A 55,714-nucleotide genomic window follows, 5' to 3' on the forward strand; every position below is an offset into this window, starting at 1 on the left:
CATCGGGCACCAGGTCCGGGGTGATCAGGCCGGCGCCGCCGGCTTCTGCGAAGCGCCGGGAGAACTCGTCCACGCCCAGGCGCAAGACCGGGTTCCAGTAGGTCATGACCATCACGGCCGCGTCGGTGCGTTCGGTAATGCCGCGCACGATGTCGAAGATCTGCGGGACCTTGAAGCCGTTGGCCAGTGCCTGCACGGTCGCTTCCTGGATCACCGAACCGTCCATGACCGGGTCGGAGTACGGGATGCCGATCTCGATGACATCCACGCCGTTCTCGGCCAGCGCCACGGCGGCCTCGATGCTGGTGGCGACGTCTGGGAAGCCGGCAGGCAGGTAGCCGATGAGGGCCGGGCGGCCCTCGGCGCGGGCTGCGGCGATCTTCTGGGCGCTGGTCACGCGGGTCATCTACTTCTCCTCGGAATTCTGCGGGCCGGAGTTCTGCGCGTTGGCCGCGTTGATTTCGGCCTCGGCGTCCTTTTCGTCGATCATGTTGAACCAGGCGGCAGCGGTGCCCACGTCCTTGTCCCCGCGGCCCGAGAGGTTCGCGATGATGATGGTCTCTTCCGGGACCGCACCTTCGGCGATCTTGCGCGCGGCCAGGCGGATGGTGCCGGCCAGGGCGTGCGCGGACTCGATCGCCGGCAGGATGCCCTCGGTGCGGCACAGGGCCTTGAACGCGTCCATGGCCTCGGTGTCGGTGACCGGTTCGTAGTGCACGCGGCCGATGTCGGCCAGGTAGGCGTGCTCCGGGCCGACGCCCGGGTAGTCCAGGCCCGCGGAGATGGAGTGCGATTCGACGGTCTGCCCGTCTTCGTCCTGCATCAGGTAGGACTTCGCGCCGTGCAGCACGCCCGGGCGGCCCAGGGTGATGGTCGCGGCGTGGCGGTCGGTATCCACGCCGTCGCCGCCGGCCTCGTAGCCGTAGATCTGAACCGACGGGTCATCGAGGAAGCCGTGGAAGATGCCGATCGCGTTCGATCCGCCGCCGATGCACGCGGTCACCGCGTCGGGAAGGCGGCCGGCCTGGGCCAGGATCTGCTCGCGGGCCTCGTCGCCGATGACCTCGTGGAAGTAGCGGACCATGGCCGGGAACGGTGCGCCGCCGGCGGCGGTGCCCAGCAGGTAGTGGGTGTTATCCACGTTGGCGACCCAGTCGCGCAGGGCTTCGTTGATCGCGTCCTTCAGCGTCTGCGAGCCAACGGTCACCGGGATGACGGTGGCGCCGAGCAGGCGCATCCGGGCAACGTTCAGCGCCTGGCGGCGAGTGTCTTCGGCGCCCATGTAGACCACGCACTCCAGGCCCATCAGGGCCGCGGCGGTAGCCGAGGCGACGCCGTGCTGGCCGGCGCCGGTCTCGGCGATGATGCGGGTCTTGCCCATGCGCTTGGCCAGCAGCGCCTGGCCGAGCACGTTGTTGATCTTGTGGCTGCCGGTGTGGTTCAGGTCCTCGCGCTTGAGGAAGATCCGCACCCCGCCGCAGTACTGCTGCGAGAAGCGCTTGGCTTCGGTGAGCAGCGAGGGGCGCCCGGAGTAGTTCTTGTTCAGGTCCTTGACCTGGGCGATGAACTCGGGGTCGTTCTTGGCCGCTTCGAAGGTCTCGTTCAGCTCGTCCATGGCGGCCATGAGGGACTCGGGCATCCATCGTCCGCCGTACGCACCAAAGTACGGGCCGCTTGCGTGCCTTAACGACTGTGCATCGATCGACTGGCTGTGCTCGGAGTTTTCCGGAGTGCTCATCGATTCCCTCTTTTCTCGTACGAAGCTTGATTCGTGGTAAGTCTCGTGCCCCGCCGGAAACTCCTGCGGGGCACGAATTGCAGTTCTGGGTCCTTCGCCGCCGTGCGCGGCTAGCGCTGCGGCTTGGCGTCGGTACCGGCTTTGATGAACGCGGCGACCGAAGCGCGCGGATCGGCATGCTTCACCAGCGCCTCGCCCACCAGGATCGCGTCGGCGCCGGCCGCGCCATATTGGGCGACCTGCTCGGTGGATTCCACACCGGACTCGGCGACGATCACTGCCTGGGCCGGCAGCAGCGGGGCGAGCTTGCCGAAGGTGGCTGGATCGACGTCCAGCGTCTTCAGGTTGCGCACATTCACACCGATGATCTTCGCTCCGGCCTTGATGGCGCGGGCGATTTCTTCCTCGGTATGGGCCTCCACTAGGGCGTTCATTCCCAGCTGGTGAGTCAATTCTAGGAAAGATGCCAGCAATTCATCATTCAGCGCCGCAACAATGAGCAACACGAGGTCAGCGCCGTGCGCGCGGGCTTCGTAGATCTGGTACTCGTCGACCGTGAAATCCTTGCGCAGCACCGGAATCTGCACGGCGGCACGCACCGCATCCAGATCCTGGAGCGAACCGCCGAAGCGGCGGGCTTCGGTCAGCACGGAAATCACCGAGGCCCCACCGGCCTCGTATTCGGCGGCCAATGCGGCAGGCTCCGGGATATCGGCCAGTGCGCCCTTGGACGGGGACTTGCGCTTTACCTCGGAGATGACACGCAGCGTGGTGTCTCGGGCGGCCTGGTCGGCGTGGCCACCGAGCGCGGCGAAAGCATCGCGCGCAGGAGCAGCTGCTGCCGCGGCCTGCTTGATCGCTTCCAGGCTGGTGATTGCGCGACGGGCGCCCAGGTCTTCCCGGACGCCCGCGATGATGTCATCAAGAACAGTCAATTTAGTGCGATGCCCCGCTGCGAGCGCCGCCCACACCGAAACCGGCCGCCTTCAGGATCCAGCCCAGGAGCAGGCCGACCACCATGATGCCGCAGCCGACCCAGACGATGGACCAGGCGAAGTAGGCGAAAGCGATGCCGGCCACGATTGAACCGACAATCATGGTCAGTACGCAGGCCCACGCTGCGATGGAGTTACCGTGGCCAATCTCTTCGGTGTATACCGGATCGAGCTCGGTGTTCTGCGACATGTTCGATGTCTCCTCATGTTGTGATGCTGCGTCCCGGCAGGGCGTTGCTGCCCGGGACGTTGGTCTTCAGGTTCCATTCTGCCACCTGCGCGCGAGAACCTCCTATTCCGGAAGCCTTCGTTTCGCGCCGGTGGTGCGAATCACGATCCGCTCGGGTTATTTCCCGCCAGCCGTCGGGTCTTCGCCGTCCGAGAGCTGCTCCCAGCTGGCGATGTTGCGCGAGGACTGGTCCTTGGGCTCCGCACTGGCCTTGGCCGCTTGCCGATCGTACTTGCTGGCCTTGGCCGGCCAGCGGCCAGCGAAGACGAGCACCAGCACGGCTTGGAGCGCCATCAGCACGCCGGCGAACACCGCGACCGCTGGCCACGCGCTGAGGGTGTACTCGCCAACGTTCTGGGCCAGGCCGGTAGCTTCGGCCACGGCGGTGGAAGCCACGGCCTGCGGATCGCGCAGCGCCCCGACGCCGGCGGCAACCACGGTGGCACCGGCGAGCAGGCAGATCGCTGCAATGATGTAGCGGGCGATCTTCCCGGCGATCAGCAGCGCCAGCGAACCGGCCAGCACCACCACGGAGACCGCGGTGACCGAGGCGGCTGCGGTTGCGCCGTCGATGACGATCTGCGGGATCTGCACGGAGCTGGAAGCCACATCGACGGTGATCCATGTGCGGGTGGCCGACCAGAGGCCGATCAGTGCCCCGGCCATGCCGAAGAGGGCGAGGGTGCGGGCGCTGGTCAATTTCTTCACTTCGTTTCACCTGATTCGGTGTTGATGTTGTGGGCCGCACGCATCGACTGCGCAGCCCAGACGGCGCGCAGCGGGGCGGCTGCCTTGTTCACGGTTTCCAGTGCCTCATCGGCGAACTTCGAGTCGTTCACGATGCCGCCGCCGGCTTGCACGTAGGCGCGTTCCCCCTTGAGCAGGGCGGAGCGGATCGCGATGGCCATGTCCATGTCGCCGGCGAAGTCCAGGTAGCCGACCACACCGCCGTAGATGCCGCGGCGGTACGGTTCGTACTCGTCCAGCAGCTGCAGGGCGCGGGGCTTCGGGGCTCCGGAAAGCGTGCCGGCCGGGAAGGTCGCGGCGAGCACGTCGTAGGCGTCCACATCGTCGCGGGTCTTGCCGACCACGTTGGAGACCAGGTGCATGATGTGGCTGAAGCGCTCGACCTCCATGAACTGGGTGACTTCCACGGTGCCGGCCTTGCAGACCCGCGAGAGGTCGTTGCGCGAAAGGTCAACCAGCATCAGGTGCTCGGCGCGTTCCTTCTCGTCGTTGAGCAGCGACTTCTCGTGCAGCTGGTCATCCTCGTAGTTCGCCCCCCGCGGGCGGGAACCGGCGATCGGGTGGGTGACCACGTGCGAATCGTTGACGGTGACCAGCGCTTCGGGCGAGGAGCCGACGATCTCGAATGGTTCGCCGTCCTCGTTGACGAAGTTGAACAAGTACATGTACGGGCTCGGATTGGTCGCACGCAGCACGCGGTAGACATCCAGCGCGTCAGCCTGGGTTTCCAGCTCGAAACGGCGCGAGACGACGATCTGGAAGACCTCGCCGTCCACGATCGCGGTCTTGGACTTGGCCAGCGCCTTGAGGTACTCGTTCTCTTCCCAGGAGTGGGTGACAGCTTCCATCAGGGTTTCGCGCGGCACATCGGTACCGGTGAGCACCGCCGCGGCCGAATCCACCGGCACCGAGAGCTGGTCGAGCATCGCCTGCAGGCGGGTGACGGCACCGTCGTAGGCCTCGTCGATGTTCTCGTCGCTGCCATCGAAGTTGATCGCGTTGGCGATCAGCGTGACGGTGCCTTCGGCCGCATCATGGGCGGCCATGTCGGCGACCAGGTTCATGCTCAGCTCGGGCAGGTTCAGATCGTCCGCCGGAGGGTTGGGCAGCTTCTCCCAGTGGCGCACGCATTCCCAGCCGATGAAGCCGACCATGCCGCCGGTCAGTGGCGGCATGCCGGGAACGGGTTCGGTCTTCAGCGCGCGCACGGTGTCGCGCAATACCTCCACGCCCGCGCCGCCGGTGGGCAGGCCAGCTGGCGCATGGCCCTGCCAGTAGGCTTCTGAACCGCGGGTGCTCAGCGTTGCCGGGGAGTTCACCCCGATGAAGGAGTAGCGGCTCCAGACGCCGCCCGGGGCAGCCGATTCCATCAGGAAGGTGCCAGGGCGGCCCTGCGCCAGGGTGCGGTAGAGGCCGATGGGCGTGAGCGAGTCAGCCAGCACGGTGATGGTCACGGGGATGACACGACGGTTCGCGGCCATGGCGCGGAAGGACTCGCGGGACGGGGAAATCTTGCCAAGGGTTTTCATCAGTGTTCTTCTTCTACGTATTCTTCGAGCGCGTGCTGCGACGCGCAGCTGGGCGCGGCATTCGCGGCGCTAGCCAACCGCGTGTGCCGGTGCTTCGGAAGTTCTACTCGGGGCGGTTGCCCACGACGGCCGGCAATTCACGATCGGTGAAGCAGGATTCGGTGCCGGTGTGGCAGGCGGCGCCTACCTGGTCGACCTGCACCAGCAGCGCGTCGCCATCGCAATCAAGGGCAACGGACTTCACGAACTGGTAGTGGCCGGAGGTGTCGCCCTTGCGCCAGTATTCTTGGCGGGAACGGGAATAGAAGGTGACACGGCCAGTGGTCAGCGTGCGGTGCAACGCTTCATCGTCCATCCAGCCGAGCATCAAGACTTTCCCGGAGTCGTGCTGCTGCGCGATGGCAGCGAACAGGCCATTGGCATCTCGCTTGAGGCGCCGGGCGATAGCCGGGTCGAGGCTGTGGGATTCAGGGCTCGAATTCGAGCCGTCGTTAGAAGTAGACATCCCCTTTAGCATACTGGTTTTCCGCGGAATCCAGAGACCTGTGACGTACCGCTCGTCGACGCGCCACGCCGTCTTGGCGACACCTCTTTCACCTTGCACAATTAGTCACTTGGAGCGTGCTAGTTTCAGAGGTGATGCACTTAGTTCAGGCTTCCAGACTTGCGTTGGCCGAGACCCTGCTTGCGGCAGGACCTACCGCCGACACCCTTTGCGACGGTTGGCAGACCCGCCATCTCGCCGCTCACCTTGTGTTGCGCGAAAGCTCGCTGCTTTCTGCCGGCATGTTCTTCAAACCGCTCTCCAGGAAGCTCGAAGCGAAGCTGAACCAAATGGTGATCGCGGCGCAGACCCCCGAAGGCTATGCCGGATTGGTCCGCAGCTTCCGATCGGGTCCGCCAGCCTTCTCGCCGTTCGCCATCGACAAGGTCAACCAGTCGGCAAACCTCTCCGAGTTCTTCATCCACACCGAAGATGTGCGGCGTGCCCGCGGGCAGTGGGCTCCACGCGTGCTGGATACCGAATACACCGAGCTGCTCTGGCAGTCGCTGATTCGCATGACTCGCGTACTGTTCCGGCATGCGCCGATCGGCATCATCTTGACTCGTCCGGATGGTCAACGCCATGTTGCCAAGAAGGCTCCGAACGCGGTGTCGATTACCGGACCAGTTACCGAGCTGATGATGTACTCCTTCGGCCGCATCGACCAAAGCCTCGTCTTGTTTGAAGGCGGAGAAACGGCATTGGAAATCGTCAAGGGCTTCAAACCAGGAATGTAGCGCTCCGGGCGTTATCCACATTTTGGGGTGTACCGTAAATGCTATGGGAACTGATGACGAATTAGGACTGACCATCAACACTCGTGAACGTAAAACAACCGCCTAAATGTCTTTAGTTTTCGACACCGTACCCACGCAAACTACTCAAAATCGATAAAATCTGCCGAGCCCTATCTAGGTCTCCTTGGGAACGTTCATACGAATACATACCAAGGCCTAAGAGCACGAGTTTTACGGGACGACCTGCAAATCCGGTCACCTGTAATGTTCGCACTGAGCACTCTGTCGGATATACGAGGAACGCAATTGGCGAATTCAACGCAGCAGCAGTTGCCAACGCTTGATATACGTGCGCTTCCTTGGGAAGCTTGCCCATTTTCGTATACTTTGCTTCAAACGTAGCGAAGGGCGCACCCCTAAAGAAGATTAATCCATCCGGAATTACGTTCGTAACGACGTTTTGTGAATCAGCTAATAAAGGATGTTTCGCTTTCGAATGCACTTCAAATTCGCCATCTGAGATTTGCGCCAACGCCTCTAAACAACGCGTGAGCAGTGTTTCAAGTAAGGGCCAAGGCTCAACGGCAATATCAAGCCCAAAGTTTCGTCCTGATTCGCTAATCAGCGAGCGATTTTCAAGTACTACTTTTGCTATGTCCCAGGCAGGCTGATAGGCCGACCACTGAGAAGGCAATCTCAAGCTCACGATGGATCGATCTATAGCAAAGGAAGCAGATTGCCCGGGGGCCGCAAGTGTTGCCAATTCCCGAAGTTCGGCGGAGACATGTTTATTTGCAACAGTTCTTGACAGAATTCGAGCAACCATCGACAAGCCATAAGTAAAAGGGTTAACCGCACTTAACTCGTCTTTAACCTGAGGGAACGTGAAGGGATGAGCGAAAGCCTTACGCATCCATTTACCAACTAAAAGCTGTCCACTAATTCGAGTGGACTCAAATTCTTTGCGCCTATATATCTGGATAGGGCCATCTTTTCTCAGCGCAAGACGCAGTCGGCGTGCATACTCATATCCAACCGCTTCAGATAAGTCATTCCTTATTTGGGAATCGCCAGAGCGTCTTGAGCCCGAAACTGAAATGCGAGTTTCATGTTCTAAGAGTTGGATCACTGAATCCGCCCAATTACTGCGACTCTCGACTTTCGGCTCAACGACTAGCCTGTCTCCGTTCGCCAAACCGATCGATCCAACAATATTTTTAAATTCAACTTCTCGCCCTATGATTTTGAATTGATTCAATGTAGGTCGCAAAATTGCTGATACACGGCCTACCGCTTCCAGCACATTCGGAATTATCTCAACAGGAACTAGCTGCGGCTGATGTTCACGAAAATTAAAAACTTTCATTAGACATTGGCAAGTCGTTTTAGTTCGATATGGATCTCGTTCATCTCCATATCGGATAAGTTATTAAATTCCAGCCGTGGCGCCCCAAAAGATCCAAGGGCATCCGGGCTCTTCTTCCACCATGCAGCTTGGGACTCATTGTCGTCAACCGCTTTGTCTGATTGACCTGCCGATAAAATAACACCCAATAATTCGTCGTTCTCTTGAAGGGATAGCTTTAAGGATTGCGTGATCCGTCGGTCCCAAGCATTAGCAATCGATTGAAGCCTCTCTGTTACAGTCTCGCCACTAACATGCCAAAAATTGCTATGCCCAATACAGAAATCTCGACCCAGAACAGCGGTAATCCTGTCATTCAGGTTCCTTAGAATTGCAACCGCTAATGATGAGACCATCGGCACAGTCCAATGTTCAATCGACAAGTCAAAATCCGGTTGTTCGTCGGCTCCCAAATGCTTTGACAACAATTCATAATCTGGTGCCATCTCAATGATAGAAAATCGCCGTCTAAGCGCTGCATCTAACGGTGCTACAGACCTATCGCTACTATTCATAGCGGCAACAAGATAGAAATTCTTGGGTAGGGTAAACCGTTGATTGACCGACCGATTTCCCCGTACAGCGAACTCTGGCAGAGTCTCAATGTTTAGCGACTGATATGGGAGGTCAATATAGCTTTTTTCGCGCTTATCCTTGTCCAATAGCGCCAAGGTATCGCCAAGAATTGCAGAAGCGTTTCCACGGTTGAACTCATCAAGTACAAGTACAGATCGGTGGCCTTGTCCGCTCGCAAAATGCGCCAAATTCAGAAGTGGGCCCGAAACAACTTCCACAGAAACAGATCCCGAAGGATCTGGTACTGGCAGAAGTCCTAGAACTAGATTCTCGTAACTATACGCAGGGTGCAAAACGATTGTTCGTGTTAAACCTGGTTCGACGTCCGTACCTTGGACCGTCCATGCATTGTGATTTTCATCCGGATCGAAGGTCAGTGAAGAACCTGGATTCTCAATATAGTTAGTCAGTTCATCCAAAAGAACTGACTTGCCGGTGCCTGGAGGGCCAACCAGCAGTAGATTTGGATTCTCCTCAAGCTTTTCAAGCAATCCTGCGACTTGCGGTGTTAACTCCGCCCCGGTGTCATTTAGTTGTATAGAGCTACAGGCGCGAGAGGGAGTTGCCGATTCGAGTATCTGCTGAATAACATTTGGCAGTAGCGACGTACTTGCAAACGAGAGTTCGGCCGAAGGATCATTTATATACGCTCTTAGATGCACAACATCCGGTTCATTACGAAGCTTGACTGCTACTAAATACGCATCAATTCCACGCTGTTGATAATCCGCCAGATGCTGATCAGCTTCGTCTGGCGTCGCACCGTCAGGATTGCCTGGAATGGTGCGAGGTTTCGTTTCATCTGGCGTTTCAGTCAGCCTCCAAGCTTCCGGAGGACCGTCTCCTTTGAGCCAAGCCAAATGGAAACGGTCAGATGAGTGTTGAATAAAACCAGGTGCTTCACCACCAAACCACTTGAGAGTAAGGTCGATCCGACTACCTAGCTCGTCAGCGTGAAACACGTTACCCATGAGCTTTCCGCAGTCACCGGAAACTTGAAGATAATCTTTTGAATACGTCTTATCCCCGTCAAATCGTCCATAGGTTGCCTTTTGGACAGATTTTCCGAAATACCAAACCCAAACCGCTTCGACATCTTGTGCAGCCATCTAACGCTACTTTCCAATTATGATTGCTTCTGGTGAACGTTTAGCCTCTACCGCACGCTTGCTTTGCGCACCGATAGAACGATGCGTGGTAAAGCCAATTACTTCAGCATTGGGAAATAGTGACCGCACGGCCTCATTATCCCTATTGGACATAATCCATTTTATATCTCTGCGCGTGAAGTCAGCGCAAATCTCGGCGAGCTCTTGTAACGCAGGAAGCTCGAAGACCTTGGAGGTGTACTTATTAAACTTTGAAGTCGGCTCTTTTTCATCTGCATTAGTCCAGACGGGTAGATAGGGTGGATCGAGGTATACAAAATCGCCCGGCTCCACTTTGGCACATGCTTCGCGAAAATCACCGAAAGTTATCTCCGCCGATTGTAGGCTGGCTTTGACATTTTCAAGGGTTTCCTCTGAAAGGCCCCGGAACGGACGAGCTCCCCACGGCACATTCATGGCGCCTGTCTTTGAGTTTGTCCGCCATAAACCATTCCAAGAAGTCTGATTCAGATAGACAAAACGAGCAGCTCGTTCAACCTGCGTTGTTGGTAACGAAGAGCGCACAGTGTAATAGAACTCTTTCGAGTCATTTTCCGCGTACCAGGCCAACCGATCAGCAAAAGCTGACTCCCCTGACTGCACCATTGTCCAAGCTGCGATCAGGTCCTCGTTCAAGTCGGTTAAAAACGAGCGACCTTGCACTCGATCTTGCAAGGCGAAGAACATGGCCCCACCGCCGAGGAATGGCTCATGATAATTTCGAAATACCTCTGGGACATGTGGCAAGATTTTTGGCAACAATCTTGTCTTGCCGCCCACCCACTTGAGAAAAGGTTTTCTAGCCAGCGCGCGAGAACCCAAGTTCGTCGCTTCTCTCGTGCTATCCACTAGCGTCCCGATGATAAACCTCCACTGCAATTGTCAACGACCACTCACCCTAGTGTGAGATCATTAGAGTAATAAGTCTATCGAACCACCGACGGCAATCGCCGCCGTCGTTACGTTCGCTTTGAAGGTGTGTTTTTGATGAATGATGTACAGATCAGTTGGCCAAACAAGGATCTCACCCTTTATGCGTCCGGTCTAACCGATTATCAATGGGTGGATCCGAAACATCACACGCTCTCAAATGCACCAGAACTCGTAAACCACTCATCTAGCTGCGGTTCTTCCAATTCCAACCTTGTCATCATCGGAGATGGGCTAGATGCAATAGACGCCTTAGTATCTAAAACTGATGCACTCACAGGCGGAATTAGGCTGCTCTACATCGATCCACCGTTTAACACTCAAGGATCGTTTCGCCAATATAGCGATAGCATGAAACGTTCGATGTGGTTGTCAATGTTCCAAGATCGTTTGCTCGCCATCAAGCCGCATTTAACTCAGGATTCAAGCGTATGGGTTCACTTGGATGACTCTGAAGTTCATCGGGCCCGGATGGTCATGGACGAAATTTTCGGAGAAGGCGCATTTGTAGCGTCAGTAACATGGCAGAAGAAAACTACACGTGACTCTCGAGCTGCGTTTTCAACGAATCACGATACAATCCTCGTGTACGCCCCATCTGGTCCGAAGAAATGGAAAACTTCTCGCAATCTCCTTGCCAAGGATGAAGCGAATCTTCAAAACCGTGACAATGATCCGCGTGGACCATGGACGGATGCGCCATTCACTGCACCGGGCTTCCGTAAGGCTCAGCAGTACGATATTCTCAGCCCATCTGGAGAAATCAAGCGTCCCCCACGCGGTAGAAGTTGGTACGCGACAGAGCCTACATTCCAGAGTCTCCTGGAAGACGACCGAATTTGGTTTCCCAAAAATGGAGCTGGTTCGCCTCGATTAAAGCTTTTCCCACATCAGCTTCGAGGGCTAGTACCTTTTACGGTTTGGGGGTCAGCAGACGTCGGAAGTAATGACGATGCTAAGCGACACCTACTCGATCTGTTTCCTGAAAGAGAAGTTTTCGACACTCCAAAGCCTGAAGAATTGTTGGAACGAATTATCCATATTTCCACAAATCCAGGTGACCTCGTGGTAGATTTATTCGCCGGTTCTGGTACCACTGCGGCCGTTTCCCATAAAATGCGTCGGCGTTGGATCACTGTCGAGCGAATTGTTGATACGGCACTAGAGTTCGCCATTCCTCGACTAAATGCAGTCGTGAATGGTAGCGATCATGGGGGCGTCACTAAGCAAGCTTCGTGGAAGGCCGGTGGCTATTTTGAAGTACTACAAGTAATCCCGAGATTTGGATCCTTAGGCCGCGGAAATTCGGCAGCTGCAGTTTCACAAAAAGTGAAAGAACTTACTCATCATGAGGCTTCAGCAACGGGCTAATAGCCTCGAATTGATCGCGTACCTTTTACCCTGAGTTTCTATGGTTGAGTGTCCGGAGCGAAGACATACGTTAGTGCTGTGCCTTTTTCATTTCTTTATCACACTGTGCGCGGAAAGGTATGCGATGTATTCGGCCGGACTGGCTCGTGCTGCAAGAACGCCGACTAATTACGAAAGCAACGTAGTAAGATACCTGGAGCGATTACACTTTCAGATCTACCCATTTTCATTTTCAGGTCTTCTCAACCCTCAATATGAAAATGGCTAGATTTTCGATCTTCGCAATCGTTTTGTCACTCACCGGAAGGATCGAAATCTTTTAGGTTTCTCCTCTGCATATCTGCTTGCTCATTTGTAAAGCCATCCCAGAGAAGGTTCGCAACGACAACAAGCGATAACGCGACGTACGCTAAGGCGGCAGGGCCAATGCTGCTTAGCACGACAACTAGCCAATGTATCCATTCACTTGGTGATTCCTCTTTCTCCAAGAGGGCGACACAGAAAACTGTTATTGATGCTAATACTGACGAGTGTATGCTCATCAATATTAGCGCTCCTGCCTCGTTCAACGACTTCACGCGGACCGCGTCAATTTTTCGACCGCGTTCAAGAATTCGTTCTCTCCAACTTGCGACTTGAGAAAACCCTGCCAAAAGCGCACCAACCAATAACGCCACAGCTGCGAGCATTATTTCTGGCTCGTTTATGACGATTTGTGCCCATATTAGAGCTCCCGCCACTGCAAGTGGCAACCCGAATAGAACGATCCTCGTAAAGATATCAGCCTTTTCCTCATCATCGGCCGATCGTTTTTTGAGACCCGAAAAGACTCCTTTTAGGACACGGCGAGGACTGATTCGGTCAAGCATGCTGCCACCTCAATTGGGTCTGCAAGTTCAATTTCAATGTTTTCTTGGCGAGCGATACTGTGTACTCGATCGAATGCACGACTGCAGTACACTTCTTTGGTTGGTGGCAAATCTGATAAGGGGTAAGTAAAAGCGTCACGCATCGTATCCGCAGCGATAGTAGTCGTCGCATTATCGGTTTTACCTTGCAGACTAATTGCTGCAGATTCATACTGCTGTTCTTCACCGCTTACAATCAGGTCATGTTCCTCCAAAAGGTCGCCGAGTTCTAATACTGCCTCTTTAGGGGTTATCGTTTCACCGGCTCGCCAGCTTTTTACCCATTTTTTACTCGCACGTCCAGCGATCTCTGAAATATTCTCATTTCGAAGCTTTATTTGAAGAACTCGGTCAACGTATGTCGTATTTCCAACTGCGTCCATCTTCTTGCTCTTAAACACAACGCTTGCCTTGTCAGCTTTTGCTAATAGCTCATCCAAATATTCATTATCTGAAGCCTGTCTACATGTAAATACGAGTCTTTTGAAGGTCTTTTTCTTCGGCACAGTTCTACCTTCTTCCTTCGCCTGCTCGCGCACTAACCGGTCGTTCGCAATGCGTTCCTCACGAAGAACCATACTTTCGTTTTTTAGCATGCTTGTGAGGCGGGAACGAGGATCCCGTCGATGGTTGGTCTGAGTCACTAGTAGGAATTCCGACCCCATTTCATTAGGAAAAATAAAGGTTACCTCGTGTGCGGCTTCAGGCGACCAGCCTTCCAGGCTACGGGCTTCCTCGTCTGGTTTAGTAGCAGAGATATGACTACCTTCTTCGCCAATAGCTATCCGTGCATGAATCAGATTAGGCTGAATGATGACCGGGTCATATATCGTAGCTGTCGCAATTGGCTTCGTAGGTCTACCAGTCTCATCAGTGGTGGGCTGGAAGCGATGAGTACCCTTCTCTTCTAATCTGCTCAGCAACTGAGCAATTTCCTCCATTACGGGCGAACCCTGAGATGCATTGTAGGGATCTACATCTTTAATCTTGTTTGGAAATGCTTCTAATACAAAAACTCTAAATCCGTATGCTCTAGCCATAGAATCATTGTATTACGTAATTCCTCCTCACAATGGAAAGATGCAACCGATACGAAATATTTTTCGTATTCGGCTTCTATGCCAGCTTAAAATTCCGATAATTTCAATTCTATAAAAGCGAAAAAACGAAAGGCCCAACACCGTTCGGTGTTGGGCCTTTCGCGATGAATCTAGCGAACTGGGTAGCCAGCTTCTCGGATTGCTTGCTTGACCTTAGCGATCATGTCCTTTGGACCGAAGTGGAAAATAGATGCGGCCAAAACTGCATCAGCTCCTGCTTCGATTGCTGGAGGGAAGTCCTCAGGCTTTCCTGCACCACCCGATGCGATCAGCGGAACCGAAACCTCGGCGCGAACTGCACGGATCATTTCCAGATCGAAACCATCCTTGGTGCCATCAGCATCGATCGAGTTCAGCAAGATCTCCCCCACGCCTCGATCAGCCGCTTCCTTGGCCCAGGCTACGGCGCACATGCCGGTGCCGGTACGACCACCATGGGTCGTGACCTCGTAGCCCGATGCGATCGACGGATCATCGGTGCGGCGTGCGTCGAGGGACAGCACGAGTACCTGGGAGCCGAAGCGCTGGGTAATCTCGTTGATGACCTCGGGACGGTTCACCGCTGCGGTGTTGATCGAGGCCTTGTCGGCGCCGTTGCGCAGCAGGCGATCGACGTCTTCGGCAGCGCGGACGCCGCCGCCTACGGTCAGCGGGATGAACACTTCTTCTGCGGTATGACGGACTACTTCATAGGTAGTTTCACGATCCGCGCTGGATGCGGTGACATCCAGGAAGGTCAGCTCGTCGGCACCTGCGTCGTTGTAACGACGAGCAAGCTCAACTGGATCGCCAGCATCGCGAAGGCCCGCGAAGTTCACGCCCTTGACGACACGTCCGGCATCAACGTCGAGGCAAGGAATAACACGAATTGCTACGCTCATCAGCGAATTTTCCTTGTCTACTTAGATGCGGCAGGCGTGGATCTGGCTGACCAAGATGGCGCGGGCGCCAACTTCATACAGCTCGTCCATGATGTTGTTGGTCTGCGACTTCTTGACCATGGCTCGCACGGCAACCCAATCAGAGTTAGCAAGGTCCGACACGGTTGGCGATTCCAGGCCTGGGGTCAGCTCGCATGCCTTGTCGGCAAGCTCGCGGCGCACGTCGTAGTCGAGCATGACGTACTGGCGGGCAACGAGCACGCCGTTCAGGCGGCGAATCAGCACATCCAGTCCGGATGGCTTGTGGCCGACACGGCCGATCATGACTGCCTCGGACTTCAGCATCGGATCGCCGAAGATCTCCATGCCTGCGGCCTTGATGGTGTTTCCGGTTTCTACAACATCAGCGATGGCATCGGCTACACCCAGCCGGACCGAGGACTCGATGGCGCCGTCAAGGCGAACGATCGAAGCCTGGATTCCGGACTTTTCGAGGTAGTGGCGCAGCAGCACGTCATAGCTGGTGGCAATACGCTTGCCGTTGAGCTGCTGCGCATCGTTGAAGGCGCCAACCGGGGCCGCGAAGCGGAAGGCCGACTTTCCGATGCCCAGCGACAGCTGCTCTTCGACAGCGTCGTCGACATCCGCATCGAGGTACAGATCGCGACCGGTGATGCCTACGTCCAGGATTCCTCGGCCGACATAGACGGCGATGTCACGGGGACGCAGGTAGAAGAATTCAACTTGGTTTTCCTCATCGACCAGGACCAGTTCGCGTGAATCGCGGCGCTGGAGGTAGCCGGCTTCCTTGAACATGGTGGAAGCGATTTCGGACAGGGCACCCTTATTGGGTAGGGCTACGCGGAGCATTATTGACTCATTTCGTCATGAATGGCGCTGCGGCGATTAGCCATAAACAAGCGCCAAGGATTAATTCGTTGGCCGTTGTTTCTGCCGCCGTGCTTTGATTGCGGCCTGATCGGTAGTGGATCAGGCCGCAATCGCGCGACGGCTATAGATGCTTGTAAACATCGGCCAAGGTCATTCCCTTGGCGATCATGAGAACCTGCAGGTGGTACAGCAGCTGGGAGATTTCCTCCGCCGCGGCCTCATCGGTTTCGTACTCCGCGGCCATCCAAACTTCGGCGGCTTCCTCGACGATCTTCTTTCCGATGCCATGGACACCAGAGTCGAGTTCGGTGACGGTACGTGAGCCTTCCGGGCGGGATTGTGCCTTGAGCGATAGTTCGCTGAAGAGCTCGTCAAAAGTTTTCACGGAACTTATCCTAGCTGTTTTCTTTACCGGGGCCGTATTCTGGTGGCCTTTTGTGACAGGGCCACCCGAATGCTAGGGCAGTGCGGCTACAGTCATGACGGCAGCGGAGTAGGCTTCATAGCCTTTGTCCTCGCTGGAGTTTTCCAAGCCAGCGCGGTCCAGGGCCTGCTCTTCGTTATCGCAGGTGAGTACGCCAAAACCGATTGGGGTTTTGGTGTCCACACTCACATTAGTTAAGCCATTGGTCGCGGCCAAGCAGACGTAGTCGAAGTGCGGGGTACCGCCACGGATGACCACGCCCAGCGCGATGACCGCGTCGTAGTCGCCGGCCAGGGTGGAGGCTGCGACCGGCAATTCGAAGGTGCCCGGTACGCGAATCAGGGTGGTGCTGGATTCCAGACCGGCGTCCTTGGCGGCACGCTGGGCGCCGTCAATCAGTCCGTTCATGATCACTTCGTGCCAGCTGGCGGCCACGATGGCCACCTTGAGCTGGGAGAACTTCTCCTGGACGGCCAGGGCCTTCAGCTGTTCGCTGACCTCGGCAGGTGCGCCATGCTTGCTCATCTCGATGCTCCTTCTATTCTTCTGGATTCGTGGGGATCAGGCGCCGTGGTAGGCGTCGGACTGCTGGTCATCTTGGGTATCGGGCAGATCAAGGTGGTGGCCGAAGCGCGTCCGTTTGGTGCGCAGATAGGCGGAGTTCTGCTCACGCGGTGCAATCTGCAGGCCGATCAGCTCTGCCACCTTGATTCCCGCGTCATTCAGCTGTTCCTGCTTATCCGGATTGTTGCTCAGCAAGCGGATTTCCTCCATGCCCATGGCCTTGAGGATGGCAGCGACGGCGAAGTACTCGCGTGCGTCGGCCGGGAATCCTAGATGCAGGTTGGCGTCCAGGGTATCCATGCCGCCTTCCTGCAGGGCGTAAGCGCGCAGCTTGTTGGCCAGCCCGATGCCTCGGCCTTCATGCCCGCGGATGTAGATGATGTGCCCGCCTTCGCGGGCGATGGTTTCCATCGAAGCGTGCAGCTGTTCGCCGCAGTCGCAGCGGTACGAACCGAAGATGTCCCCGGTGAGGCACTCGGAATGGATGCGCACCAGGTTGCCGGGCTCGCCGCCGTTGGGACCCGCGTGGCTGAGCACGATGTGCTCGTGGTTCTCTGCGGTGGCAGCGCGCGCGGTGAAGTCCCCGAAGGCGGTAGGCAGCTTGATCGGGTCGGTCAGCTCGATCTCGTCGTTGACTCGGCGCCAGCGGGCCAGGTCATCGATGGAGATCAGCGGCAGGTTGTGCTCTGCGGCGAAGACGCGCAGGTCATCCAGGCGCATCATTTCGCCGTCGTCCTTGGTGATCTCGCCGATCACCCCGACCGGTTCCAAGCCGGCGGCCTGGCACAGGTCAACTGCCGCTTCGGTGTGCCCGCGACGTTCCAGCACTCCCCCGGCCGCAGCTCGCAGCGGGAAGATGTGGCCCGGGCGCGATAGCTGGGCCGGTTCGGTGGCTGGGTCGGCCAGCAGGCGGCTGGTCAGCGCGCGATCGGCAGCGGAAATGCCGGTGGTGATGCCTTCGGCGGCGTCGCAGGTGACGGTGAAGGCAGTGCCCTTGGCATCCTGGTTGATGCCGACCATCGGGGCCAGGCGCAGCGCGTCCGCGCGCTTGGCGCCCAACGGCACGCAAATCACCCCCGAGGTGTAGCGGATGGTGAACGCCATCAGCTCGGCCGTCGCGTGCTGGGCGGCGAAGATGATGTCGCCTTCATTCTCGCGGTCTTCGTCGTCGACGACCACGACGGCTCGGCCGGCGGCCAGAGCTGCCAGCGCGGTAGGGATGGAATCCAAGGTTGAGGTGCCCATTACTGCTGGCCTCCAAATTCGTTCAGGCGTGCCACGTACTTGGCGAGCACGTCGACCTCGATATTGATCTTCTCGCCCACTTGGCGGGTGCCCATGGTGGTCTCGGCGAGGGTGATCGGGATGATGCCGACCTCGACCCAGTGGCTGCCGGTATTCGTTGCCGGGGAGACCGCGGTGATGGTCAGCGAGATGCCATCCAGCGCTATGGAGCCCTTTTCGGCGGTCAGCGGCGCGTACGCGTCGTCGATTCCAATGCGGAAGGTGGTCCACTGGCCGTGGTCTTCGCGGGCCAGCACCTTGCCGACGGTGTCTACGTGGCCCTGCACGACATGCCCGTCGAGCCGGCCGCCGGCTGGGGTGCAACGTTCCAGGTTGACCTGATCGCCGGTTTTCAAGGCGCCGATGGTGGTGCGGCGCAGGGTTTCACCCATGACGTCGACGCTGAGCGTGTCGCCTTCCAGCTCGGTGGCGGTCAGGCAGACCCCGTTGACAGCAAGGGACCCGCCAAGGCCCAGGTTTTCGGTGTGGCCCGGGGCACGCAGGGTCAGTACTGCCAGGTCCTTGTCGGTGAAGGTCTCGATGCCTTCTATGACTCCCTGGCCGGTAACAATTCCGGTGAACATGATTACTCCTTGAAAAGTTAGGGGTTGCTGGCGATTAAACGCGGGGCAACGGTTCTAGATGCAGGGCAATATCATCGCCGAGCCGGGTCAACGATTCGTTGCTGGCCGAATCCAGCCGGAAACGCTGCGCTTCACTGAGTGTGGTGGTGCTTGGCATGTTGACCGACGAGCTGCCTGCTCCGATCAGCAATGGCGCCTGGTAGCAGTAGATTTCGTCGGCCAGATCTGCTGCGATGAAGGCCGAGGCGACTGTAGCGCCGCCTTCAATCAGCAGGTGGGCGAGGCCCAGCTCATTAGCCCGGGCGATGGCTTCTTGCACGTCGTGGCTGCGGATCTGCGCCCAATCGCTTCCCTGGGCGAGTGCCAGATCTGCTGGCAGATCGCGTTCGCCCATAACCAGGCGGAAGGGCTGGCGCTCATGCAGCTGCCCCTCGGGAGTGCGGGTGGTCAACCGCGGGTTGTCGATGATCGCCGTGCTAGTGCCGACCAAGATGCCATCCACGCGGGAGCGCAGGGTGTGCGCGTGGTTGCGCGAGGCCTCGGAAGTGATCCATTGGCTCGTGCCGTCCGGTGCGTTGATTCGGCCGTCGAGCGACTGGGCTATTTTCACCGTGATGAACGGCCGGCCTTCGGCCTTGGCGATGAACCAGCGGTGGTTCAGCTGCTTTGCGGCGGAGAAATCCTCCAGCTGGGTGGCCTGGGTTCCGTGGCTGCGCAGGTAGTCGGCCCCTCCGCTGGCGGCGGTGTTATCCGAGACCGCGTAGTACACCTGGCCGATGCCGGCTTCCACAATGGCTCGGGCGCAGGGTCCGGTGCGACCGGTGTGGTTGCACGGTTCGAGGGTCACTACCATTGTCAGTTCGCGGGCCTTGGCCGGAGGCATCTTGCCCAGGCGGCGCAGCGCGTCGATCTCGGCGTGCGGATGCCCGGCCCCGATATGAAAACCGGTGGCGATGATATTTCCGTCAGCATCCAGGACGCAGGCGCCGACCAGCGGGTTGGCCCCGCGGTGGCCCCGTCCGGCGGTTTCCAGCGCGGTGCGCAATGCCGCGTCGAGCTGTTGGGTCGTAATCATGGTGTTGTTCCCCTTTCAGCGTTTACGCGAGATGGTTGGATCGAGCATTTCCGTTTCGACCTGGGGTTTCGCGTCGCGCCTGGAATTGGCCCAGACGAAGAAGCCAACCAGGGTGAAAGCGCCGTAGAACAGGTACATGAACGCGCTGGCGTAGTAGCCGGCGGAGAACAGCAGCGGCACGCCTACGGCGTCCACGGCAACCCAGATCAGCCAGAATTCGACCCAGCCCTTGGCCATGCCGTAGGTCGCGAGCAGCGAGCCAACGAAGGTCCACGCATCAGCCCAGACAGGTTCATAGGAGCCGAGCAGGCGGAAGATCGGGGTCACTGCGAGGGTGCCGAGGATCAGCACGGCGATCAGGGCCAGGCGCGCCTTGTTGGAAGCCCATTGAGGGGTCACGGCGCTACCGGTGCCGTTCTTGGCCTGCTTCCAGCGGTACCAGCCGAAGACCGAGACGGCGATGAACATGATTTGGCGGCCTGCTTGGCCCCAGAGGTTGGCAGTGTAGCCGGTATCGAAAATACTGCCCAGGAACACCGTCAGCAGCAAGAGGTTGCCGACAATGCCGATTGGCCAGGCCCAGACTTTGCGGCGCATGCCGCCCACGGCGCTGGCCAGGCCGAAGATATTGCCTACGACTTCGCGCACCAAAAGTGCCGACGAGCCGATCGCAATTTGTGAGTTAAAAGCTTCAATGAGCCACCGCAGGAAATCCATCATTCCACCCTTCTCGAAGCGGCGGCTCCGGGGGTGTGCATTTGATGGGCCTGTGGCTCTGCTTTAGGAGATAGACCCGGTGCGGGCCATCGGCAGTACCAATAGGCATATCAAATTCGTGCTTCTCCCATCCAGACTTTAACTGTCGGTACCGGAATTTCACCAGTTCAACCGTTCCCTCAGCTTGTGGCATTGGTTGCGGGTCGCGGACTATCACCGCCGGTTCGGACTTTCACCGACCCCGGAGCACGTATTCGTGTTTACTGAGTTCATTCTGACACACTTTGTGCGCCGCTAGTGACCGCCCAACGCAAGATTGCGTAATACATCGATTTCCACCGATGGCTCTTGGGCCGAGTACACGGCGGAACCGGCGACGAAGACATCCGCACCGGCTTCGGCGGCACGCAGGATCGTGTCGCGTGAAATGCCGCCGTCGACCTGCAGCGCAATCGGCTTGCCGCTGCCTTCAATGGCGGCGCGGGCACGCTTGATCTTGGGAAGGACCAGATCCAAGAACTTCTGGCCGCCGAAACCTGGTTCCACGGTCATCAGCAGAACCATGTCCAGCTCGCCGAGCATGTCCAGGTAGGGCTCGATCGGCGTTGCCGGGCGCAGGGCCATTGCAGCCTTGGACCCGGCGGAACGCAGTTCCCGAGCCAAGCGGATAGGAGCAGCCGAAGCCTCTGCGTGGAAAGTTACCGAGTCCACCCCGAGCTGCGCGTATTCCGGGGCCCAGCGATCCGCATTCTCAATCATCAGGTGCACATCGATTAGCAGCTTGCTGACCTTGTGCAGCGCATCAACCACGGGCAAGCCCAGGGTCAGATTGGGAACGAAATGGTTGTCCATGACATCCACGTGGACCGCATCGGCGGTATGGATGCGTTCCAGCTCGCTGGCGAGGTTCGCAAAATCGGCGGACAGGATCGACGGGTTGATCCGCGCATGACGCATGGATACTCCTTGGAATACTCGGACTTGGCTAGGCTTTTTTGGTCAGGATTGCCATGAACATGGCGTCGGTGCCGTGCACGTGCGGCCACAGCTGCACGGTGGTGCCATCGCCCAGGGCATGGCCTGCCGATGGCGCGTCCTGATACATCACCGAGGAAACCGCGGCGCTGGTATCCAGCAGTGCCGCATTTTCGTGGTGCTTCAAGAAGTCTTCCACAACCAGGCGGGTTTCGGCCTGATGCGGCGAACAGGTGACAAAGCCGACGACGCCGCCGACGCGGACCGCGTTGAAGGCAGCAGCGAGCAGTTCACCTTGCAACTTGGTCAGTTCCGGAATGTCACCCGGGGCTTTGCGCCAGCGCGATTCCGGGCGGCGGCGCAATGCGCCCAAGCCGGAGCAAGGGGCGTCGACCATGATGCGGTCGTAGTCCCCCGCATAGTCCTCGCCGCCGAAGCTGCGTCCGTCTTCACCGGTGACCATCCAGTAGTCATGCGGCACCGCAGCCAACGAGTTTTCGACCAGCCGCGCGCGGTGCGGGGTTGGCTCGTTGGCAGTCAGTCGAGCGTCGCGCTGCACGGCGACCGCTGCGAGCAACGCTGCCTTTCCGCCTGGACCTGCGCACAGATCCAGCCAGTAGCGGTCTTCGCCGGCTTCGGGCAATTCGATACTCGCCAGGGCGCGGGCCATGACCTGGCTGCCAGCATCCTGGACACGCACGGTGCCTTCCTTGACCCCTGGCACACGCGAGACGTCGCCGTGCTTGTACGTAGCCGAATCCGCCAGCAAGGTGCCCGGTTCCGCCCCTGATTCCAGTGCGCCGGACAGATCGCCCAGCCCAGGCAGGGATACGAGGTTCACCAACGGCGCCAGGTTGTCCGCTTCCAGCAGGGCTTCAAGTTCGCTGGCGTCGCGGCCATGGGAAATCAGTGCGCCACGCAGGGCACGGACAATCCAGTCCGGGTGCGAGTGCTCAATGGCCAGGCGCTCGGACTCCGAAGCGGCAGCATTGCCCAGCAGTTCGGTCCACTCATCGGCTTCCTTGGCAGAAACACGGCGCAGCACCGCGTTAATCAGGCCGGACGGACCGGCACCAATCTGCGCACGAGCCAGCGACACGGTTTCATCCAGGGCGGCGTGCTTGGGCACGCGCATGGCCAGCAGCTGGTGGGCACCCAGGCGCAGCGCATCGAGGATGGCCGGATCCAGCTCGGCCAGCGGGCGGTCCACCAGGGTAGTCAGAATCGCGTCGTAGAACCCCTGGCCGCGCAGTGCCCCGTAAGCCAGTTCGGTGGCGAAGCCCGCGTCACGGCGGTCAAGCTGGTACTCGCGGATCATCTTCGGCAGCACCAGGTTGGCGTAGGCATCCGCACCGGATACCTCACGCAGCGTCTTGAAAGCTACCAGGCGTGCCGGGTCGGCCGCACGCTTTCGCTGACCGGGTGCGGATGCCGAGTACTTGCGCGGGCCGGCCTGGCCGCGGTTGCGGGTACGGCCCTGCTCATTGCGGCGTTCATTGTCGCGGTATCCGCCGCGTGGTTCCTGTCCGCTCATGCGAAGCTCACTTTCGTTCCCTGAGTGAGCACTCCACGTGCCCAGTCGCTGGCGTTCATCATTTTCTTGCCCGGAGGCTGGATTTCGGTGGGCTGCAGGGCCCAGGTGGCGGTGCCGATGTAGACCTTTGGCTGCTTGCCTGATTCGATGCGCACTTCGCCTGGTGCAAGGTCGGTGATCTCGCGGTGCTCACGCAGTGGACCGAATTTGAAGCGCTTGTCTTCCGCCTTGACCCAGGCGCCTGGGGACGGGGTGGTCCCGTGGGCGCGCCGACGGATTTCGGTCGCGGTCCGCGTGAAGTCCAGCTCCGCATCCACGTCGGTAATCTTCGGTGCGTAGGTGTGCGATCCGGACTGCGGAATGGCAATGGCCTGGCCGGAATCCAATGCTTCCAAGGTCTGCACCAGCAGGGTCGAGCCGGAACGACTAAGCCGTTCGAGCATGATGCCTGCGGTGTCCAGCTCACCAATTCTCTCGGTGACCTGTCCGAATACCGGACCTGTGTCCAGTCCCGTTTCCAACTGGAAGGTGACTGCACCGGTGATGTCGTCGCCATTGATAATGGACTGCTGCACCGGGGCGGCACCCCGCCAGTGCGGCAACAACGAGAAGTGCAGGTTGATCCAGCCGTGGGTTGGCACGGCCAATGCCGCTTCTGGGACTAGCCCTCCGTAGGCCACAATGGCCGCGGCTTCAAGATCCAAGGCCGCAAGTTCGGCGGTAGTTTCTTCGGTGATCTTCGCTGCCTTGATGATCGGCAAGCCAAGTTCTTCGGCACGAGCGGCGACCGGCGAGGGGGTCAGTACGCGTTTGCGTCCCAAAGGGGCATCTGGACGGGTGAGCACTGCGGCAATTTCAAAACCGGCCTCGTGCAGGTAATCCAGGGAAGTGACGGCGACCTGTGGTGTGCCGGCGAACAAAATACGCATGAGTTAGAACCCCAATCCTGCGCCAAAGCTGGAGCCCAGGGCTCCGGAACGTTTCTTTACGGTGGCGTTGGCGGTCTGCGAGTAGTCGTTGGCCCGCAAGGTGCGCCACGCCGCTTTCTTTTCTTCTGGTGCCAGTCGATCCAGGAACAGGATGCCGTCCAGGTGGTCGGTTTCGTGCTGGAAGCAGCGGGCGAGCATCTCGGCGCCTTCGAGTTCTACCGGGTTGCCGAACTTATCGAAGCCGGTGGCCTTGACGTAGCGCCTGCGCCGAACTGGTGCTGCAATGCCCGGGATGGACAGGCAGCCCTCAATCTGGTCTTCTTGGTAATCCTCGCTGAGCTCCAGTACCGGATTCACGATATGTCCGCGTTCTTCGCCAATTTGGTAGGTGAAGACGCGCAGGGAAACGCCAACCTGCGGTGCGGCAAGTCCTGCACCTGTGACGTTTTCCATCGTCTGGTCCATGTCTTCGACGAGCTTCTGGAGCTCCGGGCCAAAGTCGGTCACCTCCTGCGCTGGGGTGCGTAGAACGGGGTCTCCGATGATCCGAATTCCCAAAATCGCCATAATCCGCTGGTACCTTCCCTGCCGTGGACATTGGTATTGGCTTTCGCAATGCCGAAAGCTAACCGTTCCAGTCTACGCGGTGGCCGTGCGACTTTATTGAGCTGGCGGCGTGATTTCGGCCAGTGAGGCACGCGACTGCGCAATCCTGAACGAGGCTTCCCAGTTCCGGCGCAAGGCATAGAACTTGGACCAGTAGTCAGGCAATGCTGGCGGCGGGGCCATGAAGGTGCGCGCCCCGGTCTCGCCCAGGGCTACTGCGAGCAGCATCGTATCGGTCCCGTGCTCCCATTCTTTCCACGTGCCCTGTTCGGCATCAACTACTTGCTCTTCCGCTTTGCAAGCGGCCGCCAGCTGCATGATCACCTTGTCGTCGGGACGCTTGACGAAGCCGTCGCGGTCGGTGTTTTTGGTCTTGTAGTCAACGAGGCAGGTTCGACCACCGATCTTGGCGACCAGGTCAATGGTGCCGGCGTAGCCGACGCTTTGATTCCAAACCGTCACCTCTGCGGCAATGGGCTGGACGTTGTAGTCATCCCACCATTGATCGAAGTGGCGTGCGAAGCCCAACTCCTTATTTGCTACGAGCGCGGCTTGGGCTGTGTCCAGGTCATGGTCCAGATCCAGCGCTTGCAGGGCGCGCTGCTCAGCGTAGTTATGCACTCGATCCCCGCGGGAGGCCGCGGAGTCCCGATAGGTCTCGGCCGCGCCGGCGGCATCTCGCACGAGGGAACGCAACTGGCGCGGGTCACCCACCGCTTGCACCAGTCGATGATCATCGGAAAGCGCCTTGGCCGCCATGTACCCGGCCCAGCCGGAGAGGTCGAGCTTGTCCATGCCGATGACTGTGGTGATGGATGGGACAATCGCTTCCCCGCCGACCTTTCGGCTGTACATGCGGCCCAGGTCTGTTTGGATAGCCAGTTTTGGTGACGTCATGCACACGATCATGGCACGTGCTTGGCCTGCTTCGCTCCTAGTCGAGGCGGAAAAATCAATTTTCCGCGTAGTTCCGCGGTTTTTAAGCCATGTGAACCAGATCTCAGCGTTTCGATTTGTGGGGATGCGAAAACTCGTATAGAGTTTTTACTCGTTGGAGCGAACGGAAACGTTCAGTAAACAACACATTTTGCGGACATAGCTCAGCTGGTAGAGCGCAACCTTGCCAAGGTTGAGGTCGCGAGTTCGAACCTCGTTGTCCGCTCGCAAAAAGATTCACCGACTAGGTAAAACTAGTCACTCTGACTTCGGTCAGTATGGTGGGGTGGCCGAGAGGCGAGGCAGCGGCCTGCAAAGCCGTATACGCGGGTTCGAATCCCGTCCCCACCTCGCAATGAAGATTGCTAGATCTTTTTTGCGCGATTGGCGCAGCGGTAGCGCGCTTCCCTGACACGGAAGAGGTCACTGGTTCGATCCCAGTATCGCGCACGGACTCATGGTTCACCAGACCATGGATCTAATAATTAAATATATGCGGTCATAGCTCAGCTGGTAGAGCGCAACCTTGCCAAGGTTGAGGTCGCGAGTTCGAACCTCGTTGACCGCTCTGTGAATTCAAAAGACAAATTGGATTCTGTCGAGATTCCTTGTGAATCTTCGGCGCGATTGGCGCAGCGGTAGCGCGCTTCCCTGACACGGAAGAGGTCACTGGTTCGATCCCAGTATCGCGCACGGACTCATGGTTCACCAGACCATGGATCTAATAATTAATTAAATATATGCGGTCATAGCTCAGCTGGTAGAGCGCAACCTTGCCAAGGTTGAGGTCGCGAGTTCGAACCTCGTTGACCGCTCCAAATAATTGAATATAGTTTTGCGGTCATAGCTCAGCTGGTAGAGCGCAACCTTGCCAAGGTTGAGGTCGCGAGTTCGAACCTCGTTGACCGCTCCAAATAAAGATGGGAATCACTTTTCGTGATTCCCATCTTTGCTTTAACCACTGTTCCAGGCCTGTACCACTTAACTGACTAGTGAGCAGCTAACCTGTGTGCAACCTGACAGCCAGCAACAAAACACCTAGGCAGCTGGCGAAATGTTTCCAATCCACTTCCATGCGCTGGCCTGAGCATTTAGGGTGGGTAGTAGTTGTGGAGCTAAAGGGGTTCCCACAGACGAATGGAGGTGCAGCATGGCAGGATTTGATGATCTGCGTGGCAAGGCAGAGGAATTCGCTAAGGAGAACCCGGAGCAGGTATCCCAGGGGATCGAACAGGCTGGCGATTTTGTCGATGACAAGACCGGCGGCAAGTTCGCAGAGCAGGTAGACGGTGTCCAGCAGGGCGCTGGCGACTTCCTGAATGGCCTTGGCGGAGGCGAAGGCGAAGGCGAAAACAACGAGGCCTAATCTCCTCGCCGCACTCCCCTCGGCTTGCCCGAGCATCCTGAGAAGGTACCGACCGAGGTCGGTGCCTTCTCTGCTTTAACGTCATATCAGGGGAATTAATTCACGCTGATTTTCGGCCAACCGGTGCCACCCTGTAGAAAAAGAGTATGACTCGTCACACGCCCCCAGATGGAGCTGGCCTTTTCCATTCAGTTCTTGCGGGATTGATCACCACCATGGTGGGGTTCGTAGCATCATTCGCTGTCGTACTGGCCGGATTATTCCAGGTCGGAGCTTCGAGAGAACAAGCCGCCTCCGGCTTACTCATCCTGTCCCTCTGCGTAGGCTTGAGCACCATTGCGCTTTCGCTGCGATACCGCCTGCCGATCAGCATCGCGTGGTCCACTCCCGGTGCGGCGATGCTCGCCTCACTGGCTCCAGGAGTGTTCGGGTTCAATCAGGCCGTGGGGGCATTCATCGTCAGCGGCGTGCTGATCATGTTGGCCGGCTTGGTACCGTCCTTGCACCGGCTGCTCACCCGCATTCCGGTGCCGATTGCCCAGGGCATGCTCGCCGGTGTCTTGATCCCGCTGTGCCTGAAGCCCTTTACGGCCGTGGCTAGCATCCCGCTGCCCGCGTTGGGAATTCTCCTGGTGTTCTTCATCGGGCTTCGGATCCTTCCGAAATTTGCCGTAGCACTGAGCATGCTAGCTGCGGTGGGTTTCGGCCTATGGCATATTGGCCGCACCGCGACGTGGGATTCACTCGAAGTGCTTCCGCAGCTGCAGTGGGTCAGCCCCGAATTCTCCTGGCAGGCAATTGCCAGCATCAGCGTCCCGCTGTTCGTGGTGACCATGGCATCGCAGAATATTCCGGGAGTGGCCGTGCTCAGCTCCTTCGGGTACACCGCGCCATGGCGCCCCACCATGCTGGCGACCGGCGTGGGTTCGGCGAGCGGCGCGTTCTTCGGAGGGCACGCCATCAACTTGGCGGCAATCACCGCGGCGCTGCCTGCCGGAGAGCAGGCCGGCCCGGACCCCCGGCTTCGTTGGCGGGCCGCGGCGAGTTCAGGCCTGTTCTACTTGGTCTTCGGCGCTTTGAGCGCGCTGATCGTATCGGTGGCCAGCGCCTCGCCCGAGGGGCTATTCCAGGCGGCGGCCGGCTTGGCCTTGCTGGCAACACTCGCCAATGCGCTGCTCGGGGCGATGGCCGATTCCTCTTGGCGGTTGAGCGCATTGGCCACCGTCCTGGTCGCTGCCGGCAATCTCACGCTCTTCGGGATCGGCGGAGCCTTCTGGGCCTTGGTGGCAGGGCTCTTAACGCACTTCATCGTCGAGCGCAGCGCTCGACGATGAAGTGGCAGGACCGGGGTTTTCGGCTTAGAGCGCTGGTTCTCCAACCTGGCCTTCACGAGCCAAAGCGGTCAGGCGCGAGACCGCACGGAAGTACTTTTTCTGGTAACCGCCGGACATCATTTCCGGGGTGAACAGTTCGCTGAATGGCTTGCCCGAAGCAACGATTGGCACGTCCTTGTCGTACAGGCGATCAGCAAGAACAACGAAACGCAGGGCGATGGCCTGATCGGTGATGGTATCGACGTTGTGCAGAACCAGCACATCAGTCTCGGAAAGCAACTGGCGGTAACGCGACGGGTGAACCTTCGAAAGGTGAGCCACCAGAACTTCGAAGTTGTCATCGGCCAGGGTCTTGTCCGGGTAGCGATCCCGGGCGAAGGCCTCGATGCTCGCATCTTCCAAGGGCTCGGGGGCATCGGGCAGGCCGCGGTGGCGGAAGTCTTCGCCTTCGACGCGGTGCACGTCGAACTGCTCGGATAGGGTCTTGATTTCACGCTGGAAATCCACTGCCGCGAAGCGCCCCTCGCCCAGCGCACCAGGCAGGGTGTTGGAGGTTGCCGCCAGCTTCACGCCGGCATCGGACAGCTCACGCATCAACCGGGACATCAGCACGGTGTCGCCCGGATCATCCAGTTCGAACTCATCGATGCAGACCAGCGAGTATTGGCTGAGCACTTCAACGGTCTGGCGGAAGGACAGCGCGCCAACGAGGTTGGTGTACTCAACGAAGGTGCCGAAAGCCTTGCGGCCGGGGGCTGCATGCCACAGGGAAGCTAGCAGGTGGGTCTTGCCCACGCCGAAGCCACCATCGAGGTAGATACCGTTCTTGGTTTCCTTCTTCTTGCCGAAAAGCTTGGAGAGGAACGAACCGGAGTTGTTCTTGCCCACGGTTTCTGCGAAAGCCTTGAGCTTATTGACCGCTTCGGTCTGCGAAGGCTGATTGGGATCCGGGCGATAGGTATTGAAGGACACTTCACCAAAGCGGTAGGACGGGTGGAAGCCGGCCAGCAGTTCTTCGATTGAAAGATTCGGCTTGGTCTCGCTCAGGTGGGTGATCGTCGCCATTGGCTGTGGGAGTCCTTCAGTTGATTGCTCAGGAAATGGTCGGGAAGCCGTGGCTTTCCCATCGGCCAGTTTACCTTGAACGGGGCGAATAATTGCCGAAAATGTCGTAGCCCACACTGTGTTCGCAATGGATGGGGACTAGGCTAGAAGTAATGCCCGTGCCCGCTGTTTCCAGCGCGGCAAAAACTGACACCCGCAAGGATCGTGATTAGGAATGTCGTTGCCCGTCGAGTCCAACGAGAAATATGCAGCCTACGCTCACCCAGAACGATTGGTTTCCACCCAGTGGGTGGCAGACAACCTCGGAGCCGAGAATCTCGTAGTACTGGAATCGGATGAAGACATCTTGCTGTATTCCACTGGCCACGTGCCAGGTGCACTGAAGATTGACTGGCACACGGAGCTGAACGATGAGGTCACCCGCGACTACGTCGATGGCGAAGGCTTCGCGAAGCTGATGGCCGCCAAGGGCATCAGCCGCGAGTCGACCGTGGTCATCTACGGCGACAAGTCCAACTGGTGGGCTGCCTACGCACTGTGGGTCTTCACCCTTTTCGGCCACGAAGATGTACGCCTGATGGACGGAGGCCGCGACAAGTGGATCGCTGAAGGCCGCGAGCTGAGCACCGATAAGCCTGCCGTGACCGCCACCGAATACCCGGTGATCGAGCGCGTCGACTCCGAGATCCGTGCTTTCCTTCCGGAGGTCTTGAAGCACCTGGGCAACCCGTTGATCGACGTGCGTTCGGCCGAGGAATACACCGGCGAACGAACCCACATGCCAAATTACCCGGAAGAAGGCGCCCTGCGCGGCGGGCACATCCCGACCGCCGCTTCGGTGCCATGGGCCAAGGCGGCGGCCGAGGACGGCACCTTCCGCTCGCGCGAAGAATTGGAAGCCATCTACCTCGACGGCGCCGGCCTGAAGCCGGGCGACGATGTGGTGGCCTACTGCCGCATCGGCGAACGTTCGAGCCACACCTGGTTTGTGCTCAAGCACCTGCTGGGCTTCGAAACCGTGCGCAACTACGACGGTTCGTGGACCGAGTGGGGCAACGCGGTTGGCGTGCCTATCGTTCGCGGCGAAGCCGCCGGTGAGATGCCTGCACAGCGCGGAGCCCGCGCATGAGCCAGCTCCCCAATGCACTGAACGAAATCGTCGAGGAGTTCACCGAGGTTCCCGAGGCCGACCGCTTGGAGCTGCTGCTGGAGTACTCGCGCGAGCTGCCCGAGCTGCCCGCACGCCTGGCTGACCATCCTGAACTTTTTGAGCAGGTTGTCGAATGCCAATCGCCGCTGTTCTTGGCCGTAGAGGTCTCCGCAGAAGCCAATAACCCGGTAGGACTGTTCTTCTCCGCTCCCCCGGAGGCTCCAACCACCCGCGGCTTCGCCTCGGTGCTGGCTGCCGGTCTGGATGGCGCGGATGCCGCAGCGATTCTCGCTGTTCCCGATGACATGCCCCAGCAGCTGGGTCTGACCCGTGCGCTGTCGCCGTTGCGCATGCGCGGCATGACCGCCATGCTCGGCCGCATTAAGCGCCAGATTTCAGAGCAGCTGCCTGCGTAGGTTTTGCCTCAAGCGCAGCTAAACGCCGATAAGTAGTAGTGAAGGATCCCCTAGCACGTGGGCAAGAAGAAGCAGGCCGCTTCCACCCCGGCGACCGCCGCGCTGGATGCAGCAGGTATCAGCTATGTAGCGCACAGCTACACGCATAGCGACTCCGCCGAAAGCTACGGCGCCGAAGCAGCCGAGCAATTAGGTGCCAGCGGCGACCGGGTCTTCAAGACCCTGATGGTCTCCACCGGGGCCAACGCCGCACAAGATCTGGCCGTCGCAGTGGTTCCAGTGGATTCGAAGCTGGACCTGAAGGCGATCGGCACCGCATTGGGCAAGAAGAAAGCGCAGATGGCTGACAAGGCTGCCGCGCAGCGGCGCAGCGGCTATGTGCTGGGCGGGATTTCACCGTTCGGGCAGCGCCAGAAAACCGATACCGTCATTGACTCCAGCGCGCAGCAGTTTGAGACGGTATTCATTTCTGGCGGGCGTCGCGGCTTCAGCCTGGAGATCGCTCCGCAAGATGCTGCGAAGGCGACCGGAGCCATTTGGGCGCCGATCGCCACCGGCTAGATAGCGCTCTGACAAAGGGGCCCTGCCCGCAAGGTTGCGATCTGTTGATCGTTCTCGCGGGCAGGGCCCCTTTCGCCGCATGCAGCTACTTGCCTTGACGCAACGCCATGCGCTTGCTCAAGAAGTCGGTGACCGCATGGGCAAAGCCCTGTGGATCCACATTCGGTTCACGGGTGTGCCCGGCCTTGGCAAAAGTTTTCAGCGTAACCAAATCCGGGCGCAGCGCGGCCAGCTTCAAGCTCGGGCCGTTCGGGACGAACTCGTCATCACGGCTGTGCATGATCAGCGTCGCGAATTTCAATTCGTCCGCGCGGTCCACCCAATTCAACCGGCGCAGATTGACCGGTGCTGCTTGGCCGGTGACCCAGCGCCCTGCCTTATTGGACAGCAGCCACTGGCCAAACAGGCCCACCGATTGCGGGATCTTGTTCGCACGGGCCTGGTGCGAGAGCACATCTACCCAATTGATTACCGGGCCAACCAGAATGAGCGAGTCAATATGGTGGGTCAGCTTGCTTCGATCGGCAGTCTGCAGGCTGATCGCTCCGCCCATGGACCAGCCCAGCAAGATGATCTGCTTGGCTCCGCGATCCAGTGCGAACTGGATACCCGCTTCCACGTCATGCCATTCGGTATCGCCCAGACCGTAGCGGCCATCTGGGGCGCTGGGAGCCAAACCGTCATTGCGGTAGCTCATCAGCAAAGTCGTAACCCCGAGTTCGCTCAAGGCAGGCAACGCACGAATAGTCTCATTGCGCCGGGCGCCTCGGCCATGAACGCCAATCACCCAGACATCTTCGTTGGTGGAGCCACGCACCAGCCAGGCTGGACCGTCGCCGCCATCCAAAGGCACGACGACATCTTCTGCATCAAAGCCCAGATCCGCGGGGTGCTCGTAGATTGCACCGGATAGGTTGCCGCGGCGTACCCCTTGGAGGGTACCGCGATAGATCTTCTCGATTTTGCGCGCCACCATGCGGGACTTGCCCGGAACCGCTTCTGGCGCGGAAAGCCGCAGCGCGCAGGAGTCGAATTCGGTGAGGAAGCTGCAGGGGCCAGGTTCGCTGGTATCTGCGTCCTTGTTGAAATGCAGCCAGAGTTTGCCCTCGGCATCGGTGACGACATCCCGGATGATGCTGTTGCCGGTACGGCGTTCTTCCGGGGTCACTACACGTCGGGCGAAGTAACCGGCGAGCGCTGATACGCTGGCGGCCACCAAGGAACCGGCGCCCAGTCCCAGTCCAACCCCAATCAGGGTTGCAGGCACTGCACTGCGGGGTTGCAAGGTATCTACGATGTTCCGAGCCATGTTTTCATCTTTCCATGACCTGGCCCGGGAATCATCTAGCCTGCTCAAGCGTTTTATATTGCATGAATGATGAATCGGTAAACCAATCAGCACAGCCAGCAGATGACGCGGCCGCGCGCAGCGATGTGCAGTGGCAGCAGATCCTCTCTTCCGAGGAATTCCGTGTATTGCGCCAAGCAGGGACCGAGCGCCCGTTTACCGGCGAGTACTGGGATACCACTACCGAGGGCGTGTACTCCTGCCGAGCCTGTGGTTCGGAACTGTTCGCCAGCACCACGAAGTTCGATGCCGGTTGCGGCTGGCCCTCCTTCTTCGCGCCATTGGCCGAAGACCGGGTGCGCTATATCAGCGACGAGTCCATGGGCATGAAGCGTGTCGAGGTGCGTTGCGGCAATTGCGATTCGCATATGGGACACGTTTTCGAGGGTGAAGGGTTCAAGACCCCCACCGACCTGCGTTACTGCATGAACTCTCTGAGCCTGACCCTGCGTCCGGCTCAGGGCTAATGCCTTTGACGGTGGCAAGGCGTGGATCACATTTAGGGCAAGAGTTACTTATTCACTGACGACTTAGCATCACTTTTTCTGTTGTTTGAGCGTAGCGTTCAAGGTAAGCACTTGAGCGCTGCCCCAAACATGAAAAGAAGGTGTATGAAATGACTCAGATTTCCTCCAAGCCAGTACCGGCCACCGACGCAGAAGTACTGCAGATCGCGAACTCGGAAGCTTGGCTGACGCTGAAGTCTGCCGCCACCGAGTTCCAGGGCCTCCAGGCACAGGACGGTTCCTTGGCCGATAGCGCCTTCGCACCACAGGCTGCCAAGCTCGTTGATTCCATCATTGAGTCGGTGCAGTCCTTGAGCGTGCACTTCGAGCACGATGCAGAGTACCTTGAGCAGCTGGTCACGGACCTGCGCCAGTGGGCAGATGCCGGATTCGGCGTGCCCGACTTCCTCGATTCGCTGATGCAGTTCCAACCGCAGGCCCAGCGCATCGACGGCCTGCTGCATCTGGTGCTCTTCCCGATGTACACCCAGAACGGTTCAACCAACCGCCACCTCGAAGCTGTGCTGGTGCAGGTCATGTGGCCTGAGTTCATTGCCGACCTGGAAAGCAAGGACTACACCAACGCCCTGTTCGTGCCGCTGCGCTTCATCGACTTCACCGAGGGCTACAACACCAATTCCGCCGTGCTCTTCCCGGAGTCTGTCGCCATTCGGCAGACGCCATCATTCACTTGGGGCGCGATCTTCCAGGATCGTGAAGCTGTACGCTTCCGCAAGGTCTTGCAGGAAGCTACGCGCATCACCAACCTCGAATTGCCCGAAGACGCCGCAGTGCTGCTCAAGGACCAGCACCTGACCGAAGAAACCTTCATCATGTGGGACCTGATCCACGACCGCACCCACATGCGTGGCGACCTGCCATTCGATCCGTTCATGATCAAGCAGCGCATGCCGTTCTTCCTGTATTCGCTCGAAGAACTGCGTTGCGATTTGACCGCCTTCCGCGAATGCATGAAGATCGCCGCGAACCCGGCGTCGGATCAGAAGAGCGCCAAGATGGCCAAGCTCGTGCAGTACGCGGTGATCTTCGACCGCATCTTCCGCTTCGCCATCACCGGCTCGCGTGTACGCAACTACGACGGTCTCGGTGGCCAGTTGCTGTTCGCATGGATGCACCAGCACCATGTACTGCACTGGACCGACACCAAGCTGAGCATCGATTGGGATCAGGTACCCGAGGTGGTTGCAGCCTTGGGGGATGCGATCGACGAACTGTACTGGAAGTCCATCGACCGTCCGAAGCTGGCGCACTGGCTTGCGGCCTACGAGCTGGTTTCGGCCACCGTCACCCCGAACCCCGCTTCGGTCTGGGCCAAGGGTCCAGATGCCCTGCCGCTAACTGCACCGCTACGCGAAATTACCGACCAGGTCATGGACGACGAATTCCCGCTGTCGATGTTCTACGAAGCTCTGAATAAGAAGATGACCACCGTCATCGAGTCGACCAAGGGCATGACCGGAGCAACGAAAATCTAGCCTTTCCTCTAGGCTAGAAAATGTGAGCAAAGAAAGAATCTCCGTGAACGAGACATCCAAACTAGTGCTCCTTGCCGGCGCTACTTCCGCCTCCGGCATTGCCAGCGCCACCGCGCTGGTTGATGCCGGAGCGCGTGTGCTTGCAGTGGGAAGCAACCAAGAACGCCTCGACGAGCGCCTGCCGTTCGTTCATGCCCGCTATGAATGCGATCTGGGCGACTTCGCTGCGGTCAAGCAATTGGCGCTGCAGATTCATGAAGAGCACGGCACCATCGATGCGCTGATCCATCTGGTAGGTGGCTGGCGTGGCGGTAAGTCAATCACCGGCCAAAGCGACGAGGACTGGGATTTCTTGCACAGCAGCGTGCTGACCACCCTGCGCAACACCTCCCGCGCCTTCGTCGATGATCTGGTTGCCTCCCCCGCAGGCCGCCTGGCGATAGTCAGCGCCGAGGCAGTGCTGAATCCGACCCCGTCCAACGCCAATTACGGCGCGGTCAAGGCCGCAGCAGAGCATTGGGTCAATGCGATCGCCCGCTTATTCGCCAAGCAAGCCGAAAATGCCGCCGCGGTGAGTTGGGTCGTCAAGGCACTGAGCGACAAATCTCCCGAAGAAGCGCCTCCCGGGCATACCCCGGTGCAATTCCTCGCCGAGGCCGCAGTGGCCTTGCTGGACCAGGATGCCGGCAACCTCAATGGCACCCGCGTAGCATTGCCCAAGGCCTGAATATTGGCAGGTCCACGCCCTTGGCGCTGCCCCGGCATAGCTTTCGACTTCACCCCCTTGAACTACTAAGGACCACCACAGCATGACTTTTACCCACGACGCTTCGGTTCGCGGATTCGCTTCGGATAACTATTCGGGCGTGCACCCGCGCATCATGGATGCGATTGCCCGCGCCAACGGCGGCCACCAGATCTCCTACGGCGAGGACCAGTACACCGAGGAACTGGGCAACGTCGCCCGCAACACCTTCGGACCGGAAGCCCAGATCTTCCCGGTATTCAACGGCACCGGTGCCAATGTCATCGCGCTTCAGTCCTTGCTTCCACGCTGGGGCGCGGTCATCTGCGCATCTTCGGCACATATCAACGTGGATGAGAACGGTGCGCCGGAGCGCATCGGCGGCTTCAAGCTGCTGCAGGTTGACGCCCCCGACGGCAAGCTCACTCCAGAGCTGATCGATCAGGAAGCATGGGGCTGGGGCGACGAGCACCGCGCACAGCCGCTGGCTGTCTCGATCACCCAGGCCACCGAGCTGGGCACCTTGTACACTGCCGGGGAAATCAAGGCCATCACCGACCACGCGCACAAGCTGGGCATGAAGGTGCATCTGGATGGCTCGCGCCTCTCCAACGCCGCGGCATCCCTGGGCGTACCCCTGCGCGCGCTGACCACCGATGTCGGCGTGGATATTGTTTCGCTCGGCGGCACCAAGAACGGCATCCTGCTCGGTGAGGGCATTCTGACCCTGCGCAGCGAACTGGCCCAGGACCTGAAGTACCTGCGCAAGATGAACATGCAGCTGGGTTCCAAAATGCGTTTCATCTCCGCCCAGCTGATCGAGCTATACGGCACCGATCTGTGGCGCGAACTGGCAAGCCACTCCAACGCCATGGCCGCCAAGCTCTCGCAGGCAGTGGAAGAAATTGACGGCGTCGAGCTGGTCTACCCGACTCAGGCCAACGGCGTCTTCGCCCAGCTGCCTACCGAGGTCAGCGACCAGCTGCGCGAGCACTTCCGCTTCTACGACTGGGACCGCGCGGCCGGCCAGGTGCGTTGGATGTGCTCCTTCGACACCACCGAGGAAGATGTTGCAGCGTTCATTGCCAAGCTGCACGAGCTGCTCGGTGCCTACGCCGCCGCTTAGCATGCACCCCCGGTCGGCGCGCCGTACCCATGCTCGGGTACGGCGCGCTTAGACTCAAATTGTGACCAATGATCGCCCTGCTTCCGCCATCCCGAAGGCCTTTGCCAAGGCCCTTGAAGAGTTGTCGCATGCCAAGGTGCGCAAGGAACTGAAATTCACCGAAATTCCGGCCCCTGGCAGGCTGGCGCCGTTCGCGCTGGCACTCAGTGGCGACGTGATGGATGTGGTTGCTCCCGGACACGGTCCCCAGGGCCAGGAAATTGGCCGCACCCCGTTCCTCCAACCAGCTGAGCAGCTGGCCACCGGACGCTTCATTCTCCTCTTCGACCCCGCAGGACAAGAGCTGTGGAATGGCCAGTTCCGCATCGTCACCTACATTCGAGCCCGCCTGGATCACGAAATGGGCCAGGATTCCATGCTGGCTTCCGTCGCGTGGTCATGGCTCGAAGAAGCGCTGCGCGATCGCGACGCCTCGTACCATTCCGCGGGCGGCACCGCGACCCGTGTAATTTCCGAGTCCTTTGGCAATCTTGCCGGGGAACAAGACCACATCGATATCGAGCTGCGTGCTTCATGGTCACCGGACTCGGATCATCTCGGAACGCACCTGAGCGCATGGGCCGATATGGTTTGCACTTTTGCCGGCCTGCCGCCCCTGCCCGAAGGCGTGCAGCAGCTGCCTCATCGCCGCCTGAGCTAGCAATTATCAATGCGGTGGAGCCAAATAGTCCTAGAATGGAAGCACCATGCCGAATTCTGACTCTTCCGCTCCCGCATCATCCACCACTGCCCCCGAGGCCGCCGAACCCGTTCTGACGCCGCTGACCGCGCCGCGCGACGGGATCCCCGAAGTCATCGACACCGCACCGGCCTTGCGCCGTGCGGTGCGTGCATTGGAAGCCGGCACCGGCGATCTGGCCGTGGATACCGAAAGAGCCAGTGGGTTCCGCTACGGCCAGCGCGCCTTCTTGCTGCAGATTCGCCGAGAAGGTTCGGGCACTTGGCTGATCGACCCAGAAACCCTGGATGATCTGGCCCCACTGCGCGCGTTCGTCAACGAACAACCCTGGATCCTGCATGCTGCCACCCAGGATTTGCCGTGCCTGCACGAATTGGGCATGTCCCCGACCTCGCTGTTCGATACCGAGATGGCTGGCCGCCTCGCGGGGTTCCCCCGCGTCTCACTGGGCACCATGGTGGGCGAATTGCTGGAGCTGCAATTGGCCAAGGAACATTCGGCAGTGGACTGGTCCACACGCCCATTGCCTGAATCATGGCTGAACTACGCCGCACTGGATGTGGAAGTTCTTGAAGAGCTGCGCCAGGCCATCACCGCAGTGCTGGAAGAGCAGGGCAAGCTGGAATTCGCCTTCCAGGAATTCGAGTACGAACGCAATTTGCCTGACCCTTCCCCGGCGGAGGTGCCCTGGCGCAAATTGTCCGGCATCCATAAGCTCAAGAGCCGACGCAACCTGGCGGTAGCTCGCGAGCTGTGGCTCTCACGCGAATCCCTGGCACAGAGCCGCGACGTTGCCCCGGGGCGGCTCATTCCCGACCGCGCCATCATGGCGGCCGTGGACCAGCGCGCCACCAGCGTTCCGGCGCTCTTGCAGATCCCCGGGTTCCACACGCGCAACGCCAAACGCGATGCCGCGCGCTGGGTCGACGCGATCCAGCGTGGCAATAGCACCAGGGACCTGCCCGACCTGCGTGCCCCCAAGCCGGGCTTGCCGCACCCCCGCTCATGGGCCGAGAAGAACCCGGCTGCCGCGAACCGCTTGGAAGCTGCCAAGCTGGTAGTCAATGAGGTGAGCGAGCACTGGAATATTCCGGGCGAGAACCTTTTGACCCCGAAGTACCTGCGTGAATTGTGCTGGAATGCTCCGGCGCGCATCAGCGAGGCAAGCGTAGCGGACATGCTGGAAAACCTCGGCGCCCGCCAGTGGCAGCGTGAGCTTCTTTCGGACAAGCTGGCCATTGCATTGAAGCAGGCCTAGGCGGTTTCCAGGAAGAATTCACCGCGGGTTCCCGGATTTGCGAGGTGCCGCACTTGCACTTCAAGTTACTACTGAGTAACGTATGGTTCAGGTCACAGTGATGCTGGCCACTGCCCTATTCTTCACGGGCAGCATGAACCAACCCCAAGGAGCCCGACGGTGAGTGCCAACGCTTCGACCGTGCGCAACAATGCGCGCCCTTCGCTCGACGACCGCGATGTCGTCTTCATCGACGGGGTACGCACCCCATTTGGCAAAGCCGGCGAGAAGGGGATCTACCACGGCACCCGCGCCGACGACCTTGCCGTCAAGGCCGTACGCGGCCTGCTGGAACGAAATCCGGAAGTTCCTGCCGAGAAAATCGACGAGATCTCCATTGCCGCAACTACGCAGTCCGGCGACCAGGGCTTGACCTTGGGCCGCACCGTGGGCCTGCTTTCCGGCATCCCCCAGTCCGTGCCGGGCTTCGCCATCGACCGCATGTGCGCCGGCGCAATGACCGCCGTCACCGCGACCGCCGGTGGCATCGCCTTCGGCGCCTACGACGTGGTTGTCGCCGGCGGCGTGGAGCACATGGGCAACCACCCAATGGGCGCCGGAGCGGACCCGAACCCGCGCTTTCTCTCCGAGCGCATCGTTGACCCGCAAGCATTGAACATGGGCAACACCGCGGAGAATCTGCACGACCGCTTCCCCGCGATCACCAAGGAACGCGCCGACCGCTACGCTGTCGCTTCGCAGACCAAGCTGGCCAAGGCCTACGAGAACCAGCAGATCCAGGCCGATCTGATCCCCGTGGCCGCCAAGCGTCCGGGTGAAGGCTGGGCCGTGAACTCGGCTGACGAGCCGCCGCGGCCAGGTACCACCATGGAATCGCTGGCCGAACTGCGCACCCCCTTCCGTGCCCACGGACGCGTGACCGCGGGCAACGCAGCGGGCTTGAACGACGGCGCCACCGCCGCCCTGCTGGCCAGCGGTGCGGCAGTGCGCGAGCTGGGCCTGGAACCGAAGATGCGCATGGTCTCCTTCGCCTTCGCCGGCGTGGAACCGGATGTGATGGGCTACGGGCCGGTACCGGCCACCGAAAAGGCCCTGGCCAAGGCCGGTCTGGGCATCAACGACATCGGCCTGTTCGAAATCAACGAGGCTTTCGCCGTGCAGGTGCTTTCCTTCCTCGACTACTACGGAATCGACCAGGACGATGCGCGCGTGAACCGCTACGGCGGTGCCATCGCCGTGGGCCACCCGCTGGCATCCTCCGGCGTGCGCCTGATGTCCCAGCTGGCCCGCCAGTTCTCCGAGGACCACTCGGTGCGCTATGGCATCACGACGATGTGCATCGGCCTGGGCATGGGCGGCACAGTGATCTGGGAGAACCCAAACCACGCGGACTTCGGCAGCAAGGCGTAAGGAAGAAACAATGACTGCAATGAGCAAAGATTTCCAAGTTGTCGCGCAGCTGATGCACGATGAGACTGTCACCCACTCCTTCGTGAAGGATGTGGCCTTGCCAAGCGGCAAGACCATGGCGCTGCTGACCCTGGATAACGGCCTGGACCACAAGAAGCCAACCACCCTCGGGCCTAATGGCCTGCTGGAACTGCGCGCCGCATTGGAAGTCCAGGCCGAACGCGCCAAGAACGGCGAGATAGATGCCCTGGCGATCACCGGCAAGCCATACTTCCTGATCGCCGGTGCTGACCTGTCGGCCGTCACCCGCCTGAGCGCACCGAATCAAGCAACCGCCATGGCTTCGCTGGGCCACTACACCTATGAGCTGCTTGCCGATTTAGGTGTTCCGACCTTCGCTTTCATCAACGGCCTGGCGCTCGGCGGCGGCCTGGAAATTGCACTGGCTTGCAACTACCGCACGGTCAGCACCGCCGCTGGCGCACTGGGCCTGCCAGAAGGTTTCCTCGGCCTGATTCCAGGTTGGGCTGGCGTATACCGCCTGCCACGCCTGGTCGGCCCTGAGAACGCCCTGAAGGTCATGATCGAGAACCCGCTGAGCAATAACCGCACCCTCTCCGGTCCGGCAGCCGCCAAGATGGGCGTGGCCGATGCCCTGTTCGAGCCAGCTGACTTCATCGAGCACTCCATTGCCTTCGCTGACGGCGTCATCTCCGGAACCACCGAGGTCAAGCGCCCAAACGCGGTTGACCCAACCGATCCTGAAGTTGCTCGCCGCTGGCTGGATGCGGCCGATGCGGCCGAAAAATTCGTCGATGCGAAGCTTTCCGGCGCGGCCCCCGCACCGTACAAGGTGCTTGAGGTCTTCCGCAAGGGCATGGCCATCTCGCAGCAGGAGTCAGCAGCCCTTGAAGTCGAAGCGCTGACGGGCCTGATGAGCACCCCGCAGTTCCAGAACACCGTGTACGCCTTCCTGGACCTGGTCCAGAAGCGCGGCAAGCGCCCCGCCGGCGCACCGGATCCGAAGCTCGCGCGCCCCGTCACCAAGGTGGGCGTTGTTGGCGCAGGGCTGATGGCTGGCCAACTGGCCCTGCTGTTCGTCCGCCGCCTGAATGTACCGGTGGTCATCACCGATTTGGATCAATCGCGCGTGGACAAGGGCCTTGCCTACATCCACGGCGAGATCGACAAGCTGCACGCCAAGGGCCGCATGAGCCAGGATGCGGTCAATCGCACCAAGGCCCTGGTCACCGGCTCGGTCACCAAGAAGGCATTCGCGGATGCCGACTTTGTCATCGAGGCCGTCTTCGAAGAGCTGAATGTGAAGAAGCAGGTTTTCGCAGAGGTTGAAGCCGTGGTCTCCCCTGAGTGCATCTTGGCCACCAATACCTCCTCGCTCTCGGTCACCGAGATGGGCCGCGACTTGTCGCATCCAGAACGCCTGGTTGGCTTCCATTTCTTCAACCCGGTAGCCGTGATGCCGCTGCTGGAGATCGCTGCTACCGAATGGACCAACGATTCCTCGCTGTCCACCGCATTCGTGCTGGGCAAGAAGCTGAAGAAGACCACGGTGAAAACCAGGGATTCTGCTGCGTTCGTCGTTAACCGCGTACTGCTTCGCCTGATGAGTGAAGTCCAGGCAGCTTTCGATGAGGGCACCGACGCGAAGACAGCCGACTCGGCACTGACTCCAATGGGTTTGCCAATGAGCCCGTTGACCCTGTTGGCAATGGTAGGCCTGCCGGTCGCGCAGCATGTCAACGAGTCCCTGAACGCTGCATTCGGCGAACGATTTGCCATCTCGGAGAATCTGCAGAAATTGATCGATGCAAAGATCACTACCCTCTGGGTCCAGGATGAGGCTGGAAACCAGTCGCTGAATCTTGAGGCTGAAAAGCTGATGGCCTTCGGCGATCAGCCCTCGACCAAGGAGCAGATCCTGGCTCGTGTTCAAGATGCGCTGGCCGAGGAAATCGGCCTGCTGCTGGAAGAAGGCGTCGTAGCCGAAGCCGCCGACGTTGATCTATGCATGATCACCGGTGCTGGCTGGCCCATGCACCTCGGTGGCATCACCCCGTATCTGGACCAGGTTGGTGCCTCCGAACGTGTCAACGGCAAGAAGTTCAACGGCTAGTAACCAACGAGCCGTTCATGGTTCCGACGCTTCTCCCTGAGCGCCGGAACCAAGCAAGAAGCCGGGGCCACTTCCCTCAAAAGGAAAGCTGGTCCCGGCCTCTTGCTGTCTCGGAAGATGCAGGAACCCCGCACAGCAGATAAATGCTGTACGGGGTTCTCGCGTTCCAGGACCTGCGCTTCGCGTGCCCAGTTGCTAGATAATGTCTTCACCATTGCGACGGGCTTCCAGCCATTCTTGGACAAAGCCCTTGCTGATGAAGAACAGCACTCCGGCCACTATGACTGGCCAAACCAGTACGTACAGGCTCAAGAAAAACGTCGTCATTATTTGCCTCCCAGGCTCTTGGCATCGCGTCCGGCTTCTGCAGCGTCAGACTTTGCAGGTACTACGTCGAAGTCGCCGGTGCGTACCGCGATGACATCGAAGTCGAATTCCATCTTGGACCTGAAGGACATGAGGTAGCAGACGATGGTACTTACCGAGTAAGCGACCAGCGAGGCGCTCAAGGTTGTGTAGTCGCGCAGGAAACCGAAGACGAACGGTGCGCTGGCCAGCATTGCGACGGCACCAACTATCTTGGCGACGCGTAGGCCGAAGAACCCGAAGCTCATCAACGCCAAGACAACGCCGATACCAATCACCGACAGCAACTCGATCAGGAAGCCCGTGACACCATTGACTGGGATCAGTTCGAAGCGAACCGGGATGAAGATCGCCAGTGCAACGAGTACCGAAACGGTGAAGGCCTTGTTGGTGACTTTTTTCCAGTAGAAGCTGGCCAAAACCGGGAAGACCAAGGCGCCCCAAAGAGCTCCGACGAAGACCAGCAGGTCCAGGATGTTCAGCTGCATGCTCGCGAAAGCGACTGCCAATGCGGTGGCAACGACCATGGTGGCACGGCCAATGAGCAGCATCTTCTTCGGATCGGCCTTGTCCTTGCCTGCAACGTTCTGGCCGTATACGTCAGCCATCACAATCGAGGACAGGGCTGCCAAGTCCGAGTCAGCAGTTGACGACAGCGCACCAATGATCATGATGAAGAACAGTGCCAGCAGAACACCTGGCAGGTAACTGGCGGCCATCTCAGGGATGAGGTTGTTCATGTCGCCACCCGACGGCTCGAAACCGAGGTACAGGGCGAGCACGCCGAGCATGCCCACGCCAATGACCATTGCGCCGTAGCCGATGGTTGCAGTGATGAAGGTTGGCTTGATCAGATCCTCGCGTACTGCGAAGAGACGCTGGGCAATGGTCTGGTTGCCAATTGCGTAGGCAAGAACTGCGGCAATGTACGGTGCGCCCTGGCCCAGGAATGCTTCAGAGGAGAAGAAATTGGACTGTTGCGGGGTCAGGTTGAGGGCGCCCGTTTCGAACGCGGCCGGGAACCCTGCGGCAAAGAAGATTGCTGGGACAATAATTGCTACAGCACCAAGCATGCCTACGACCTGGACAAAGTCGGTCAGTACCGAAGCGCGGAACCCGGACCACAGGGTGTAGAGCAGAACGCCGCCGGCAACGGCCAGCACGCCTTGGATGAAGTTGAACGGCGAGAGCATCGAGATCAATACGCCGCCGGCGATGAAGTTGGACATCAAGGAGATGACCGAACCGACGATATTCGACCCGGCGAGCATCAGCTGGCTGGAGCGGCCGTGGCGTGCATGCATGACCTCGGCGAGGGTGTGCGCGCGTGGCGCGACTTTACGGATCCGCTTGCCGAATGGGTAGATGAACAGGATCATCAAGGCGCCCCAGAGCCCATAGTGGATCGGACCGGAGATTCCATAGGTGTACCCGGAAGTGGCCGAGGCGTACATCGATGACGCCCAAATCCAGGTAGCGGTCATACTTGCAGCAGAAATGCCGAATCCAATTTTATTTCCCGCCGTCATGTAGTCGTCGGCGTTCTCTTTTTTCTTTCCGATTCGGGTGGAAATATAGAAGGTTCCTCCGTAGAAGAGCACCAATAGCAAGACAACAGTTAGGGCGCTGAACTGTACTATTTCGTTATTCACGCGCCACCTCCCTCTAGTAGACAGTGATGAGATTCGCACCGGGAGCTAAATGCTCAACCGGCGACTTATCCTGCACGTCTTCCTGCGAGAAGTCATCGCAAGGGGTAAATATCAGCTGACGCGCACAAGCCCCCGGGCCCATGAACCACTTCCCTACACTCAAGTTTCGTTCGTTTCTCATTCGTATCGTTCATCCCTAGTAACGGGGAGTGCCAGCTCCTGGATTCGCTCCAGAATCTAGCTTTTTCGGCTTCACAACGTGAATCCGGACCCTTGGTTTGCCTGCATCTGGCTTGCAGCTATCCATGTTTGCGCGCAATAGCGCTGCGGGTCAGTTCAGGCGCAACATTCGCGCTGGCAAATGGCGCCTGTTTCTATCGGAGGACTGCTACCTGGAACTCAACACGCGATGACTGCGGGGAGTAACTCAGTCGGCGACAAAATGCCGGACAGGTGAACAGTTAAAGCTCTCTCCGAAAATGGTAGCTTCAACCAACTACATACAAATATTAGCATGGATGCAAAGATATTCGAATCACTTCCTCCAAGGCAGTGGGCCGCCCGGCCATCAAGCCAAGCAGAAAGCGCACAACATTCAATTAGTCCACCCCTTATATCAGTTACCCGCTATCATTCAGAACCCATGTAACGGCGCGCACATCCAATCGAAAAGCCGAGGCAAAAAATCAATAGAACTAGGCGATCCCTTCCCTATTATCGAGCAGTGCTGTACGACGCGTTAATGCCGCCCATAACGCCCACCCGGATTACTAACCTCGTCCAAGATGGAGATGCAGAGCCGCACTCCAGGAGCGCCAGTCGCGGCCTCCTCTTTAACAGCTAGGGTATTAATGCATAAATATGCACAGTGTTCGATACCGGGGCGGTTAAGGAAAAGCGGGCTGCCTTCCACCCCGGTCGAGCTCCTCAGCTGCCTCAACCTCCTCCCACGTGCACTTTCCTCTTAGCGCCAGCACAGAGATCTCTGCCAGAATGGGGTCATGACTGACATTGCCCGACCAGCCCGTCGCACATTCATGTGCGCCTCTGCAGCACTTGGTTCTGCCGCTCTTCTCACCGCTTGCGGAGATGGGCATTCTGAAGCCGACATCCCCGAGGCATTGCCGATTCCTGAACCAGCTGGCGAAGGACAGGCACTCATGAAAGCCAAGGACCTTACCGTTGGATCACGCGCACTTGCTCCAGCCAAGGATCCAGCTGGGAAAGATGTAGGCGTCTTGCTATTCCGCAAGGATGAGAAGACCGTTTTGGCGTACTCCAACGTCTGCACCCATCAAGGCTGCGCTGTGAGCCCGAAGTCCAGCAAGGAAGATTTCTACTGTGCCTGCCACGGCTCGCGTTTCGCCCCAGCCGATGGAACCGTCAACGCAGGTCCAGCTATCGCGGCTCTGCCTCGATACGCGGCGGCAATTGAAGGTGACGATATCGTCGCTTACGTCACCGCTGCCGAGTAGTTTCCCGGCTCTTTTCAAGCACTGAAGGCTGAACCCGGACGGGGTTCAGCCTTCTGTGTTTGCTAGTTGGTTCGCTTAGAACAGCGCAACCTTCTCTGGGGTCGGGAAGATCTTGTCCATTTGGACCCGTTCCGCATCAGTCGGAACCCAACGCACAGCGGTAGCGTTGGCTCGAATCTGCTCAGGACGGGTGGCGCCCGCAATCACAGAGGCCACCGGCGGTTGCGCTGCCAGCCAAGAGAAGGCCAATTCGATCGGCGTCAGATCTCGTTCGGCAGCAAAGGCATGGAATTGGTCCAACTGCTCAAAATCGCTGGTTTTCACAAGATGTTGACGCGCGTGAGTCAGCCGGCTGCCCGCAGGTGCATGCCCCTTGGAGTACTTGCCGGTTAGCAGCCCGTTTGCCAGCGGGAAGTATGGCAAGACGCCCAGATCGAATTCGCGAGCCGCAGGCAGCACTTCCAATTCTGCACGGCGGTCAATCAGGTTGTAGTGATTCTGTGCGGAGATGAAGCGTTCAGTTCCCAATTCACGGGCCACGTACTCCGCCTGGGCGATCTGCCAGCCGCTGCGGTTGGAATGACCGATGTAGCGGACCTTGCCGCTGGTGACCAGGTCATCCATGGCTTGCAGAGTTTCTTCAATGGGTGTATTCGCATCCGGAGTATGGAACTGATACAGGTCAATGTAATCAGTTCCCAGTCGCTTCAGCGATGCTTCGGCTGCTTTGACGATATAACGGCGTGAACCACGCGCATTGAAGTCCGGGCCATTACCACCCTGCATATCCATGCCGAATTTGGTGGCCAGCACGATGTCTTTGCGAGCTTGCCCCAGCGCCTTGCCAAGACGGATTTCGGAAAGCCCGGGTTCCTTGCCATAGACATCCGCGACGTCGAAGAGCGTAATACCAGCGTCAAGTGCCGCGTGGATAACGGCGTCGGTTCCTTCTTGGGATTCGGTAGCAGTGCCGGCGCGACCAAGATTGTTGCACCCCAGCCCGACGACGGAAACGCTCAGGCCACTGCGGCCTAGCTGACGGAATTCCATGGACACCTCATCTGTTGTTTTATTCATCCGCTTCACTGAGCGACGTTATACCCATAGGCTATCTGGTAGGTAGATGTGCTCAACATTTCACGGCACAATTCACTGCATTGCATATTTATCCATTAGGATGGAAACATGTCTAAAGTTCTTACCAATCTCCCTGTAGGCGAGCGCGTAGGTATCGCGTTCTCCGGTGGCCTCGACACCTCGGTGGCAGTAGCCTGGATGCGCGACAAGGGCGCCATCCCTTACACCTACACTGGCGACCTCGGCCAGTACGATGAGCCAGATATCGACGCGGTACCTGGCCGTGCACTGGAGTACGGTGCAGAGAACTCCCGCCTGGTTGACTGCAAGCCTGCACTGGTTGAAGAAGGCTTTGCGGCTCTTGCTTGCGGCGCTTTCCACATCCGCACCGGTGGCAAGACCTACTTCAACACCACCCCGCTGGGCCGTGCCGTCACCGGCACACTGCTGGTTCGCGCTATGCGCGAAGATGGAGTGGATGTCTGGGGCGACGGTTCGACCTACAAGGGCAACGACATCGAGCGCTTCTACCGCTACGGCTTGATGGCCAACCCTAAGCTGCGCATCTACAAGCCTTGGCTTGACCCCAACTTCGTTGCAGAACTCGGTGGCCGCCAGGAAATGTCCGAGTGGCTGCAGGAGCATGGTTTCCCTTACCGCGACTCGGCTGAAAAGGCCTACTCAACCGATGCCAATATCTGGGGCGCAACCCACGAGGCGAAGACCCTGGAACTGCTCAACAGTTCCATCGAGTCCGTTGAGCCAATCATGGGTGTGAAGTACTGGGACGAGAACGTAGAGATCAAGACCGAAGATGTCTCGGTGTCCTTCGTCGCTGGCCGCCCGGTTGCCATCAACGGCAAGGAGTTCACCGATCCGGTGGCTCTGGTCAATGAAGCTAACATCATTGGCGGACGCCACGGTCTGGGCATGAGCGACCAGATCGAGAACCGCATCATCGAAGCCAAGTCCCGCGGCATCTACGAAGCACCGGCAATGGCGCTGCTGTACATCGCCTACGAACGCCTGGTCAACGCGATCCACAACGAAGACACCGTGGCCAGCTACCATAACGAAGGCCGCCGCCTGGGCCGCCTGATGTACGAAGGCCGCTGGCTGGACCCGCAGGCCTTGATGCTGCGCGAATCGCTGCAGCGCTGGGTTGGCTCGGCCATCACCGGTACCGTCACCATCCGCTTGCGCCGCGGTGACGATTACACGATCCTCAACACCGAGGGCGAGAACCTGAGCTACCACCCAGACAAGCTCTCGATGGAGCGCGTAGGCGATGCGGCCTTCGGCCCAGTGGATCGCATCGGCCAGCTGACCATGCGCAATCTGGACATCGCCGATTCCCGCGGCCGCCTGGAGCAGTACGCCACCATGGGCCTGGTTGGCGGTACCACCGCTGAACTCGTCGGCTCGCTGGAAGCCGGTGGCGCTAATGACATCGTGAACGCAACCCAGGTTGATAGCGATGATCTGGCTACCGACCGTGCTATCGAGTCTGCCGCATTCGACGCAGGCACCGACTAAGCGCTATAGCCTAGCTAGAGGATCGGCCAGGTTCTCCCCTTGCGGGAAGAATCTGGCCGATCCTCTATTTTGCATGGAAACCCTTCAACGCAAAAAGTCCCAGACGTGCGGAACGTCCGGGACTAGCTTGCGCTGGAAGTTATCAGCCCTCGATCAGGGACAGCAGCGGGCTCACCGCGATGGTGAAACCGACCAACGAGATCAGTCGAAGTACCATGCGGACACGTGCGCCCTGCTTGGTATTCGGCTCTGGCAGGCGGAAGCCCTGTTCAACGATCCACACCAGAATGGCGATGACGACACCAGTCAAGGCAACCTGTGCTGGGGCGAGGCCCGAAAGCAGGGAGACCAGCCCAATACCGATGATGACACCGACGCAGGCCTGGAAAACCAAATGCAACGGCGTGCGGGTTGCGCCCATCCGCGGGACTTTACGCTGGACACCAGGGGTTTCGTCCCGGTCTTCTTGTGGAATCATTTCTCCTTGTTTCCTGCTCGTTCAATCCTGTCCCTGCGCCTTGCCGCGCGAGAACACCACTTCCTTGGACAACAGCACGCCACTGCCGCCGCTAAAAACCACTGTGCCTAGCTGTGGAGCCCGGGCTACTTCCTCGAAGCCCAGGGTGCGATGGAGCGCCAATGACGCAGCATTCTGCGCATTGACCACGCACCACGCGGTCGAAGCGCGCTGGGCAATCCATGCCAGCCTCGCCTCGGTCAGGCTTCGTGCCACACCCCGTTGCCGGTGTCTGCGGGCAACTTCAATCCCGGCCAGGTAATAGCCAGCTGGCGCCACCGGATCAGCAGGTTCCCACCAATGGGCTAGGGCCCAGCCAAGCAGTTCTCCGGCCGGGTTCTTGATGACCACTTGGCACTCTTCAGTGCCCCAGAGTTCAGGTTCGGCATGACGCCCCAAGCTCTCCGACAGCCGACGGATGGCCGGATGGTCCGATGCCTTCATCGGTTGCGGCGCAAGCATGGTGCTTCACATCCCTGATTAGTCGATGGACATCGGCTTTGGAGGCATCGGGTGCGCCATCTTCAGCTTGTCCAACTCTGCGTAGGGTGCAACACCGATGCTCATCTTGGTGAAGTCCAACTTGGCTTCGCGGATGCAGGTCTTGATCGCAGCGACGGCCAGCTTTGGCGCTGGCGATAGCACCCGGATGTTCAGCTTTCGGTTACCGAAATCGCTGGACTCCACGGTGCCCAGTCCGCGCCATGCCAAGTGGCCGGTCAGCGCTTCCTTGGCCTTCTTTTCCAGGTACTGGTCGCGCTCGGTGCCGTTTGCGGACTTCAGCGCGTACTGGACGATAACCCACGACTGGTCCTCGGCCTCGATTTCTTCGTAGCCCGCTTCTGCACAGGCTTCCATGAAGCCAGCAAACAACTGGTCAGCACGGTCATTGTCGACGTCCTGCACATCGCTGGTTTCCGACATGTGGCCAACGGCGCCGTGATTGATCACGAACTGGCCCACTTCTTCATCTTCGAACTGCTGGAACCACGCTTCGCGGAACTGCAGTACGTTCTTCTCATCCAAACGGTAAGTGCGAACAATCGCCATAGGTTTTCCCTTTTCAGGTCAGTGAATCAATCAAGTATGAAATTCTTGGACAGCTTCTAGGCTGTCGGAAGGCCCGCGACTTTAGCTAACCATAATTCTCGATGTGCATGGTTGAACGGCGGCAAATTCTGTGCCACCGATTCCAAGAGCTTCTCGCTGGTGCCGCGAACGGAGTCCTGGAGATTCTGCGGATAGCCCATGGACAGCGAGTGTTCCGCGAACTCGTCCTCGTCGTCAAGGAAGGTGCCTTTGCTACGGGAACGAATTACATCCAGGTCCAGGTCAACAGAGTTGACCTCCCACGCATCACGTTTCATCTGCAGCCAACCGACGTTGCTGGACAGATCAATGTAGACGTCGAAATCCTCTGCGGCATCCGAATACATCGTGGCGACCCAGTCGCCACGGTGCGGGATCAGGCACAACGCGCTAGTGGTGGCCAGGTGGGCGGTCCCCGGACGAGCGACCAACGATCCAGCTGGCTGATGCAGCCAGTGGCCGAATTCGTCATGTCCCAGGTAGAAGCCCGGGACAACCCAATGCGGGCTCCCGTCGAACTTCCACGCACGCGCGACAACGAGCGCGCCGAAGCCGATGTTTTCCGGGCTACGGGGCAAACCTGCTGGGCAACCGCTCAAGGGACTCACAGCTTCGGGATCTGTCCGGTGGGAAGGTCCTGGCCGGGCAGTGGGCGGGCGAAAGGCACCTTGGTGCCGAGCACCTGTGCGAGGGTATCGCGGGCCACCTGCTTGGCGGTCAACCCGACGCGTTCGAGAACTTCGCCGCGGGTACCGTGCGCCAAGAATTCTGTTGGCAGGCCAACTTCGTTCAACGCGGTGTCGACTCCTGCAGCGCGCATCTCGGTTCGCAGCCGCGAGCCGACGCCGCCAGCACGCACGCCGTCCTCAATGCACACCACGATACGGTGGCGGGCGGCCAAGGAAATCACTGACTTCGGCATCGGAAGTACCCAGCGCGGATCGACGACGGTCACCGAAACGCCCTGGCTGTTCAGGCGTTCTGCAACATCCAGCGACAGTTCACTCATGGCACCAACCGAAACGATCAATACATCCGGCGCCGAACGATCCCCCAGGCGAGCCAGCACGTCCACCCCGTCAGGCAAGCGATCCACTGCTTCCACCGGTTCGCCGACCGAGCCCTTGGAGAAGCGCACGACACTTGGGGCATCATTGATGTCCAAGGCTTCACGCAGTTCTTCACGCAGACGGCCAGCATCGCGCGGCGCAGCCAGGTGCAGGTTAGGTACGATCTGGGTCAGCGCCATATCCCACATGCCGTGGTGGCTGGCGCCGTCCGGGCCGGTAACTCCGGCGCGGTCCAGCACGATGGTTACGCCCGCTTTATGCAGGGCCACATCCATCAGCAATTGGTCAAAGGCACGGTTAAGGAAGGTCGCGTAGACACAGACCACGGGGTGCAGACCGCCAAAGGCAAGTCCCGCCGCGGTGGTCATCGCGTGCTGTTCGGCAATGCCTACGTCAATGACGCGTTCTGGGTGTTCCTGGGACATTTTCTTCAGGCCCACTGGCTGCAGCATGGCTCCGGTGATCGCCACGATGTCCTCGCGCTCATTGGCCACCGCCGCGATCTCTTCGCCGAATACGCTCGTCCAGCTTTGCGCGCTGGACTTGGAAACTGGCAGACCGGTGACTGGGTCGATAACGCCAACGGCGTGGAATTGGTCAGCCTCATCGGCACGGGCCGGAGCGTAGCCATGGCCCTTCTCGGTCAGGGCGTGCACGAGCACTGGGCCGGCGTACTGCTTGGCCTGTTGCAGCGCTTCTTCTACGGCTCGCTGGTTGTGGCCATCGATTGGGCCGATGTACTTCAGTCCCAGGTCTTCGAACAGGCCTTGCGGCGCCCACCAGTCCTTGATGCCCTTCTTGGTGGCATGCAGGGACTTGTAAGTGAAGTCGCCTACTGGTCCGGAGCCTTTGAGCTTGACCTTGAGCTTGTCCATGGCGTTCTCGTAGGCCGGGTGGGTACGGAACTTGTCCAACTGCTGGCGCAGGCCCGAAAGCTGGTTGGCCAAGCCGCCGATGGTCGGGGCGTATGAGCGGCCGTTGTCATTGACCACAATGACAGCTTTGCGCTCCTTGTCGGCAGCGATGTTGTTGACCGCTTCCCAGGCCATGCCACCGGTCAGGGCACCATCGCCCACCAGTGCCACGGCGTAGCGTTCATTGTTATTCAGCAGCTTGTTGGCGCGGGAAATGCCATCAACCCACGACAGCGAGGAGGAGGCATGGGAGGACTCAACCACGTCGTGTTCTGATTCACCGCGGTCCGGGTAGCCCGACAGGCCCCCTTGCTGGCGCAAGGTCTCGAAATTTTGGCGTCCGGTGACCAGCTTGTGCACGTACGACTGGTGCCCCGTATCGAAGACGATAGAGTCGGTTGGGGAATCGAAGACACGATGGATGCCCAAGGTCAGTTCGATAACGCCGAGGTTAGGGCCCAGATGACCGCCGGTACGTGCGACATTGTCAATGAGGAAGCTGCGGATTTCCTCCGCCAGGTCGTCGAGCTGTTCGAGGGTAAGCGCCCGCAGGTCACTTGGTTTCTTGATGGTCTTGAGTAAAGACACGTTCATCCCCTTCACAAATTCGCCGACAATAGGCTGGAAAGCCCATGCGAAATACCTAGTTTACCGCGTTCAAGGCTTCTTTCATTATCCGTCAACGTCCGTGCTGGTGCTAATTTCCCCGCAATGACGTTCACTACCCTGAACGCATGGCCAGGTTCGCGTGTGAATTTAGATGTGGTCTAGCGTATCCGCGAGCATTTGTAGCCCTTGTGCTTCAAAGGGCTCATCGCCAATTTCATAAGACCATACGGCTGTGCCTAGGCCTTCACGTAATTGCATGATTTTCCATGATAATTCTTCGCGCGGATCATGGCCGTAGCCCTCAAAGAAGGCCTGCTCTAATTCCTGATGCCCAACCCACTGCTGAAGGGAGAGCCGCGCGAAGTCACTGGCAGCTGGACGGAATTCGAAACGTCCAAAATCAATGACTTTCAGTTTTCCTTGGTCTACTAGCCAATTACGCGGTTGCCAGTCTCCATGCGTTGGTACTACAGCCACTGGTTTAGGCTCATAGCTGGTGAACAGGTCTTTGATTTGCCGGCACCGGGTGGCACCGATGCGGTGCTTGCGCTCCAGCAGCTGAAGAAATTTTGCCGTCAACCGAGCCTCATAGTCATTAACTACACGCTGTTCTTGATCGTGCAGTAGCCTGAGCGCGTGTCCCGCCTGTCGATGCAAGTCTGGCGCGTATTCATATTCTGTACCCACGCTCAGTTCCCCGGGCTGGTAGTCCAGAACTGCCAGTCGGTGTGCATCGCTTGAAAAGCGCAGTCGCGCGGCCAACCCGACTCCGGTAAGTACGCGCGTGTACTGGCGATGCGCTTCCAGTTCGCGGACGATGTGATGATTTCTCTCGCCCGCGGTCTTGAGCACATAATGCTTTCCGGCTGCAGCTATGCGAAGGACCTTAATGTCCGTCAGTCCCCAAGACATATCCGAAACGACGGTTACCTCTCCGAGCCAGGAACGCACTTGGTGCACTTGGTCCGCATTCAGCAGATTTTCAACGGCAAGTGACGTCATCGGAAGTTCCTTTCCGCCTACTTTTTTCGGGGAGTAATTCTCGAGTCTAACAATTGATCTTCAGACTCCCTGCGAGCGACGCTAAGCTGGGCCTATGCCAACTTCCGACGATCCGCATTACGTCTCAGCGAGTTATTCAGCCCTCGCCAGTGCCTATGTCGATCTGTTCGGTTCGCCCGAGCAGGCGGAGGTTGAAGACCGGGAGCTGATTGCGGCGTGGGCTTCACAGCTGGATGGCCCGGTCCTGGACGCTGGCTGCGGGCCAGGGCATTGGACGCAGTTCATTGCAGATGCCCATCGGCCTGCTACAGGCGTTGACCTTGTGCAGGAGTTCTTGGACTTCGCGCGGCGCAACTTCCAGAAGCCAGATTTCCTGCGCGCAGATCTGGCGCAGCTGCCGTTCGAAGACCAGTATTTTTCCGGGGTGCTTTCCTGGTACTCGGTGATCCATGCTCCCCCGGCAGAGCTTCCGCGGCTGTTGGACGAGTTGGCCCGGGTGCTCCAACCACGCGGCAAGCTGCTGCTCGGATTCTTTGCCGGAGATCAGATAGAAGCTTTTGGCCACCAGGTCGCCCCGGCCTGGTATTGGCCGCCAGAGGATTTGGAACTGCTGTTGGAGCAGTCAGGCTTCAGCGTGCTGGAAGCTGGCACCCGAGCCCGGACCACGGCGCGCACCCATGGTCATCTGAGTGCGCAAAAGACTGGTTAAAAGACCTGAGACCCAAGGCAGTTGCCTTGGGTCCCAGGTTTTCCCGCGATGCGGAACTATTTAGAGATTCGCTTCGACCGGAGTCGAGGTGGATCTGCTAGTTAGCAGCGGCGATCTGGCGCAGTACGTACTGCAGGATGCCACCGTTGCGGTAGTAGTCCGCTTCACCTGGGGTGTCGATGCGCAGAACTGCGTCGAACTCGGTAACCTTGCCGTCTTGCGCGGTTGCGGTAACCTTCAGGGTCTTCGGGGTGGTGCCGTTATTCAGCTCGGTCACGCCGGAGACAGCGAAGGTCTCGGTACCGGTCAGACCCAGCGAATCAGCGGATTCGCCTTCTGGGAACTGCAGTGGCAGAACGCCCATGCCGATCAGGTTCGAGCGGTGGATACGCTCGAATGATTCGGTGATGACGGCCTTGACGCCCAGCAATGCGGTGCCCTTGGCAGCCCAGTCACGCGAGGATCCCGAGCCGTATTCCTTGCCGCCAAGAACGACCAGCGGGGTGCCGGCAGCCTTGTAGTTCTCTGCAGCGTCGTAGACGTAAGCCTGCGGCGCATCAGCCTGGGTGAAGTCGCGGGTGAAGCCACCCTCGACGCCGTCCAGCAGCTGGTTCTTGATGCGGATGTTGGCGAAGGTACCGCGGATCATGACTTCGTGGTTACCACGGCGCGAGCCGTAGGAGTTGAAGTCCTTGCGATCCACGCCGTTCTCGATCAGGTAGCGGCCAGCCGGGGTTTCCGACTTGAACGAACCTGCAGGCGAGATGTGGTCGGTGGTGACCGAGTCGCCCAGCTTCAGCAGCACGCGAGCGCCGCTGATGTCCTGGACTGGCTGAGGCTCGGCGGTCATGCCGTCGAAGTACGGTGCCTTGCGTGCGTAGGTCGACTTCTCGTCCCATGCGAAGGTCGAACCCTCTGGGGTGTCCAGTGCCTTCCAGCGTGCGTCGCCTTCGAAGACTCCGTCGTAGCCCTTGGCGAACATTTCCTTGTCGATCGACGAGTCAATGATCTCCTGGACCTCGACAGGCGATGGCCAGATGTCCTTCAGGAAGACATCGTTGCCCTCGGCGTCCTGGCCCAGTGCGTCGGTCTCGAAGTCGAAGTCCATGGTGCCAGCCAGTGCGTAGGCGATGACCAGTGGCGGGGAAGCCAGGTAGTTCATCTTCACGTCTGGGTTGATGCGGCCTTCGAAGTTGCGGTTACCCGAAAGAACAGCGGTAGCTGCGAGGTCGTTGGCGTTGATGGCCTCGGAGATCTCAGCGTCCAGTGGACCGGAGTTGCCGATGCAAGTTGCGCAACCGTAGCCAACCACGAAGAAGCCGAGCTTCTCCAGGTATGGCAGCAGGCCGGACTTCTCGTAGTACTCGGTAACAACCTTCGAGCCTGGCGCGACCGAAGTCTTGACCCATGGCTTGGAGGTCAGGCCCTTGTCAGCTGCGTTGCGAGCCAGTACGGCTGCGGCCAGCATGACCGAAGGGTTGGAGGTGTTGGTGCACGAGGTGATCGAAGCGATCGAAACCAGGCCGTGGTCCAGGGTGAACTGGGTGCCATCTTCCTTGGTGACCTCGACGGCTACCGATGGGCGGCCAGCGCCCTGGGTGTCGTCGGCGTTCGATACGTAGTTGTGCAGGTCCTTGCGGAACTGCTCCTTCGAGGACGACAGCTCGATGCGGTCCTGTGGACGCTT

Annotated in this window: 55 protein-coding genes, 7 tRNA genes and 1 riboswitch (2 of these 63 cut by a window edge); of the genes, 25 read left to right on the plus strand and 37 right to left on the minus strand. The window is 59.2% G+C overall.

Annotated features, from left to right (window positions below; all coding sequences use genetic code 11):
• The 7 genes from trpA to hisI all read right to left on the minus strand — a co-directional run.
• Positions 1–406, minus strand: partial view of a tryptophan synthase subunit alpha gene (gene trpA / locus ACRDT3_RS01755; protein WP_431491314.1) — the 5' portion only. It extends 377 nt beyond the left edge of the window; only the first 406 of its 783 coding nucleotides appear in the window; it begins with the start codon at positions 404–406; its stop codon lies beyond the left edge, outside the window.
• On the minus strand, positions 407–1,738 hold the full coding sequence (gene trpB / locus ACRDT3_RS01760; RefSeq protein WP_431491315.1) for a tryptophan synthase subunit beta: 1,332 nt from the start codon (positions 1,736–1,738) through the stop codon (positions 407–409).
• A 110-nt stretch (positions 1,739–1,848) separates the two neighbouring features.
• The gene (trpC, locus tag ACRDT3_RS01765; protein ID WP_431491316.1) at positions 1,849–2,673 is read right to left on the minus strand and encodes an indole-3-glycerol phosphate synthase TrpC; all 825 of its coding nucleotides are present in this window, start codon (positions 2,671–2,673) and stop codon (positions 1,849–1,851) included.
• A 1-nt stretch (position 2,674) separates the two neighbouring features.
• A complete protein-coding gene (locus ACRDT3_RS01770; protein ID WP_431491317.1) occupies positions 2,675–2,923 on the minus strand; it encodes an HGxxPAAW family protein in 249 nt (82 codons plus the stop codon).
• A 156-nt stretch (positions 2,924–3,079) separates the two neighbouring features.
• Positions 3,080–3,670 (minus strand): Trp biosynthesis-associated membrane protein, encoded by a 591-nt coding sequence (locus ACRDT3_RS01775; RefSeq protein WP_431491318.1) that lies wholly within the window; start codon positions 3,668–3,670, stop codon positions 3,080–3,082.
• The gene (locus ACRDT3_RS01780; RefSeq protein ID WP_431491319.1) at positions 3,667–5,238 is read right to left on the minus strand and encodes an anthranilate synthase component I; all 1,572 of its coding nucleotides are present in this window, start codon (positions 5,236–5,238) and stop codon (positions 3,667–3,669) included. The genes ACRDT3_RS01775 and ACRDT3_RS01780 overlap by 4 nt, the downstream gene beginning before the upstream one ends.
• A 103-nt stretch (positions 5,239–5,341) precedes the next feature.
• Entirely contained in the window at positions 5,342–5,743 is a 402-nt protein-coding gene (hisI, locus tag ACRDT3_RS01785; protein WP_431491320.1) for a phosphoribosyl-AMP cyclohydrolase, read from the minus strand.
• 134 nt (positions 5,744–5,877) lie between these two features.
• Between hisI and ACRDT3_RS01790 the strand changes: the two genes are divergently transcribed.
• The gene (locus ACRDT3_RS01790) at positions 5,878–6,519 is read left to right on the plus strand and encodes a TIGR03085 family metal-binding protein (protein ID WP_431491383.1); all 642 of its coding nucleotides are present in this window, start codon (positions 5,878–5,880) and stop codon (positions 6,517–6,519) included.
• A gap of 112 nt (positions 6,520–6,631) precedes the next feature.
• Here the strand turns inward: ACRDT3_RS01790 and ACRDT3_RS01795 are convergent, their stop codons facing one another.
• Genes ACRDT3_RS01795 through ACRDT3_RS01805 form a run of 3 tightly spaced genes read right to left on the minus strand, consistent with a single transcriptional unit; the run spans position 6,632 to position 10,470 of the window.
• Positions 6,632–7,885 carry a 5-methylcytosine restriction system specificity protein McrC gene (locus ACRDT3_RS01795; protein WP_431491321.1) on the minus strand — a complete coding sequence of 418 codons (1,254 nt, stop codon included), beginning with the start codon at positions 7,883–7,885 and terminating at the stop codon, positions 6,632–6,634.
• On the minus strand, positions 7,885–9,609 hold the full coding sequence (locus tag ACRDT3_RS01800; RefSeq protein WP_431491322.1) for an AAA family ATPase: 1,725 nt from the start codon (positions 9,607–9,609) through the stop codon (positions 7,885–7,887). The genes ACRDT3_RS01795 and ACRDT3_RS01800 overlap by 1 nt, the downstream gene beginning before the upstream one ends.
• A gap of 6 nt (positions 9,610–9,615) precedes the next feature.
• Positions 9,616–10,470, minus strand: a complete 855-nt coding sequence (locus ACRDT3_RS01805) for a DNA adenine methylase (protein WP_431491323.1) — start codon at positions 10,468–10,470, stop codon at positions 9,616–9,618.
• A 165-nt stretch (positions 10,471–10,635) separates the two neighbouring features.
• Here ACRDT3_RS01805 and ACRDT3_RS01810 point away from each other — a divergent pair, with 165 nt between their 5' ends.
• A complete protein-coding gene (locus ACRDT3_RS01810; protein WP_431491324.1) occupies positions 10,636–11,949 on the plus strand; it encodes a site-specific DNA-methyltransferase in 1,314 nt (437 codons plus the stop codon).
• Positions 11,950–12,242: 293 nt separating this feature from the next.
• Here the strand turns inward: ACRDT3_RS01810 and ACRDT3_RS01815 are convergent, their stop codons facing one another.
• From ACRDT3_RS01815 to ACRDT3_RS01885, 15 genes are all read right to left on the minus strand, one after another.
• A complete protein-coding gene (locus ACRDT3_RS01815; protein WP_431491325.1) occupies positions 12,243–12,818 on the minus strand; it encodes a hypothetical protein in 576 nt (191 codons plus the stop codon).
• On the minus strand, positions 12,785–13,897 hold the full coding sequence (locus tag ACRDT3_RS01820; RefSeq protein WP_431491326.1) for a hypothetical protein: 1,113 nt from the start codon (positions 13,895–13,897) through the stop codon (positions 12,785–12,787). The genes ACRDT3_RS01815 and ACRDT3_RS01820 overlap by 34 nt, the downstream gene beginning before the upstream one ends.
• Positions 13,898–14,067: 170 nt before the next feature.
• Complete coding sequence (hisF, locus tag ACRDT3_RS01825; RefSeq protein ID WP_431491327.1) at positions 14,068–14,838, minus strand: imidazole glycerol phosphate synthase subunit HisF; 771 nt, start codon at positions 14,836–14,838, stop codon at positions 14,068–14,070.
• A 21-nt stretch (positions 14,839–14,859) separates the two neighbouring features.
• Positions 14,860–15,708: an ATP phosphoribosyltransferase gene (hisG, locus tag ACRDT3_RS01830; protein ID WP_431491328.1), complete on the minus strand. Its 849-nt coding sequence runs from the start codon at positions 15,706–15,708 to the stop codon at positions 14,860–14,862.
• Positions 15,709–15,850: 142 nt separating this feature from the next.
• Positions 15,851–16,114 carry a phosphoribosyl-ATP diphosphatase gene (locus tag ACRDT3_RS01835; protein ID WP_038991810.1) on the minus strand — a complete coding sequence of 88 codons (264 nt, stop codon included), beginning with the start codon at positions 16,112–16,114 and terminating at the stop codon, positions 15,851–15,853.
• A gap of 72 nt (positions 16,115–16,186) precedes the next feature.
• The gene (gene ribH, locus ACRDT3_RS01840; protein ID WP_431491329.1) at positions 16,187–16,678 is read right to left on the minus strand and encodes a 6,7-dimethyl-8-ribityllumazine synthase; all 492 of its coding nucleotides are present in this window, start codon (positions 16,676–16,678) and stop codon (positions 16,187–16,189) included.
• A gap of 36 nt (positions 16,679–16,714) precedes the next feature.
• Entirely contained in the window at positions 16,715–17,962 is a 1,248-nt protein-coding gene (gene ribB / locus ACRDT3_RS01845; RefSeq protein WP_431491330.1) for a 3,4-dihydroxy-2-butanone-4-phosphate synthase, read from the minus strand.
• A complete protein-coding gene (locus ACRDT3_RS01850; protein ID WP_431491331.1) occupies positions 17,962–18,585 on the minus strand; it encodes a riboflavin synthase in 624 nt (207 codons plus the stop codon). Before ACRDT3_RS01850 ends, ribB begins: the two co-directional genes overlap by 1 nt.
• 34 nt (positions 18,586–18,619) lie before the next feature.
• Positions 18,620–19,660, minus strand: coding sequence for a bifunctional diaminohydroxyphosphoribosylaminopyrimidine deaminase/5-amino-6-(5-phosphoribosylamino)uracil reductase RibD (ribD, locus tag ACRDT3_RS01855; RefSeq protein WP_431491332.1), 1,041 nt, complete (start codon positions 19,658–19,660; stop codon positions 18,620–18,622).
• Between the two features lie 15 nt (positions 19,661–19,675).
• Positions 19,676–20,377 (minus strand): nicotinamide riboside transporter PnuC, encoded by a 702-nt coding sequence (pnuC, locus tag ACRDT3_RS01860; RefSeq protein ID WP_431491384.1) that lies wholly within the window; start codon positions 20,375–20,377, stop codon positions 19,676–19,678.
• Positions 20,378–20,492: 115 nt separating this feature from the next.
• A riboswitch (FMN riboswitch) is annotated at positions 20,493–20,630 on the minus strand.
• A gap of 41 nt (positions 20,631–20,671) precedes the next feature.
• A complete protein-coding gene (gene rpe / locus ACRDT3_RS01865) occupies positions 20,672–21,334 on the minus strand; it encodes a ribulose-phosphate 3-epimerase (RefSeq protein WP_431491333.1) in 663 nt (220 codons plus the stop codon).
• A gap of 28 nt (positions 21,335–21,362) precedes the next feature.
• A complete protein-coding gene (locus ACRDT3_RS01870) occupies positions 21,363–22,886 on the minus strand; it encodes an RsmB/NOP family class I SAM-dependent RNA methyltransferase (protein ID WP_431491334.1) in 1,524 nt (507 codons plus the stop codon).
• Positions 22,883–23,815, minus strand: a complete 933-nt coding sequence (gene fmt / locus ACRDT3_RS01875) for a methionyl-tRNA formyltransferase (protein WP_431491335.1) — start codon at positions 23,813–23,815, stop codon at positions 22,883–22,885. The genes ACRDT3_RS01870 and fmt overlap by 4 nt, the downstream gene beginning before the upstream one ends.
• Positions 23,816–23,818: 3 nt before the next feature.
• Positions 23,819–24,382 carry a peptide deformylase gene (gene def, locus ACRDT3_RS01880; RefSeq protein ID WP_431491336.1) on the minus strand — a complete coding sequence of 188 codons (564 nt, stop codon included), beginning with the start codon at positions 24,380–24,382 and terminating at the stop codon, positions 23,819–23,821.
• Between the two features lie 93 nt (positions 24,383–24,475).
• Complete coding sequence (locus tag ACRDT3_RS01885; protein WP_431491337.1) at positions 24,476–25,318, minus strand: cytochrome; 843 nt, start codon at positions 25,316–25,318, stop codon at positions 24,476–24,478.
• 192 nt (positions 25,319–25,510) lie between these two features.
• On the opposite strand from ACRDT3_RS01885, the gene ACRDT3_RS01890 reads away from it, so the two are divergent.
• From ACRDT3_RS01890 to ACRDT3_RS01930, 9 genes are all read left to right on the plus strand, one after another.
• Positions 25,511–25,583: transfer RNA gene (locus ACRDT3_RS01890), tRNA-Gly, on the plus strand.
• 54 nt (positions 25,584–25,637) lie between these two features.
• Positions 25,638–25,708, plus strand: a tRNA-Cys gene (locus ACRDT3_RS01895).
• A 27-nt stretch (positions 25,709–25,735) separates the two neighbouring features.
• A tRNA-Val gene (locus ACRDT3_RS01900) sits at positions 25,736–25,807 on the plus strand.
• Positions 25,808–25,852: 45 nt separating this feature from the next.
• Positions 25,853–25,925 (plus strand) — tRNA-Gly (locus tag ACRDT3_RS01905).
• Between the two features lie 53 nt (positions 25,926–25,978).
• Positions 25,979–26,050 (plus strand) — tRNA-Val (locus ACRDT3_RS01910).
• Positions 26,051–26,099: 49 nt separating this feature from the next.
• A tRNA-Gly gene (locus tag ACRDT3_RS01915) sits at positions 26,100–26,175 on the plus strand.
• Between the two features lie 19 nt (positions 26,176–26,194).
• Positions 26,195–26,270 (plus strand) — tRNA-Gly (locus tag ACRDT3_RS01920).
• A 237-nt stretch (positions 26,271–26,507) separates the two neighbouring features.
• The gene (locus tag ACRDT3_RS01925) at positions 26,508–26,723 is read left to right on the plus strand and encodes an antitoxin (protein ID WP_431491338.1); all 216 of its coding nucleotides are present in this window, start codon (positions 26,508–26,510) and stop codon (positions 26,721–26,723) included.
• Between the two features lie 146 nt (positions 26,724–26,869).
• Entirely contained in the window at positions 26,870–28,057 is a 1,188-nt protein-coding gene (locus tag ACRDT3_RS01930) for a benzoate/H(+) symporter BenE family transporter (protein ID WP_431491339.1), read from the plus strand.
• A gap of 24 nt (positions 28,058–28,081) precedes the next feature.
• Here ACRDT3_RS01930 and zapE read toward each other — a convergent pair whose 3' ends face one another.
• The gene (gene zapE / locus ACRDT3_RS01935) at positions 28,082–29,122 is read right to left on the minus strand and encodes a cell division protein ZapE (protein WP_431491340.1); all 1,041 of its coding nucleotides are present in this window, start codon (positions 29,120–29,122) and stop codon (positions 28,082–28,084) included.
• A gap of 214 nt (positions 29,123–29,336) precedes the next feature.
• On the opposite strand from zapE, the gene ACRDT3_RS01940 reads away from it, so the two are divergent.
• From ACRDT3_RS01940 to ybaK, 3 genes are read left to right on the plus strand one after another with little or no spacing between them, the layout of a single operon-like run.
• A complete protein-coding gene (locus tag ACRDT3_RS01940) occupies positions 29,337–30,251 on the plus strand; it encodes a sulfurtransferase (RefSeq protein ID WP_431491341.1) in 915 nt (304 codons plus the stop codon).
• Positions 30,248–30,688 (plus strand): SufE family protein, encoded by a 441-nt coding sequence (locus tag ACRDT3_RS01945; RefSeq protein WP_431491342.1) that lies wholly within the window; start codon positions 30,248–30,250, stop codon positions 30,686–30,688. The genes ACRDT3_RS01940 and ACRDT3_RS01945 overlap by 4 nt, the downstream gene beginning before the upstream one ends.
• 57 nt (positions 30,689–30,745) lie before the next feature.
• Positions 30,746–31,249, plus strand: a complete 504-nt coding sequence (gene ybaK / locus ACRDT3_RS01950; protein WP_431491343.1) for a Cys-tRNA(Pro) deacylase — start codon at positions 30,746–30,748, stop codon at positions 31,247–31,249.
• Between the two features lie 85 nt (positions 31,250–31,334).
• On the opposite strand, the gene ACRDT3_RS01955 is transcribed toward ybaK, so the two are convergent.
• A complete protein-coding gene (locus ACRDT3_RS01955) occupies positions 31,335–32,558 on the minus strand; it encodes an alpha/beta hydrolase family protein (RefSeq protein WP_431491344.1) in 1,224 nt (407 codons plus the stop codon).
• Positions 32,559–32,620: 62 nt separating this feature from the next.
• Here ACRDT3_RS01955 and msrB point away from each other — a divergent pair, with 62 nt between their 5' ends.
• The 8 genes from msrB to ACRDT3_RS01995 all read left to right on the plus strand — a co-directional run bounded on the left by msrB (position 32,621) and on the right by ACRDT3_RS01995 (position 42,011).
• Entirely contained in the window at positions 32,621–33,064 is a 444-nt protein-coding gene (gene msrB, locus ACRDT3_RS01960) for a peptide-methionine (R)-S-oxide reductase MsrB (RefSeq protein WP_431491345.1), read from the plus strand.
• Between the two features lie 149 nt (positions 33,065–33,213).
• A complete protein-coding gene (locus tag ACRDT3_RS01965; protein WP_431491346.1) occupies positions 33,214–34,599 on the plus strand; it encodes a DUF6421 family protein in 1,386 nt (461 codons plus the stop codon).
• A gap of 43 nt (positions 34,600–34,642) precedes the next feature.
• The gene (locus ACRDT3_RS01970; RefSeq protein WP_431491347.1) at positions 34,643–35,326 is read left to right on the plus strand and encodes an SDR family NAD(P)-dependent oxidoreductase; all 684 of its coding nucleotides are present in this window, start codon (positions 34,643–34,645) and stop codon (positions 35,324–35,326) included.
• Positions 35,327–35,408: 82 nt separating this feature from the next.
• Positions 35,409–36,470 (plus strand): threonine aldolase family protein, encoded by a 1,062-nt coding sequence (locus ACRDT3_RS01975; protein WP_431491348.1) that lies wholly within the window; start codon positions 35,409–35,411, stop codon positions 36,468–36,470.
• Between the two features lie 61 nt (positions 36,471–36,531).
• Entirely contained in the window at positions 36,532–37,170 is a 639-nt protein-coding gene (locus tag ACRDT3_RS01980; protein WP_431491349.1) for a DUF3000 domain-containing protein, read from the plus strand.
• 46 nt (positions 37,171–37,216) lie between these two features.
• A complete protein-coding gene (locus ACRDT3_RS01985; RefSeq protein WP_431491350.1) occupies positions 37,217–38,467 on the plus strand; it encodes an HRDC domain-containing protein in 1,251 nt (416 codons plus the stop codon).
• 159 nt (positions 38,468–38,626) lie between these two features.
• Positions 38,627–39,877 carry a thiolase family protein gene (locus tag ACRDT3_RS01990; protein ID WP_431491351.1) on the plus strand — a complete coding sequence of 417 codons (1,251 nt, stop codon included), beginning with the start codon at positions 38,627–38,629 and terminating at the stop codon, positions 39,875–39,877.
• Between the two features lie 10 nt (positions 39,878–39,887).
• Complete coding sequence (locus tag ACRDT3_RS01995; protein ID WP_431491352.1) at positions 39,888–42,011, plus strand: 3-hydroxyacyl-CoA dehydrogenase NAD-binding domain-containing protein; 2,124 nt, start codon at positions 39,888–39,890, stop codon at positions 42,009–42,011.
• 195 nt (positions 42,012–42,206) lie between these two features.
• On the opposite strand, the gene ACRDT3_RS02000 is transcribed toward ACRDT3_RS01995, so the two are convergent.
• Both ACRDT3_RS02000 and ACRDT3_RS02005 read right to left on the minus strand, forming a co-directional pair.
• On the minus strand, positions 42,207–42,338 hold the full coding sequence (locus tag ACRDT3_RS02000) for a putative transporter small subunit (RefSeq protein ID WP_431491353.1): 132 nt from the start codon (positions 42,336–42,338) through the stop codon (positions 42,207–42,209).
• The gene (locus ACRDT3_RS02005; RefSeq protein ID WP_431491354.1) at positions 42,338–44,029 is read right to left on the minus strand and encodes a sodium:solute symporter family protein; all 1,692 of its coding nucleotides are present in this window, start codon (positions 44,027–44,029) and stop codon (positions 42,338–42,340) included. The genes ACRDT3_RS02000 and ACRDT3_RS02005 overlap by 1 nt, the downstream gene beginning before the upstream one ends.
• A gap of 1,001 nt (positions 44,030–45,030) precedes the next feature.
• Here ACRDT3_RS02005 and ACRDT3_RS02010 point away from each other — a divergent pair.
• On the plus strand, positions 45,031–45,504 hold the full coding sequence (locus tag ACRDT3_RS02010) for a ubiquinol-cytochrome c reductase iron-sulfur subunit (protein WP_431491355.1): 474 nt from the start codon (positions 45,031–45,033) through the stop codon (positions 45,502–45,504).
• A gap of 75 nt (positions 45,505–45,579) precedes the next feature.
• Here ACRDT3_RS02010 and ACRDT3_RS02015 read toward each other — a convergent pair whose 3' ends face one another.
• Entirely contained in the window at positions 45,580–46,554 is a 975-nt protein-coding gene (locus ACRDT3_RS02015) for an aldo/keto reductase (RefSeq protein ID WP_431491385.1), read from the minus strand.
• A 135-nt stretch (positions 46,555–46,689) separates the two neighbouring features.
• Here ACRDT3_RS02015 and argG point away from each other — a divergent pair, with 135 nt between their 5' ends.
• A complete protein-coding gene (gene argG, locus ACRDT3_RS02020) occupies positions 46,690–48,117 on the plus strand; it encodes an argininosuccinate synthase (RefSeq protein WP_431491356.1) in 1,428 nt (475 codons plus the stop codon).
• 142 nt (positions 48,118–48,259) lie between these two features.
• Here argG and ACRDT3_RS02025 read toward each other — a convergent pair whose 3' ends face one another.
• The 6 genes from ACRDT3_RS02025 to ACRDT3_RS02050 all read right to left on the minus strand — a co-directional run bounded on the left by ACRDT3_RS02025 (position 48,260) and on the right by ACRDT3_RS02050 (position 53,318).
• A complete protein-coding gene (locus ACRDT3_RS02025; protein ID WP_431491357.1) occupies positions 48,260–48,595 on the minus strand; it encodes a hypothetical protein in 336 nt (111 codons plus the stop codon).
• A gap of 21 nt (positions 48,596–48,616) precedes the next feature.
• A complete protein-coding gene (locus ACRDT3_RS02030) occupies positions 48,617–49,096 on the minus strand; it encodes an N-acetyltransferase family protein (protein WP_431491358.1) in 480 nt (159 codons plus the stop codon).
• Positions 49,097–49,114: 18 nt separating this feature from the next.
• On the minus strand, positions 49,115–49,684 hold the full coding sequence (locus ACRDT3_RS02035; protein WP_431491359.1) for a hypothetical protein: 570 nt from the start codon (positions 49,682–49,684) through the stop codon (positions 49,115–49,117).
• 56 nt (positions 49,685–49,740) lie between these two features.
• Entirely contained in the window at positions 49,741–50,301 is a 561-nt protein-coding gene (locus tag ACRDT3_RS02040) for a DUF402 domain-containing protein (RefSeq protein WP_431491360.1), read from the minus strand.
• 26 nt (positions 50,302–50,327) lie between these two features.
• Positions 50,328–52,295 carry a 1-deoxy-D-xylulose-5-phosphate synthase gene (dxs, locus tag ACRDT3_RS02045; protein WP_431491361.1) on the minus strand — a complete coding sequence of 656 codons (1,968 nt, stop codon included), beginning with the start codon at positions 52,293–52,295 and terminating at the stop codon, positions 50,328–50,330.
• Between the two features lie 168 nt (positions 52,296–52,463).
• Positions 52,464–53,318 carry a phosphotransferase gene (locus ACRDT3_RS02050; RefSeq protein WP_431491362.1) on the minus strand — a complete coding sequence of 285 codons (855 nt, stop codon included), beginning with the start codon at positions 53,316–53,318 and terminating at the stop codon, positions 52,464–52,466.
• Between the two features lie 94 nt (positions 53,319–53,412).
• Between ACRDT3_RS02050 and ACRDT3_RS02055 the strand changes: the two genes are divergently transcribed.
• A complete protein-coding gene (locus tag ACRDT3_RS02055; RefSeq protein ID WP_431491363.1) occupies positions 53,413–54,027 on the plus strand; it encodes a class I SAM-dependent methyltransferase in 615 nt (204 codons plus the stop codon).
• A gap of 97 nt (positions 54,028–54,124) precedes the next feature.
• Here ACRDT3_RS02055 and acnA read toward each other — a convergent pair whose 3' ends face one another.
• Positions 54,125–55,714, minus strand: partial view of an aconitate hydratase AcnA gene (gene acnA, locus ACRDT3_RS02060; RefSeq protein WP_431491364.1) — the 3' portion only. Its footprint extends 1,119 nt past the window's final position; only the last 1,590 of its 2,709 coding nucleotides appear in the window; the start codon falls outside the window, past its right edge; it ends in the stop codon at positions 54,125–54,127.

Origin of the sequence: Glutamicibacter sp. (assembly GCF_050701915.1) — a bacterium.
In the GTDB taxonomy this organism is placed as follows: domain Bacteria; phylum Actinomycetota; class Actinomycetes; order Actinomycetales; family Micrococcaceae; genus Glutamicibacter.

What these genes read in the sequence shown, in the direction of transcription:
- trpB (WP_431491315.1), bottom strand. Translation starts at nt 1,738, where the DNA reads ATGAGCACTCCGGAAAACTCCGAGCACAGCCAGTCGATCGATGCACAG.
- ACRDT3_RS01770 (WP_431491317.1), bottom strand. Translation starts at nt 2,923, where the DNA reads ATGTCGCAGAACACCGAGCTCGATCCGGTATACACCGAAGAGATTGGC.
- ACRDT3_RS01780 (WP_431491319.1), bottom strand. Translation starts at nt 5,238, where the DNA reads ATGAAAACCCTTGGCAAGATTTCCCCGTCCCGCGAGTCCTTCCGCGCC.
- hisI (WP_431491320.1), bottom strand. Translation starts at nt 5,743, where the DNA reads ATGTCTACTTCTAACGACGGCTCGAATTCGAGCCCTGAATCCCACAGC.
- ACRDT3_RS01790 (WP_431491383.1), top strand. Translation starts at nt 5,878, where the DNA reads ATGCACTTAGTTCAGGCTTCCAGACTTGCGTTGGCCGAGACCCTGCTT.
- ACRDT3_RS01795 (WP_431491321.1), bottom strand. Translation starts at nt 7,885, where the DNA reads ATGAAAGTTTTTAATTTTCGTGAACATCAGCCGCAGCTAGTTCCTGTT.
- ACRDT3_RS01800 (WP_431491322.1), bottom strand. Translation starts at nt 9,609, where the DNA reads ATGGCTGCACAAGATGTCGAAGCGGTTTGGGTTTGGTATTTCGGAAAA.
- ACRDT3_RS01810 (WP_431491324.1), top strand. Translation starts at nt 10,636, where the DNA reads ATGAATGATGTACAGATCAGTTGGCCAAACAAGGATCTCACCCTTTAT.
- ACRDT3_RS01815 (WP_431491325.1), bottom strand. Translation starts at nt 12,818, where the DNA reads ATGCTTGACCGAATCAGTCCTCGCCGTGTCCTAAAAGGAGTCTTTTCG.
- ACRDT3_RS01820 (WP_431491326.1), bottom strand. Translation starts at nt 13,897, where the DNA reads ATGGCTAGAGCATACGGATTTAGAGTTTTTGTATTAGAAGCATTTCCA.
- hisF (WP_431491327.1), bottom strand. Translation starts at nt 14,838, where the DNA reads ATGAGCGTAGCAATTCGTGTTATTCCTTGCCTCGACGTTGATGCCGGA.
- hisG (WP_431491328.1), bottom strand. Translation starts at nt 15,708, where the DNA reads ATGCTCCGCGTAGCCCTACCCAATAAGGGTGCCCTGTCCGAAATCGCT.
- ribH (WP_431491329.1), bottom strand. Translation starts at nt 16,678, where the DNA reads ATGAGCAAGCATGGCGCACCTGCCGAGGTCAGCGAACAGCTGAAGGCC.
- ribB (WP_431491330.1), bottom strand. Translation starts at nt 17,962, where the DNA reads ATGGGCACCTCAACCTTGGATTCCATCCCTACCGCGCTGGCAGCTCTG.
- ACRDT3_RS01850 (WP_431491331.1), bottom strand. Translation starts at nt 18,585, where the DNA reads ATGTTCACCGGAATTGTTACCGGCCAGGGAGTCATAGAAGGCATCGAG.
- ribD (WP_431491332.1), bottom strand. Translation starts at nt 19,660, where the DNA reads ATGATTACGACCCAACAGCTCGACGCGGCATTGCGCACCGCGCTGGAA.
- pnuC (WP_431491384.1), bottom strand. Translation starts at nt 20,377, where the DNA reads ATGGATTTCCTGCGGTGGCTCATTGAAGCTTTTAACTCACAAATTGCG.
- rpe (WP_431491333.1), bottom strand. Translation starts at nt 21,334, where the DNA reads ATGCGTCATGCGCGGATCAACCCGTCGATCCTGTCCGCCGATTTTGCG.
- ACRDT3_RS01870 (WP_431491334.1), bottom strand. Translation starts at nt 22,886, where the DNA reads ATGAGCGGACAGGAACCACGCGGCGGATACCGCGACAATGAACGCCGC.
- fmt (WP_431491335.1), bottom strand. Translation starts at nt 23,815, where the DNA reads ATGCGTATTTTGTTCGCCGGCACACCACAGGTCGCCGTCACTTCCCTG.
- def (WP_431491336.1), bottom strand. Translation starts at nt 24,382, where the DNA reads ATGGCGATTTTGGGAATTCGGATCATCGGAGACCCCGTTCTACGCACC.
- ACRDT3_RS01885 (WP_431491337.1), bottom strand. Translation starts at nt 25,318, where the DNA reads ATGACGTCACCAAAACTGGCTATCCAAACAGACCTGGGCCGCATGTAC.
- ACRDT3_RS01925 (WP_431491338.1), top strand. Translation starts at nt 26,508, where the DNA reads ATGGCAGGATTTGATGATCTGCGTGGCAAGGCAGAGGAATTCGCTAAG.
- ACRDT3_RS01930 (WP_431491339.1), top strand. Translation starts at nt 26,870, where the DNA reads ATGACTCGTCACACGCCCCCAGATGGAGCTGGCCTTTTCCATTCAGTT.
- zapE (WP_431491340.1), bottom strand. Translation starts at nt 29,122, where the DNA reads ATGGCGACGATCACCCACCTGAGCGAGACCAAGCCGAATCTTTCAATC.
- ACRDT3_RS01940 (WP_431491341.1), top strand. Translation starts at nt 29,337, where the DNA reads ATGTCGTTGCCCGTCGAGTCCAACGAGAAATATGCAGCCTACGCTCAC.
- ACRDT3_RS01945 (WP_431491342.1), top strand. Translation starts at nt 30,248, where the DNA reads ATGAGCCAGCTCCCCAATGCACTGAACGAAATCGTCGAGGAGTTCACC.
- ACRDT3_RS01955 (WP_431491344.1), bottom strand. Translation starts at nt 32,558, where the DNA reads ATGGCTCGGAACATCGTAGATACCTTGCAACCCCGCAGTGCAGTGCCT.
- msrB (WP_431491345.1), top strand. Translation starts at nt 32,621, where the DNA reads ATGAATGATGAATCGGTAAACCAATCAGCACAGCCAGCAGATGACGCG.
- ACRDT3_RS01965 (WP_431491346.1), top strand. Translation starts at nt 33,214, where the DNA reads ATGACTCAGATTTCCTCCAAGCCAGTACCGGCCACCGACGCAGAAGTA.
- ACRDT3_RS01975 (WP_431491348.1), top strand. Translation starts at nt 35,409, where the DNA reads ATGACTTTTACCCACGACGCTTCGGTTCGCGGATTCGCTTCGGATAAC.
- ACRDT3_RS01985 (WP_431491350.1), top strand. Translation starts at nt 37,217, where the DNA reads ATGCCGAATTCTGACTCTTCCGCTCCCGCATCATCCACCACTGCCCCC.
- ACRDT3_RS01995 (WP_431491352.1), top strand. Translation starts at nt 39,888, where the DNA reads ATGACTGCAATGAGCAAAGATTTCCAAGTTGTCGCGCAGCTGATGCAC.
- ACRDT3_RS02000 (WP_431491353.1), bottom strand. Translation starts at nt 42,338, where the DNA reads ATGACGACGTTTTTCTTGAGCCTGTACGTACTGGTTTGGCCAGTCATA.
- ACRDT3_RS02010 (WP_431491355.1), top strand. Translation starts at nt 45,031, where the DNA reads ATGACTGACATTGCCCGACCAGCCCGTCGCACATTCATGTGCGCCTCT.
- ACRDT3_RS02015 (WP_431491385.1), bottom strand. Translation starts at nt 46,554, where the DNA reads ATGGAATTCCGTCAGCTAGGCCGCAGTGGCCTGAGCGTTTCCGTCGTC.
- argG (WP_431491356.1), top strand. Translation starts at nt 46,690, where the DNA reads ATGTCTAAAGTTCTTACCAATCTCCCTGTAGGCGAGCGCGTAGGTATC.
- ACRDT3_RS02025 (WP_431491357.1), bottom strand. Translation starts at nt 48,595, where the DNA reads ATGATTCCACAAGAAGACCGGGACGAAACCCCTGGTGTCCAGCGTAAA.
- ACRDT3_RS02030 (WP_431491358.1), bottom strand. Translation starts at nt 49,096, where the DNA reads ATGCTTGCGCCGCAACCGATGAAGGCATCGGACCATCCGGCCATCCGT.
- ACRDT3_RS02035 (WP_431491359.1), bottom strand. Translation starts at nt 49,684, where the DNA reads ATGGCGATTGTTCGCACTTACCGTTTGGATGAGAAGAACGTACTGCAG.
- ACRDT3_RS02050 (WP_431491362.1), bottom strand. Translation starts at nt 53,318, where the DNA reads ATGACGTCACTTGCCGTTGAAAATCTGCTGAATGCGGACCAAGTGCAC.
- ACRDT3_RS02055 (WP_431491363.1), top strand. Translation starts at nt 53,413, where the DNA reads ATGCCAACTTCCGACGATCCGCATTACGTCTCAGCGAGTTATTCAGCC.